Annotated in this window: 47 protein-coding genes (2 of these 47 cut by a window edge); 28 read left to right on the top strand and 19 right to left on the bottom strand. The window is 50.6% G+C overall.

The window, feature by feature from the left end; translation table 11 throughout:
• The 5 genes in view from IE117_RS15385 to IE117_RS15365 are tightly spaced (at most 16 nt apart) and all read left to right on the top strand, a layout consistent with a single transcriptional unit that may run on beyond the window.
• On the top strand, positions 1-351 hold the 3' portion of the coding sequence (locus IE117_RS15385) for an RraA family protein (RefSeq protein ID WP_229580919.1). It extends 294 nt beyond the left edge of the window; 351 of the gene's 645 nt are visible here — the last part of the coding sequence; the start codon falls outside the window, past its left edge; the stop codon is at positions 349-351.
• Entirely contained in the window at positions 348-737 is a 390-nt protein-coding gene (locus IE117_RS15380; RefSeq protein WP_189565315.1) for a RidA family protein, read from the top strand. The genes IE117_RS15385 and IE117_RS15380 overlap by 4 nt, the downstream gene beginning before the upstream one ends.
• Positions 738-741: 4 nt before the next feature.
• Positions 742-2,220, top strand: a complete 1,479-nt coding sequence (locus IE117_RS15375) for a M81 family metallopeptidase (protein WP_189565314.1) — start codon at positions 742-744, stop codon at positions 2,218-2,220.
• Positions 2,221-3,051, top strand: coding sequence for an SMP-30/gluconolactonase/LRE family protein (locus IE117_RS15370; RefSeq protein WP_229580917.1), 831 nt, complete (start codon positions 2,221-2,223; stop codon positions 3,049-3,051).
• 16 nt (positions 3,052-3,067) lie between these two features.
• Positions 3,068-4,141: a hypothetical protein gene (locus IE117_RS15365; protein ID WP_189565313.1), complete on the top strand. Its 1,074-nt coding sequence runs from the start codon at positions 3,068-3,070 to the stop codon at positions 4,139-4,141.
• Between the two features lie 289 nt (positions 4,142-4,430).
• Here the strand turns inward: IE117_RS15365 and IE117_RS15360 are convergent, their stop codons facing one another.
• On the bottom strand, positions 4,431-5,579 hold the full coding sequence (locus IE117_RS15360; RefSeq protein WP_189565312.1) for a TIGR03364 family FAD-dependent oxidoreductase: 1,149 nt from the start codon (positions 5,577-5,579) through the stop codon (positions 4,431-4,433).
• A gap of 105 nt (positions 5,580-5,684) precedes the next feature.
• Positions 5,685-6,512 (bottom strand): MBL fold metallo-hydrolase, encoded by an 828-nt coding sequence (locus IE117_RS15355; protein WP_229580915.1) that lies wholly within the window; start codon positions 6,510-6,512, stop codon positions 5,685-5,687.
• Positions 6,513-6,830: 318 nt separating this feature from the next.
• On the opposite strand from IE117_RS15355, the gene gcvH reads away from it, so the two are divergent.
• From gcvH to gldF, 5 genes are all read left to right on the top strand, one after another.
• Positions 6,831-7,211 (top strand): glycine cleavage system protein GcvH, encoded by a 381-nt coding sequence (gene gcvH / locus IE117_RS15350; RefSeq protein ID WP_189565310.1) that lies wholly within the window; start codon positions 6,831-6,833, stop codon positions 7,209-7,211.
• A gap of 67 nt (positions 7,212-7,278) precedes the next feature.
• Positions 7,279-8,592, top strand: a complete 1,314-nt coding sequence (locus IE117_RS15345) for a dihydroorotase (protein ID WP_189565309.1) — start codon at positions 7,279-7,281, stop codon at positions 8,590-8,592.
• Between the two features lie 96 nt (positions 8,593-8,688).
• On the top strand, positions 8,689-9,252 hold the full coding sequence (locus IE117_RS15340) for a DUF4199 domain-containing protein (RefSeq protein ID WP_189565308.1): 564 nt from the start codon (positions 8,689-8,691) through the stop codon (positions 9,250-9,252).
• Between the two features lie 83 nt (positions 9,253-9,335).
• Positions 9,336-9,851: a DUF4199 domain-containing protein gene (locus tag IE117_RS15335; RefSeq protein WP_189565307.1), complete on the top strand. Its 516-nt coding sequence runs from the start codon at positions 9,336-9,338 to the stop codon at positions 9,849-9,851.
• Between the two features lie 92 nt (positions 9,852-9,943).
• A complete protein-coding gene (gene gldF / locus IE117_RS15330) occupies positions 9,944-10,672 on the top strand; it encodes a gliding motility-associated ABC transporter permease subunit GldF (RefSeq protein WP_189565306.1) in 729 nt (242 codons plus the stop codon).
• Here the strand turns inward: gldF and IE117_RS15325 are convergent, their stop codons facing one another.
• Complete coding sequence (locus IE117_RS15325; RefSeq protein WP_189565305.1) at positions 10,673-11,779, bottom strand: Gfo/Idh/MocA family protein; 1,107 nt, start codon at positions 11,777-11,779, stop codon at positions 10,673-10,675. It abuts the gene before it with no gap.
• A gap of 244 nt (positions 11,780-12,023) precedes the next feature.
• On the opposite strand from IE117_RS15325, the gene porU2 reads away from it, so the two are divergent.
• Positions 12,024-15,278 carry a putative type IX secretion system sortase PorU2 gene (porU2, locus tag IE117_RS15320; protein ID WP_445482617.1) on the top strand — a complete coding sequence of 1,085 codons (3,255 nt, stop codon included), beginning with the start codon at positions 12,024-12,026 and terminating at the stop codon, positions 15,276-15,278.
• A 166-nt stretch (positions 15,279-15,444) separates the two neighbouring features.
• On the opposite strand, the gene IE117_RS15315 is transcribed toward porU2, so the two are convergent.
• From IE117_RS15315 to IE117_RS15270, 10 genes are all read right to left on the bottom strand, one after another.
• Positions 15,445-15,591, bottom strand: coding sequence for a hypothetical protein (locus IE117_RS15315; RefSeq protein ID WP_189565303.1), 147 nt, complete (start codon positions 15,589-15,591; stop codon positions 15,445-15,447).
• Positions 15,592-15,649: 58 nt separating this feature from the next.
• A complete protein-coding gene (locus tag IE117_RS15310) occupies positions 15,650-16,699 on the bottom strand; it encodes a T9SS type A sorting domain-containing protein (protein ID WP_189565302.1) in 1,050 nt (349 codons plus the stop codon).
• Between the two features lie 44 nt (positions 16,700-16,743).
• Positions 16,744-17,856 (bottom strand): ice-binding family protein, encoded by a 1,113-nt coding sequence (locus IE117_RS15305; RefSeq protein WP_189565301.1) that lies wholly within the window; start codon positions 17,854-17,856, stop codon positions 16,744-16,746.
• A 620-nt stretch (positions 17,857-18,476) separates the two neighbouring features.
• On the bottom strand, positions 18,477-19,037 hold the full coding sequence (locus IE117_RS15300; protein WP_189565300.1) for a helix-turn-helix domain-containing protein: 561 nt from the start codon (positions 19,035-19,037) through the stop codon (positions 18,477-18,479).
• 1,130 nt (positions 19,038-20,167) lie between these two features.
• Positions 20,168-20,779 (bottom strand): hypothetical protein, encoded by a 612-nt coding sequence (locus tag IE117_RS15295; protein WP_189565299.1) that lies wholly within the window; start codon positions 20,777-20,779, stop codon positions 20,168-20,170.
• Between the two features lie 64 nt (positions 20,780-20,843).
• Entirely contained in the window at positions 20,844-22,814 is a 1,971-nt protein-coding gene (locus tag IE117_RS15290) for an asparagine synthase-related protein (RefSeq protein WP_189565298.1), read from the bottom strand.
• Positions 22,815-22,902: 88 nt separating this feature from the next.
• Entirely contained in the window at positions 22,903-23,049 is a 147-nt protein-coding gene (locus IE117_RS15285) for a hypothetical protein (protein ID WP_189565297.1), read from the bottom strand.
• A gap of 58 nt (positions 23,050-23,107) precedes the next feature.
• Positions 23,108-24,148, bottom strand: coding sequence for a T9SS type A sorting domain-containing protein (locus IE117_RS15280; protein WP_189565296.1), 1,041 nt, complete (start codon positions 24,146-24,148; stop codon positions 23,108-23,110).
• 46 nt (positions 24,149-24,194) lie between these two features.
• A complete protein-coding gene (locus IE117_RS15275) occupies positions 24,195-28,232 on the bottom strand; it encodes a hypothetical protein (RefSeq protein ID WP_189565295.1) in 4,038 nt (1,345 codons plus the stop codon).
• 839 nt (positions 28,233-29,071) lie between these two features.
• Complete coding sequence (locus IE117_RS15270) at positions 29,072-30,349, bottom strand: metal-dependent hydrolase family protein (protein ID WP_189565294.1); 1,278 nt, start codon at positions 30,347-30,349, stop codon at positions 29,072-29,074.
• A 472-nt stretch (positions 30,350-30,821) separates the two neighbouring features.
• Here IE117_RS15270 and IE117_RS15265 point away from each other — a divergent pair, with 472 nt between their 5' ends.
• Both IE117_RS15265 and IE117_RS15260 read left to right on the top strand, forming a co-directional pair.
• The gene (locus IE117_RS15265; protein ID WP_189565293.1) at positions 30,822-31,367 is read left to right on the top strand and encodes an RNA polymerase sigma factor; all 546 of its coding nucleotides are present in this window, start codon (positions 30,822-30,824) and stop codon (positions 31,365-31,367) included.
• The gene (locus tag IE117_RS15260; protein WP_189565292.1) at positions 31,364-32,215 is read left to right on the top strand and encodes an anti-sigma factor; all 852 of its coding nucleotides are present in this window, start codon (positions 31,364-31,366) and stop codon (positions 32,213-32,215) included. Before IE117_RS15265 ends, IE117_RS15260 begins: the two co-directional genes overlap by 4 nt.
• A 7-nt stretch (positions 32,216-32,222) precedes the next feature.
• Here IE117_RS15260 and IE117_RS15255 read toward each other — a convergent pair whose 3' ends face one another.
• Positions 32,223-34,232 carry a T9SS type A sorting domain-containing protein gene (locus IE117_RS15255; protein WP_189565291.1) on the bottom strand — a complete coding sequence of 670 codons (2,010 nt, stop codon included), beginning with the start codon at positions 34,230-34,232 and terminating at the stop codon, positions 32,223-32,225.
• 545 nt (positions 34,233-34,777) lie between these two features.
• Between IE117_RS15255 and IE117_RS15250 the strand changes: the two genes are divergently transcribed.
• The 4 genes from IE117_RS15250 to IE117_RS15235 all read left to right on the top strand — a co-directional run bounded on the left by IE117_RS15250 (position 34,778) and on the right by IE117_RS15235 (position 42,171).
• The gene (locus IE117_RS15250; protein WP_189565290.1) at positions 34,778-36,040 is read left to right on the top strand and encodes a TolC family protein; all 1,263 of its coding nucleotides are present in this window, start codon (positions 34,778-34,780) and stop codon (positions 36,038-36,040) included.
• A gap of 88 nt (positions 36,041-36,128) precedes the next feature.
• Positions 36,129-37,229, top strand: a complete 1,101-nt coding sequence (locus IE117_RS15245; protein WP_189565289.1) for an efflux RND transporter periplasmic adaptor subunit — start codon at positions 36,129-36,131, stop codon at positions 37,227-37,229.
• Positions 37,230-37,369: 140 nt separating this feature from the next.
• Positions 37,370-40,525 carry an efflux RND transporter permease subunit gene (locus IE117_RS15240; RefSeq protein ID WP_189565288.1) on the top strand — a complete coding sequence of 1,052 codons (3,156 nt, stop codon included), beginning with the start codon at positions 37,370-37,372 and terminating at the stop codon, positions 40,523-40,525.
• A 917-nt stretch (positions 40,526-41,442) separates the two neighbouring features.
• Complete coding sequence (locus tag IE117_RS15235; protein ID WP_189565287.1) at positions 41,443-42,171, top strand: DUF72 domain-containing protein; 729 nt, start codon at positions 41,443-41,445, stop codon at positions 42,169-42,171.
• A gap of 10 nt (positions 42,172-42,181) precedes the next feature.
• Here IE117_RS15235 and IE117_RS15230 read toward each other — a convergent pair whose 3' ends face one another.
• Positions 42,182-42,376: a hypothetical protein gene (locus tag IE117_RS15230; RefSeq protein WP_189565286.1), complete on the bottom strand. Its 195-nt coding sequence runs from the start codon at positions 42,374-42,376 to the stop codon at positions 42,182-42,184.
• Positions 42,377-42,529: 153 nt separating this feature from the next.
• On the opposite strand from IE117_RS15230, the gene IE117_RS15225 reads away from it, so the two are divergent.
• The 9 genes from IE117_RS15225 to moaA all read left to right on the top strand — a co-directional run bounded on the left by IE117_RS15225 (position 42,530) and on the right by moaA (position 50,889).
• The gene (locus IE117_RS15225) at positions 42,530-42,964 is read left to right on the top strand and encodes a CBS domain-containing protein (RefSeq protein WP_189565285.1); all 435 of its coding nucleotides are present in this window, start codon (positions 42,530-42,532) and stop codon (positions 42,962-42,964) included.
• Between the two features lie 65 nt (positions 42,965-43,029).
• On the top strand, positions 43,030-44,343 hold the full coding sequence (gene nhaD, locus IE117_RS15220; RefSeq protein WP_189565284.1) for a sodium:proton antiporter NhaD: 1,314 nt from the start codon (positions 43,030-43,032) through the stop codon (positions 44,341-44,343).
• 333 nt (positions 44,344-44,676) lie between these two features.
• Positions 44,677-45,717 carry a DUF4097 family beta strand repeat-containing protein gene (locus IE117_RS15215; protein WP_189565283.1) on the top strand — a complete coding sequence of 347 codons (1,041 nt, stop codon included), beginning with the start codon at positions 44,677-44,679 and terminating at the stop codon, positions 45,715-45,717.
• A gap of 161 nt (positions 45,718-45,878) precedes the next feature.
• Positions 45,879-47,108: a molybdopterin molybdotransferase MoeA gene (locus IE117_RS15210; RefSeq protein WP_189565282.1), complete on the top strand. Its 1,230-nt coding sequence runs from the start codon at positions 45,879-45,881 to the stop codon at positions 47,106-47,108.
• A gap of 66 nt (positions 47,109-47,174) precedes the next feature.
• Positions 47,175-47,414, top strand: a complete 240-nt coding sequence (locus IE117_RS15205) for a MoaD/ThiS family protein (protein WP_189565281.1) — start codon at positions 47,175-47,177, stop codon at positions 47,412-47,414.
• A gap of 48 nt (positions 47,415-47,462) precedes the next feature.
• Positions 47,463-47,906, top strand: a complete 444-nt coding sequence (locus IE117_RS15200) for a molybdenum cofactor biosynthesis protein MoaE (protein WP_189565280.1) — start codon at positions 47,463-47,465, stop codon at positions 47,904-47,906.
• A 35-nt stretch (positions 47,907-47,941) separates the two neighbouring features.
• A complete protein-coding gene (locus tag IE117_RS15195) occupies positions 47,942-48,862 on the top strand; it encodes a DUF4886 domain-containing protein (RefSeq protein WP_189565279.1) in 921 nt (306 codons plus the stop codon).
• Positions 48,863-48,912: 50 nt separating this feature from the next.
• Entirely contained in the window at positions 48,913-49,818 is a 906-nt protein-coding gene (gene moaCB, locus IE117_RS15190) for a bifunctional molybdenum cofactor biosynthesis protein MoaC/MoaB (protein ID WP_189565278.1), read from the top strand.
• Between the two features lie 69 nt (positions 49,819-49,887).
• On the top strand, positions 49,888-50,889 hold the full coding sequence (gene moaA / locus IE117_RS15185; RefSeq protein WP_308439291.1) for a GTP 3',8-cyclase MoaA: 1,002 nt from the start codon (positions 49,888-49,890) through the stop codon (positions 50,887-50,889).
• A 27-nt stretch (positions 50,890-50,916) separates the two neighbouring features.
• Here the strand turns inward: moaA and IE117_RS15180 are convergent, their stop codons facing one another.
• The 4 genes from IE117_RS15180 to IE117_RS15165 form a co-directional block, all read right to left on the bottom strand.
• A complete protein-coding gene (locus IE117_RS15180) occupies positions 50,917-51,630 on the bottom strand; it encodes a LytR/AlgR family response regulator transcription factor (RefSeq protein ID WP_189565277.1) in 714 nt (237 codons plus the stop codon).
• 5 nt (positions 51,631-51,635) lie between these two features.
• The gene (locus IE117_RS15175) at positions 51,636-53,177 is read right to left on the bottom strand and encodes a sensor histidine kinase (protein WP_189565276.1); all 1,542 of its coding nucleotides are present in this window, start codon (positions 53,175-53,177) and stop codon (positions 51,636-51,638) included.
• A gap of 176 nt (positions 53,178-53,353) precedes the next feature.
• Positions 53,354-55,759 (bottom strand): 3-hydroxyacyl-CoA dehydrogenase/enoyl-CoA hydratase family protein, encoded by a 2,406-nt coding sequence (locus IE117_RS15170; RefSeq protein WP_189565275.1) that lies wholly within the window; start codon positions 55,757-55,759, stop codon positions 53,354-53,356.
• Between the two features lie 101 nt (positions 55,760-55,860).
• The gene (locus tag IE117_RS15165; RefSeq protein ID WP_189565274.1) at positions 55,861-56,307 is read right to left on the bottom strand and encodes a MarR family winged helix-turn-helix transcriptional regulator; all 447 of its coding nucleotides are present in this window, start codon (positions 56,305-56,307) and stop codon (positions 55,861-55,863) included.
• A 201-nt stretch (positions 56,308-56,508) separates the two neighbouring features.
• On the opposite strand from IE117_RS15165, the gene IE117_RS15160 reads away from it, so the two are divergent.
• Positions 56,509-56,760 (top strand): hypothetical protein, encoded by a 252-nt coding sequence (locus IE117_RS15160; protein ID WP_189565273.1) that lies wholly within the window; start codon positions 56,509-56,511, stop codon positions 56,758-56,760.
• Positions 56,761-56,992: 232 nt separating this feature from the next.
• Positions 56,993-57,671: the 5' portion of an NAD-dependent epimerase/dehydratase family protein gene (locus IE117_RS15155; RefSeq protein WP_189565272.1), read on the top strand. Its footprint extends 398 nt past the window's final position; the window shows 679 of its 1,077 coding nt (coding positions 1-679); the start codon lies at positions 56,993-56,995; its stop codon lies off the right edge, out of view.

The raw sequence follows: 57,671 nt of genomic DNA, 5'->3' as shown, positions 1-57,671 counted from the left end.
GCTCGGAACAGCGGCTGCGTGGGAGTTATCGTGCACGGAGCGGTGCGGGATGTCGCCAAAATGCGCGAAATGGGTTTTCCCGTTTTTGCCACTGCTAAAAACGTGTACGACAGCCAAAACCGGCAAAAAGTCATCGAAATGGATGTTTCTGTCGAAATAGATGGGGTAGTTTTTAATCCCGGCGACCTGGTTATGGCCGACGAAGACGGTATTGTGGTGATTCCCAGCCAGATTGAGGAGCAGGTGATTGAGGCTGCTTTGCAAAAAGTAGACGCGGAGAATATCACCCGCGATGCCATAAAAAACGGCATGAAAGCCACCGAAGCGTACCAAAAATACGGAGTATTATGAGCCAGATTCAAGTAGTGACCGGGAGTAATGTCCCAAAAAGTACCTTACCATTTTCGCCAGGTATTATTTCTGGTGAACATTTGTTCGTATCGGGTCAAGCCTCGGTCGACGACCAGGGAAATATTGTCGTCGATACCTTTGAAGGCGAGTGCCGGCGTTCCTTTGACAATCTGAAAAGGATCGTCGAGGCGGCCGGAACCAGTCTGGATAACGCTGTTCAGGTGAGAAATTACGTAGGCAAACAGGAGTACCTAACCGAATTCAACGCCATTTACATGGACTACTTCAATGCTCCCTACCCCGCCCGAACTACCCTGATCGGCTGCCTGGGTGATCTTCTGAAATTTGAGGTAGATGCCGTGGTTTATTTGGGTGAAAGAGAGTGAGATCATGAGAAAGCGCGTTGCCTTACTGGGGATATACCACGAAACCAATACGTTCATCGACGTCGCAACTACATTGGACGACTTCAAAAATGGGTATTGGTTGGAAAGGGATGCCATTCGGGCGGAATACCAGGGAGCGCATCACGAGATCAGCGGCGTAATCGAGGTGATCGACGCTTCTCCGGACGTTGACCTCGTTCCGGTATTCTATGCTATGGCTACACCCGGTGGGATTATTTCGGATGAAACCTACGAGGCTATTCGATTCCATATGATGGCCATGCTGGACGATGTTCTGCCCGTCGAGGGTTGCATCGTCGTGCCCCACGGGGCGGGAGTCACGCCGACTAATCCCGATATGGATGGTCATTGGCTGGGAGCGCTACGGGAAAAGCTGGGGTCCAATATCCCGATTATTGGCACGCTGGATCCGCACGCCAATGTAAGTCCGGAAATGGTTCTGGCTACCGATTTTCTGATCCCCTATCGTACGAACCCCCACATCGACCAGTTTGCCACCGGATGTAAAGCGGCTGAGGTAATGCTGAAAACTTTGTGCGGCGATATCAAACCTGCTCAAAAGCTTTTTCAGCTTCCGTTGGCAATCAGCATAGAGCAGCAAAATACGAACGCCCATCCTTGTAAAGGTTTTTACGAATACGCCCACCAGCTGCAAACCGAATACCAATTACTATCAGCTGGAATTTTGCTTGGTTTCCCTTACGCAGATGTAAAGGAAATGGGTTCTGCTTTAATCATTGCTTCACAAAATAACAGCTCTCAGGAAACCGAAAATATCGAAAACGCAGGTCATGCACTTAGGGAATATGCGCTGGTTCACCTTCAAGATTTCGACGGGAAAAAGGTGAAAATCGACTCTGTCTTGAGCGACTTACTAGATGCCCCGAAACCCGTGTTGGCGCTCGATATCGGTGATAACGTTGGCGGTGGAGCACCTGGTGATAGCACGTATCTTCTGGAGTACTTTGAGAAAAAAAATATAGATGGGGTTTTCATCTGCCTTTATCATCCCGAAAGCGTAAAACAATGCCTTAACTACCAAACAGGTGATACGGTTAAGATCGACCTGGGTGAAACTGATAAAACCTACCCGGTTGAAGTCACCCTCCAATTTGTTACGGCGGGAGTATTTCAGGAAGACACCCCTAAACATGGTGGGTTCGTTAATTACGATATGGGTACTATCGCGGTAGTAAAAACACTACTGGGCAATACGATCATGCTAACAACCAAGCGGACGCCTCCTTATAGTATTCGACAACTGACGGCCTTCGGTCTCGCACCCATTGACTTCAATTTTATTGTGGCCAAAGGCGTCAATGCCCCGATTGCGGCCTACTCATCGGTTTGCCCTACGATTGCGCAACTCGACACACCCGGAGTAACACAGGCAGATATGACGCTTTTTCCTTATAAACATCGTCGGAGGCCGCTGTTTCCCTTTGAAAAAGTGGTCGCGTGAATGAATTATTCTATTGAAAAGCTTCTTGATCTACCCTTTTACACCGAAGGCCCTGCCATTGATCGCGAGGGGAATTTGTTTTTTACCACGCTCACGGGCGGCAAAATCTACCAAAAGAATCAGGAGGGGATTAGTTCCGCATGGGCCGAAGCCGCCTGTCCCAACGGCCAGGTAGTTCTGCCTAACGGTGAACACTGGATTTGCGACAGTCAAAATGCTTCCGTCGTCCGGTTAAGCTGTACTGGGCAATTTGTTGGGAATGTAATCGAAGGTTCATGCGCCGGTGTGTCCGTCAGGGTTCCGAATGATTTGGTGGTCGATTCTGAGCAAAACCTATACTTCACCGATTCGGTGCGCCACCATGGCAAGGTATGTTACCTGGGAAATGATGGTAAAGAATACATCGTGGCTGAAGGATTGGACTATCCCAACGGATTGGTTTTGGGAAAAGATGAAAGATGCCTGTACGTGGCCGAAAGCTACCAAAACCGAATTGTAAAAATGGCATTGACCGAACCCGGAGTTATGGCAGGCAAACCGGAGGTTTTCGCCGATTTGCCAATTCATGCATCCAATACAGCGATCGGCAATCTACCAGATGGTTTGGCGCTGGACCACAAAGGCAACGTCTGGGTGGCCCACTACGGCATGCAAGCCGTCCAAGTACTTTCAGCAGGCGGAGAGCTACTGTTCACCGTAGACACCCAACTACCTCTGACCAGCAATGTCTGCTTCATGGAAGATGAGCCCGAGCGTCAGAAATTGATCATCACCGGCGGTTATGGCGAGCCGGGTCCAGGAGCGGTACTGCTGCTTACGGTTCTCCACTAAACCACCGAATCTAGAAATGAAGGTCAGAAAATCAGTAATAAGTAGTCTGCTTTGCTCATGGATTGTAGTGTTTTCTGTTTGCGCCCAGTCAAGTTTACAATGGACTGAACTCCCTGCCCTTCCTGACAAACATGGATTTGCTGGAATGTACGCGGGCGTGAGCAACAATGCCTTGCTGGCCATGGGTGGAGCGAATTTTCCTGGAAAACCACCCTGGGAGGGAGGACAGAAAGTATGGTATGACGATATCTACATTCTCGAAAAAGGGAGTAAAAATTGGGTGAAGGCGCCCACCAAACTACCCATTCGCAGCGGCTACGGCGTATCATTTTCTTACCAAAACGAGGTTATCATTATTGGCGGCAGCAATCAATCCGGACACCTCGACCAAGTCCAGGGGGTAGTTTGGAATGGGCAGCGAATTTTAAAATCCAGCTATCCCAGTCTTCCTTATCCCCTCGCCAACATGGGTGGTGCACTTCTGGGCAGTACTATTGTGCTGTTCGGTGGGAGCAATTCGGCGGATGGAGCGGCTCTAAAGAAATGCCTGATACTGGATTTGGAAGCCAAAGTCTCGGGCTGGCAGGAGGTACAAGCGTGGCCGGGCCGCGAACGTCGATTTCCCGTCAGTGCAGTATACAAGGATGCTTGCTACATGTTTAGTGGTGAAACGGTAGATACCAATACCAAAGGAGAAACGTACCGATTGATTTTACAGGACAGCTACCGGCTGAATCTACAAAAAAAGCAAGGCACCTGGCAGGCAACTTGGACAAAACTGACTGCCCTGCCAAGGGGAGCTTCGGCGGGCGGAACTACCCTACCCACGTTGCAAGACGATCGGTTCTTATTCTGGGGCGGTGTCGACGCCGTCACTGCCCAGTACAAAGTACCTGAAATGCACCCCGGGCTTACCCCTACCCTCCTATATTACTATCCTGATAAAGATAGTTGGGAATACCCCGGCGACCAACAAAATTACCCCTCTCGGGTGACATTGCCCGTAGTCCATTGGCAGGGGAAATGGCTGTACGTGAGCGGCGAGATAAAACCGGGCGTGCGAACACCGACCGTCGTAGGTGTTCGCTGATTCAAAGTTTAAGTCATCTTCAATCATTAGCAGTTGGTCCGTATCTGGAAAGGATAAGCGAATTTTGCCTATTGGCATGGATCTTAATTATGTATAAGCGGTTTTCGAACTGATGAGCTGGATATGACAATTCCAAACTACTTGCGCCAAGCGATGAATACGATTTTGTGGCTTTTGCACACGGGCTGCCACGGGACCGCCCGCGCGGTGGCGCAACCTGCCCCGCCACTATCCACACTGGCAAGCCGTTTATTATTATTTCATCCATGCGTAACGGCCTTCTGGAAAGTTAGCCGTTGAACCATTGTTTTACATTCTCCTCCGCAAAACCCAGGCTCGACGTCATGCCCTTACCACCGATTCCCGTCACGATGTGCAGCCGGTCTGCGACTTCGCGCTCAAATATTTCGTCGGGATGCTGAGCATAGTAGCCTGCCCAGGCGCGGGCGATGCCGCGTACCGGAAACGTGACAATGCGTTCGGCTTCCTTGAGCATGAGTTCATTAATAAATTCCTTAAGGTCAAAGCCCAGTTCACCGACTTTGGGGGCCGGGGCATATTCATGCGAATCGCCAATGATAATGGAGCCATCGGCAGCCTGCTTGAATAGAATATGAATACCCCATTTTTTTAGCTCCTCATAGTGAGGGGGGGCGGTTAGTTTGGCAAATGAGAGACACTCCTCAAAAGCTTCGTAACGGCGCAGGGTCAGTCCTGTCAATACATTGGCGGGCATTTTGACCCGAGGAAGTGGCTGAGTTTGCAGCATTTGTAGTTTACTAACTACCAAGCCGCTGTTGGCGTAAATCTCAGGAAAAAGCAGGCTAAACTCGCTTCCGCTGCACACCACTGCCCGCTCAGCCTGTAGCATTTCGCCGCGAGCGGTTCTGATTTGGATCAAATCACCCACTGGTTCGCAAGCAAGCACGGCGGAGTCCGGCCGGTAGTCTATATTATATTTCCGGCCGCCATACTCGATCAGTCGCTGCACCATGCGATCGGGCTCGACGTTCATGTCGTCGGGAAAGAAAATACTCCCCCGCACGTAGGCATCTTTCAGGTAGGGAAAGCGCGCCAGCGTATTTTCTGCTGAAAGCAATTCGTTGGGATAATCTTTCTGAGCAAAGATTACCGCCGATTCCTGCGCGATCTGCCATTCCTCGTCATCGGAGGCCACATAGACCGAACCCGCCGCCCGCACCGTAAGATCAAATTCCTGCTGGATTTCTTTATAAATTTCCAAGCTGCGCCGCCCGTAACCATGCCAGCGACCTGCCAAACCCGACGGTACTACCTGCCCAAAATTCCGGACGGTCGCACCCTGTAGGCGGTTGTCTTTCTCCAGCAAAGCCACACGTTTCCCCAGCCGGGCAGCCATCAGGGCGTGCGATGTTCCCAAAATACCGCCACCGACTACAATCAAATCAAAGGGCTTCATGTACTTACTATTGTCTGCTTGGTGAATTTTTTCAGGGAGTCAAAAGTATAAGCGGCAGCTTCGCGAACCTGACCTGCCACGTAAAGTTTTCGTTAAGCTTTTTTCTTACCCTGCCGTTACCTCATCATAAACGGGTCCCAGGCTCCGTTCCAGTCCGGTTCCCTGCATATAGGTGACGCCGGGAATACTGCCGGTTTTAAGAATCTCTTCCTTGGATTTTCCGGCTTTCACTTCTTTTTCCACATAGGCGACCGTTTTTTCCAGGTAGTCCTTGAATAGTTTTATCTCTTCCTGCCCTCCCGTCACTTTTTCGGGGTCAAAAGCGTGGCCAAAGACAAAGAGGGTATTTTTATCGAAAGTTTTCTGGGTGTTGTCAAGTACTTTAATCCAGCTCTTGACGCTGGCTCCGGCGGAGGCGTCCACAAACGGGTAGCGGCCATTAAAGAGCAAATCGCCCAGGTGAGCGACGTTCGCGTTTTCGAAGTGCACGATGCTGTCGCCGTTGGTGTGCCCCGCCCCAAAGTAGTGCATTTTGATGCTTTCCTTACCCACCTTCTGCTTCCAGGAATCGGTGAAAGTCAGGTCCGGAAACAGTTGCTTCTCGACGCTATTCTGCTTTTCGGCAACCTCACGCTGGTTCCGGGCCGAGTTGGCATGAGCCACGACGTTTTTCGCTATACCCTTGAAAGCAATGTTGCCACCCGAATGGTCGCCATGATGGTGGGTGTTGATCAGGTAGGAAATGGGCTGCTCGTTCGTTTTGCGCAGCGCACCGATCAAGTGTTCCGATTGCTCGGGAAACTGCGTATCCACCACTACAATACCCTCTTTATTGATAAAATAAGCGATCGTGCCGCCCTTTTCGGTAAAAATGCCCACGCCCCCTCGCAGGTCACGCATTTTGTAAGGATCTTCGGCCAGTAGTTGGGCCAAGAGATTTTTTGAGCTCAATAAAGAAACACCCGAAAGGACCGAAGCTCCGAGAAAATGACGACGTTGCATAATTGAAAAGTCTGGTTTGTTAATGATTTGGCAAGATAGCAAACGAAGGTTGAATACGCTGTTAAAATAATCCCAGCGTCCGCTATTTGCACAGGCCACAAAATCCATTTGGAATTTCCCCCCCGCGTTCAGTTCTTTGTAGAAATTTTGAGCCGGATAAGGCGCATGGATTATACTGGTTGCTGACCAACCAGATTATTGGAATCAAGCGTACAGCTCATTTCCCACTTTACATTATTAATAACAAATATGCTTTTCCCCGAAGAACTGAGATACACTGAAGACCACGAGTGGGTACGCCTTGAAGGCGGAGTGGCTACCGTAGGCATTACGGACCATGCCCAAAATGAACTTGGTGACATCGTTTATATCGATGTGACTTCGGTCGGCGATTCGCTGGCAAAAAGCGAAGTCTTCGGCTCCGTAGAGGCAGTGAAGACGGTCTCTGATCTATTCCTCCCAGTAGCTGGTGAAGTTCTGGAGGTAAATCCGGCATTGGACGGTACTCCGGAAGCGGTCAACAATGACCCTTACGGAGATGGTTGGATCATTAAAATGAAAGTTTCGGATGCCAGCGAACTCGACAGCCTCATGTCGGCAGAGGATTATAAGACATTTGTGGGGGCCTAGCGGCCCGAATCATTAATTTGGAAGCTCCGAGAGGAGCTTTTTTTATGAAAATTCGTAAACTAAACGGATGAATACACTCCTGCGCGCTGTAAAAATTGTGGACAAACACTCGCCTTGGAACGGGCAGGTCAGGGATGTACTTTTGCAAGGGGGCCGAATCGTCCGCATTGGTGAAGCTCTGGATGCCGACGGCGCAGAAATCCGCGAGGGCAAGGGCTGGTGCGTTTCGCCGGGCTGGATGGATATGCGTATAGCTTCACGCGATCCCGGGTACGAACACGAAGAAGATCTCGACTCGGTCCGTCGCGTCGCCGCGCGGGGCGGTTTTACAGAGATTATGCTGTTGCCTAATTCGAAACCCGTGGTAGATGCCAAAGACACGCTCAACTATGTGAGGCAACCGCGTCCGGGCCAACCCGTCCGTGTGCATGTGGCAGCAGCCGTCACGCGAAAGGCCGAAGGGGTCGATTTTACCGAAATGATCGACCTGCACCATGCCGGAGCCGTAGCCTTTACCGATGGTGAAGTACCCATCCAGAACGCCGACATTTTGCTCAAAGCGTTGCTGTACCTGCGCCCGCTGGACTCGCTGCTGATTAACCGCCCCGAAGACCGGCAACTGACGCTGTTTGGCCAAATGAACGAGGGAATCACCAGCACCCTATTGGGACTTAAAGGAATGCCCGCCCTGGGCGAAGAAATGATGCTGAGCCGCGACCTGAAATTGCTGGCCTACGCCACTGAGAAAGTGGGTCCGGTGAACCAGGGGAATGACGAAAATTCCGGGCGTAATGCATTGCCGCAGCTACATGTTTCGCTTGTCTCTACGGCCCGTGCCGTATCACTTATCCGCGAAGCCAAGGCGCAGGGCCTGCCCGTAAGCTGTGACGTGGCGGCACACCAGCTGGCTTACGACGATTCTGCTTTGATGAACTTCGACACAAACCTGAAGGTCAATCCCCCCTTTCGTTCTCCCGCTGATATCGCTGCCCTGCGCGAAGGATTGGCCGATGGCACGATCGACATTTTCGTATCGGATCACAGCCCGCATGCCGAGGAAAATAAAAACGTGGAGTTTGATCAGGCCGATTTTGGAATTACCGCGTTGGAAACCGCCTTCTCTCTTGCCCTGATGCACAGCGGATTGACTATTGAAGACATTGTTGAAAAAATCACCGCCAATCCGCGTCGTATTCTTCGGTTGCCTCATGTCATTATTTCTGAAAACCAACCTGCCAATCTCACCATATTTTCTCCGGATGAAGAATGGACTTTTGACAAGTCCCTTTCCAAATCCAGGAACTCGCCTTTCTTGGGAAGTAAACTTCCGGGGAGAGTAATTGGGGTTGTAAATGAGGACGCTCAGTTGTGGGGTACATAAAGCTTGGTCATCAGGCCGCTGGTGTTTGTCGTATAGCGCCATTATCAAAGCCCACACACTTCCAATCGATCAAATTTTTTACCATTCAAACGAAAAATGCCCAGCGCTACTCAGAATTATTTTAATAAACCCTTGCTAAAAATTCCGATGATTTTTGGAGCGGCGACGGGTGTGATGGCTTTCCTGTTCTTCCTGGGATTATACGCGATCGGCGTCATGCCACTGGGGAACAATAAGGTGCTGGATTTCGGAATTTTCCTGATAATGATGGTAGCGGCCTGCTGGTACTACCGCCGAAATATCGGTCACGGCTACATGCACTTCTGGGAAGGGCTGACCATCTGTTACGTCGTCAATACGGTGGGGGCATTCGTGGTGGGCTGGTTGATATTTCTTTTTGTCGAATTTGTCGACCCTGACTTGTTTGCCAAATACATAGCCGAGATGCAGCAACTGCTGGTGCAGGGAAAAGCCGACCTGGTGAAGGATATCGGTGAGGCGGAGTTTCAGTCGATGTTGAAAGCGGTGGTCAATACCAAACCTGGACAACTAATCACTGACGAAATGGCCAAGAAAACCGTAATGGCTGTACTACCCATACTGATTATCTCGCTTATTTTCCGCCGGCAGGAACCAGTCCCCCTTCGTCCCAAAAGCTAGTTAAGGCCTTTGATTCTTTTGGCAAATCGGTGTACTTTTATCCCAGATTGTTCCAAACCCTACACTTTTAAATACCCCTCCTCATGCAAGAGCAACCGTCTGTAGCCCGTGTGGCGCTAAAATTTGGCGTAATCATCGGCATCGCCGTGATCGTTTACTCCACCATCCTGACCATCGCTGAACTTAACCAGAACCAAGGTCTGTCGTCTATCTCGTTCCTGATTCTGGCGGCCGGAATGGTTTTTGCGATGCGCGAATTCCGCACCCAAAACGATGGCTTCATGTCCTACGGCCAGGGGTTGGGAATCGGTAGCCTCATGTCGACTATCGTTGGTTTGCTTTCGTCTACCTTCTCAATCTTTTACACGCAATTCATTGACCCCAACGTTATGGAACGGGCCATGGATAAAGCGCGCGAGGATATGGAAAGCCGGGGCATGAGTGATGCCCAGATTGACGCCGGCATCGAGATGGCGCAAAAATTCCAGACGCCCGGTATCATGTTTCTGATGGGAATCGTGATATTTTTAGTTGTTGGGTTCATCATTGCGCTCATCGTATCCGCCATCATGCGTCGCAACAAGCCGGTTTTCGAATAATTAACTCTGAATCAGAGAATACCGGAATAACAGCGGGGCCGTGTGTGCGTAGCAAACCGCCCCTTCTTTTCATTCACTCATTCAAAATCAAATTGCTTCCCATCTTTCAAAAAGAAGTCAGTAGTTTCTTCAACTCCCTGATTGCCTACATTGTCATGGCGGCGTTTCTGCTGGCAGTTGGCTTGATCGTCTGGGTATTTCCCGATTCCAGCGTTCTGAACTACGGGTATGCGGATCTCAGTACTTTTTTCAACCTCACCCCCTTTGTATTGGTGTTCCTGATACCCGCCATCACCATGCGGTCGCTGGCCGAGGAAAGCCGGACCGGAACCCTTGAATTGTTGCTCACCAAACCGTTGAGCGATGTGTCGCTGGTTGTGGGGAAGTTTCTGGCAAACTGGCTCTTAGTGGCCATTATGCTGCTGCCCACACTGCTGTACTACTTCAGTATATATCAACTGGGCAATCCGCCTGGCAATATCGACTCGGCGGCAGTCTTCGGTTCTTACATCGGGCTGCTGCTGTTGAGCGGCGTACTCACGGCAATGGGATTGTGGGCGTCCTCCCTGAATGACAACCAGATCGTCGCCTTCGTTATCGGCGTCTTTCTTGGGTTTGTCTGGTACAGCGGTTTCGGCGCCTTGTCGCAGTTGCTGGGTTCGGGTAGTTTGGCGCTGTTCTTCTCCGCCGCTGCTCTCGACCAGCAATACCAGGCGCTGGGTCGCGGACTAGTCGACCTTCGCAATGTCATTTATTTGCTCAGCCTCATTGCTTTTTTCCTGATGCTAACGTACTGGCGGGTGGGAAAACTACGCCGGTAGTCAAAGCTTCATCTTCGCACTTCCCTTCCTGATTGACTCGTAGATAGCATCGAGGACGATCATATCTTTCAGGCCCTCCTGCCCGTCTACTGGGGGATCAATTGTTTTATTATTCAAAATAATGTCAGCCATGCCGTCCATTTGTGCAGTTTGGTGAGTTACTACGGGCTCATCAAGCGGCCCCTTATGGGTGCGCCCTTTGATGGGTCCGTAGCCATAGGCAGGACTTAATTCGGCGAAACCTTTGTCGCCCTGAGCATACAACCGCTCAAACCTGATATTGTACGAGGTAGCGCAACTGGCGACCAGGCCACTGGGAAAGCCCAGCTGGAATTGAATGGTTTCGTCCACCTCGGCAAACTTGACCGGGTCGGTTTTGGTTTCCTGAGCAGTGACCCAAATCGGCTCTTCATTGGACAGGTAGCGGGCCGCATTGAGACAGTAAATGCCTACGTCCATCAGAGCACCCCCTCCGGCCAGGGATTTTTTGAGTCGCCACTGCGTAGGATCACCGATTTTGAAGCCCTGGTAGTTGTCGATGTAATTCAATTTGCCCATTTCGCCCGCCTGGATCATTTCGATAACCTTACGAGTATAGGGCTCAAAGTGTAATCGATAACCAATCAGCAGTTTCACGCCCGCTTTTTCACAAGCTGCAATCATTTTACGGGCGTTGGCAGCGGTATCGGCCATGGGTTTTTCACATATCACATGCTTGCCGGCCGCTGCCACCTGCATAACGTGCTTGGCATGAAGCGAGTTGGGCGTAATGACATACACCACGTCGATATCAGGGTTATTCTTCATCTGCCCGACGGTTTCGTAGTTGTATACGTTCTTGTCGGGGATATTGTACTCTTTTTTCCAAACAGGAATTTTTTCGGGGCTCCCCGTCACGATCCCCACTAGTTCCGCCGATTGGCAGTCTTTCATGGCCTTTGCTACGCGCGTACCATAGCTGCCCAGGCCCATAATAGCGACGCGCAGCTTACGCGCAGGCTGCTGGGCAGAATTTGTAGCAGGTGTGGCAGAAAGTAAAGTGGGAGCCAGGGAGGCTAGTCCGGTGCTCAGCGTTATTTTTTGGAGAAAGTCGCGTCGGGAAGTCATATTGGCAAGGATAATGATGAAAATACGGTAGGCAAAGTGTGAAAGTTGCTGTCTTTACTGATTCATACGTCTGCAAGTAACGGCAAGATCCCGGAACTATCGATAAAAAAATAACCTATTGAACAATATGAGTACCTTTATTGAATTTCTTACCGTTATGAAGTAAAGTTATAAACATCGCCAGGAATCAGCTGGTTGAGCCGGAAACCAGCCCTGTTGCTCATGGCTTAGGATACAAAACAATATGAGAAAAAAGATACTCTTATTTTTACTGATAGGATTATCCGCAGCTATGGCCCAAACGCCATACTCGAACTCCTGGATTGATTACAGCCAGACTTATTTTAAAATCGCCATCCCCAAAGCTGGAATCTACCAAATCGCAGCTTCTGAACTGGAGGCTGCCGGTTTTCCGACTGCGGCGGCAGTGTCTGACAATATTCAACTTTTTCATCGAGGGCGGGAAGTGGCCATCCGGGTGGTAGGCGGAAGTGACGGAAAGCTTGGTTCAACGGGATACCTGGAATTTTTCTCTCCCGGAAATACAGGCGAACAGGATAGCCTGGTTTATCGTCCCTATTCAGCCCGTCCGCCCACCGGCGTTAGCCTTTATAATGCCGATGCCTATTATTTCCTGACCGTTAGCGCAACCCAAAAAGGCAAACGCATCCAGCAGGTCCCCTACTCCGTCACCAATGCAAAGCCGGAAGCTTTTCACCTGGAACGGCAGGTGAAAGAGTACCAGGACGAGTGGTCGTTTAACAATAATAACGGACTGGTTCCAAATCTGCAGCACAGCTACTACGAGCGTGGGGAAAACTGGACAGGAAAGGTAATTCAGGGGGATTCTCTGGCCAGTTACAACATCTCGCTTTCCAATAGGGTGAGCAACGCCACGTATCCGATAAAGCTGAAGGCATTGATCAACGGCCGCTTTGGAACTTACCACCAGATCAAGTTTTTTATTGGCTCCCGCAATTTCGACACCCTTCAATTCATTGGTTTCGACCATCGCAATATCCAGGGCACGGTGGCCGAAAGCGAACTAAACGCTAAGGGTGAATTCGTGCTGGCCATGAAATCGGACTCCAAAAGTCCGCTGGAACTCTATTCATTGACCCGCTACGAGGTCACGTACCCGCAGCGTTTCACGATGGCCGGTCAGACTGGAAAATACTTCTATCTGATTCCCAATCCGGCTAATGTTTCCAGTATCGCAGTAGAGTCTTTGACTGATTCGGAAGGCCCGACCTCTCGCGTTTATGATGTTACCGATCCCGAAAATCCCCGGTATCTGGAAAGTAAGTATGAGAATGCGCAATTGCAGACGACCGTGCTCGGAACGGCAGCCAGTCGCTCACTATTCGTGTCGAGAAGTCTCCTGAAAAGCAAATCCATCCAGAAAGTACCTTTCAAACCTTACGCGACCGGATTCAATTATATAATTATCACCCATAGCTTACTTGAAAGCTCCGCCCAAGCTTATGCAGAGTATAGACGGTCGGCGGCAGGGGGTAGTTTCAACGTGCTGGTGGCCGATGCGAAGGAACTCGACAACCAATTTAATTTTGGAGAAAGAGGGCCGCTGGGTATCCGCAATTTCCTCGACCACCAGCTCAAAGACGGTAAGAAGGATAAGTACCTTTTGCTGATCGGCAATGGCGTAAGCTTTCCCGATGTGCTGAAAACCTGGCAAGACCGTGACCATGTCCCTACTTTTGGATATCCCGGGTCAGATGTACTGCTGTCGGCGGGGCTGGGCGGCACACAACCCGACAGCGAGGCTTTCCGAACGGGCAGGCTTAGCGCTAACAGTAATGGGGAGGTACTCTCTTATCTGAGCAAGATCAAAGAGGTGGAGGCCGCCGAAGCGGACATCTCGACCAAGAAACTACTGCACCTCAGCGGGGGGAAGTCAGCCGATGAAATCACCCGGCTCAAAACGATTCTGGGAGGAATTGAGCCGCTGGTCGAGGATGCTTTCCTAAGGGGTTCGGTAGAAACACTGGTTAAGCAAACCAACGAACCAGTAGAGAATGTGAATATTGCGGAACAGGTGAACGCTGGTCTCGGCATGATCACGTTCATGGGTCACGCTTCGCCCACGGTACCTGACCTGAACATCGGCTTTGCCTCCTCTCCTGCTTCTCAGTTGAGCAATAAAGGAAAGTATCCCTTCATGTACTTCAATGGGTGCGGGGTTGGCAACGTCTTTTACCGCTACGAAACGCTGGCCACGGATTGGCTGATGGCAGCCGACAAGGGAGCCATTGGCGTTCTGTCCAATTCATACTGGAGTTATGCTCCTACCTCGGGAAAGTACCTGGAGAAGCTCTATCGGGCTTTGTTTACTCAGGAGGCGACGCTGGGCCGTCCCATCGGTGAGGTACTGCAAAAAGTGAGTCACGAGATTGCGGTAGACTCCCCTGACCCGTACGATATTGCCAATATCCATCAACTCATATTACTTGGCGATCCGGCTTTGGTCGTATTCAGGATCAGTAAGCCAGACTATTCGGTGGGAGCAAAAAGTCTTTTTATCCAAAGTAAGAACCCCTCGTTGGCGCTTGGAAAAGCGGACTCTATTCAGGTGGGCATAGTGCTGACCAATGTAGGTAAGGCGGAGACCAACCGCACTCTGAGCATTCGCCTGAACAAAACGCCTGAAAACGGTCCGGCGACGGTGTCACAACATGTGATCCGTGCACCTGCGCTACGGGACACGCTTTACCTGACTTTCCAGAATTCCGGGCCGCTTGCGGAGCTGGAGGTACTTGTGGATGAAAAAAATGAAGTGGATGAGCTCCGCAAAGACAATAACCGGGCGTTGCTCGGGTTGGATTGGGATCGGATCGCGGCGTCAGTCGTCTATCCGGCGTCCGTCCGGCCCGACCGACTGAACCCAACCATGCAGGTGAGCGTGAATGGCAGAATACCCGCAAACGATGCCGTAGTCGGTGCAAACCCTACGGTTGTGGTACTGCTGAAAGACGAAAACCCGCTCGCCCTCGACCCTGCTCTGATCGAACTCTACCTGAAATCCTGCGATAGTTGTGAATTCAAAAAAATAGAAACTAGGCAAATCAACTACCTGCTAGAAGACGACAATAGCCTGAGCGCAACCTATCAGGCTTCGGGTGGAACGGGAAACTACACTTTGCTGGTGCAGGGAAAAGATAAAAGCGGCAACCGGGTGGGTGAGCCGTACCGCATCCGGTGGAGCGTCACGGAAGGTTTGGAAACACTTGGCGTCCGCGTCAGCCCTAACCCGACAAGTTACTACGCAAAGTTTCTGGTACCCGTCCCCCAGGACTTCAATGGACAGGCGCTCAAACTGTCAATTTATTCCCTTTCCGGGCAGTTACTGGAAGATATGGAATTCAAAGCCCATCCAGGTGATAATGAGTTGTATTGGCTCATCAAACAACCAGCGGGAATGTACCTGTACAAAATTCAGGTAGACGATCAGATGTACAATGGCCGGATATTGGTCAATTGAATCACGCTTTACCGTGCTTACTTAGCTTCCTGAGCAGGCTGGTGCCAGCATTTATTTTACCGTTGATCAGGCAATCTAATTCTGGCAAAATTCGGATGCAACCTAAAAAAGAAAGCCAGCCCACGCAATGGCAGGCCGGCTTTCGGAGAATTCACAGCCTGACTTCTCACGAAGAGAAATTGGAGAAGGCGTCGGTCTGCGAGCCGCCCTTCAGGGTCAGCTCACTCACCGAGCCGATCGTTTTCAGAACTGGCTTGACGTACTGCTTCTTGGCATTTCGGGCAGCTGCGCCCTTGGTGGTATCTGTGTTCATGGGAGTTTCTGTTTTTTTGATGAGATGAGAAGGCCTGGGCAAGGGAAGCATCCCGCGCCTACTGCTTCAGTACTTTGAATGTGTCGGTGCTGCCGTTGGTGCGCGTCACCTTCACCACGTACAGGCCCGTGGGCAGGCTCTTCACGTCCAGGCCCGTGTCCGAGACGCTCTCCGTGTGGATCACCGCAACCCCCATCGCATTGTAGAGCTCCACCCGGCTGATCTTGCTCAGATCGTCGGTCTTCAGCAACAGCCGCTCAGCCACTGGATTGGGGTACAGGGCAGTTTCGATATTGATGTCGAATTCCAGACTTTTGATCCGGCTGTAATCGAAAGTTCCGTCCCGGTCGACCATCCGCAGGCGATACAGGTTGGAGCCGTTGGCCGGATTCACGTCCGTGAACGAATACCATTGCGTGTTCTTGCTGTTGCCCTCGGCAGCTACTTTGCCGATCATCCGCCAGTTCTTACCGTTCAGGCTGTGCTCCACCTCGAAGCGATCGCTGTTGATTTCCTCGGCCGTGCTCCAGCTCAGCAGCGCCGTCTGGGCTTCCTTCTGGGCTGAGAAGCTCGACAGCAGCACCGGACTGGGCGCGGCAGTGACATTGGCCGAAGTGGCTATGGCATTGTTCCCGACTGCGTCACCGGCGACCGGGGCGGGATTCTGGAAGTTGGCGTTGGTTTGCGGGTTGGCGGCGGTCTCGGCAGCGCCGTAAAGCGTTATGCTGATGGTGGTGCCGTCGCCCGCTACTATGGGCACACTGCTGGTGGCCGTGACGGTCCGCAGCCCCACATCATAGGTGAACGTGAACAGCGGGTTGGTTTGCGCGATGGTGGGGCTGGTGCCAGCCGGCCCCGCCGGGTCGTAGGGGAGGTAGGCGGTAGGGAACGACACCTGGATGACGATTCCGCCGGCCGGAACGGTCCCGGCCTGCCCGGCCATGGCGAAAGTGAGCTGGGCCTGGGCGAAGTTGGTCGCCTGTATGGGGTTGGGCGCGATCTGGTAGGCCGTCAGCTGAGGATCGAGTTGTCCGAAGCTGTTCTGGTAAAAACCCAAAGCGGCAAGCAACAGCGTCAGGCGCACTAGTTTTAAAAATCGATTGCTCATATGTATCAGTAGTTAATGGTTAATGGGTAATGGTTGGTTTTAGATTATTCGATGCTGATCAGGTAGATACTCGTGTTGTTTGTATCCGGTGCTTCTCCACCTGTATCGGTAAATATTCGGGCTGTGACATTGGCCTGTGCCTTCGTGCTGCCATCGGCTGTCACCTGAATAACGATGGCCTTGTTTCCACCGTCCGGGATCGACAGGCCATCTTTCAGTGTGATCAGATACCGTGCCGACTGTTCGACAATGGTCCATTCGGTATTGTCAACCGTGGTTTGACCCGTGACGGCCGAGCTGGTTGCGTTCGGGCTAATAGCGATAGTGAATGCCGGCGTGATTTTGGAAATTTCGAATGTCACGGGTCCCGTCGTGGCCCCGTCACCGATGTTGAATATTCTGACCACCACATCACGCTGGTTGCCCTGAACATAGGTGGAAGCGTTTGAGAAAATCAGAGGCGTCAAGTCAGGGGTAGTATTGACATTATTTGCATCCAAATTAATCCTTCCGGCGGTTGATAGGGCTCTGCCTTGAAGCGAAGCTCCCGTTAAAAGGCTGATAGCTCCATTTGCGATAATGGTTCCCTTAAACACGGAACCGATTCCCAGGTTAACAGCGCCATCTACCTGAAAATACACATTTTCAAAAGAGGCGCCATTTATCAATACTATACTGGACCCAGTGGCCGTCGATAACGCCCCGTTCAATTTGATAATAAAGACAGCGTTCGGATCACCTTGTCCATCCAGGGTAAGTGTCCCCGTCAAATCAGATGCAGATGCAGGAACGCTTTGACAGTAAACGCCCGGTATCAGGGTTTGCCCCCCTATGCTTGCACTTATTGGAGTAGCTGATGCACAATCTAACGCACTCAATTCAGCGTAGGCAGCCATTACATCAGCGGCAGCCTGCAGAGAGGCAGCATTTTCGATATTCGTTTCTCCGATTACCATGCCTGGCGGAAATCCTGTCAACTCGCCTGAATTTGTCCCAATGTTACCTTTTACTACGGAAGATCCATTGTTTGCAATTGCCCCGGTTACGGTGAATAAAGCATACGTAGAAGCTACTCCTAAATTGGGGGCCTGTGCCCGACTTAAACTATTGAAAGCCAAAGGAATTAGCAGCACAATAACAATACGAAATAGTTTCATGTTTTTTTGTTTAGTTTGATGAAATTTCTGCTAAAGCAAGGTGAGAACCTTTTGCATTGCTATTGTTATACAAGAAATTATGAAAGTTGCATATTTCACACATATTGGTCACATCATGCACTCAAAATTCCCAACCGAATCATTTATGTTGTAAAGTAACTCCGGAAGGTTGGGAGGAATGGAAACAGGTTTATGATATGGCTAGGATTCTTGACGTGGTATTCCTGCTGAGGGCACCACTTACCCGAAGATTCATACTCTTCGTCGAGGTTGCTTACCCCATAAAATATGCACATCTCCTGATAGAGTAGTGGAACAGGCTACAGATATTAACCCTTAGACGCGAAGACGCAACTGCAAGGCAGTCAGTCGTTAGGTTCAGAGCCGTGCGAAAAGGTAATAACATTGCCACGGTGAAGGACGCAGTTAACATGTGTGTAGGATGCTTCTGGCCAAACGCTCAACTGGCTGGCCGGAGCTATACGAACACATCAAATGACACCAATACGATAGGGAATCGCAGAGCGAAGGAGCTTCTTATATTTACGCTTACTATAACGCAATGTATAGCTACCAATAGCGTATCTAAAAATTGGAGTAACCCAGTAAATTAAAGAGAATTATAGTTGGTCAAGCGTAACCTGCCTTATGTGTTTTAGCTTTTTGAATTCACGCGGCGTCACGCCAGTAATCTTTTTAAATTGATTGGACAGGTGAGATACACTGCTATAATGCATTTTGTAAGAAATTTGAGTCAGACTCAGTTCATCATATGAGAGCAGCTCTTTTACTCGTTCGATTTTGTGGATAATGATGTATTTTTCAATCGTCGTTCCGGTTTCTTCCGAAAACATATTTGCTAGGTAAGTGTAGTCACGGCTAAGCTTCTGACTTATATAATTTGAAAAATTGGTTTTCGGTGAATCATCGCAGTGATGCACCATCTCGACGATGGTATTCCTTATTTTCTCGATCAGGATTGCCTTCTTGTTAGCCATAAGTTCTAGACCGTGCCTCAGTAAAGCGGCTTTTAGTTCTATTCGCTGCTCATGATTCAAATCTTGGGTTATATCTACTTCGCCCAAATTTATTATGCCGTAATGTAGTCCAAGCTTGTCCAGCTCTGTTTGAACTATGACCTTACAGCGTGAGCTGACCATACATTTTATATTTATTCTCATTGAGGAGCCTAATTAATGATGGATATTCGCATAACTTGTATTAGCTCATTATGCTGCAAATGGATTCCCTCCCAAGCAAGTTGGATCGGATTAGTACCGGAGTTGTTTAGTACTTTTCTTTTGAGCTCAATTCAATGCATTTTATGCTGTCTTTTTCAATTACAGCACCCGAAATGCGACCCTAATCTGCCAATCATCTTCGCATACCACAGGTTAACAATTTGATTGTCCAACTCCCACCTAGTTGTCTACTCCTCACAACCCATTGTACTTTTTAGTACCGTCTATCTGATCATACTGGTCTGAAAAAGGAAAGCTTCATTACTCTCTATCTTAAAGGTTTCCTGAGCCAGATATCAAATACCAATCTTTTCATACCCTGACTCTCAACGTCTATACTGGTCTCGATAACAATTGTTTAGCTTCATCCTCTAATGCTTTCAATACGTTAGCAGTTGACATTTCGAGGTGTATGAGTTCATGGTATCTTTTTCTGAGATATTCCTTGAAATTCATCAACGTAGAGTAATGCGGGTCCTCAACTGGTATCCCTTCTACTTCATCTACCCCTTCTGCCAAGGTAATGATGTATCCCAATGAAAAGGAAACACTGTACTTACCATCGCTTATACGGCAGTACAAGTTCTCCTTCTTACCAGGCTCTAAGTAGTAACCTATATTTATCATGTATGTATTGGTACGTTACTAACTGATAAAGGTAACCTAAAATTTTTAATTTATATCTTTGATTATCAATACTTTTACATCAGTAGTGCGCTCGTCATGCCTTTTACAAACTACCCAAAAACATGTGTATGAGAGTGAGCATGAAAAACTCACGCAAATGCAGCCTAAGCAGGCATAACTGATATGTTGGGGAATTACACCTTATATGCGTTGATCGATTGAATTAGGGGCCGACTGGTACTATAATTCTCCAAAGTACCCAAGGAGAAATGTAAACCGATAACAGGAAACCTAAGCAACACATTAGGTCGTTTGAACTGAAAAAGCAATCCGGATACTAGAATTGCCTACATCCTTAAGGCCATCCAATTCAACCAAATTCCTTAGATTGTTGAGATAAACTTAGATACGTTGAAACGGCATAGTACCAGTCAACAACAAAATCACTCTTTACCGTACTTACTGATTGTCGTGATTCGGCTGATACCCGTGTCGATTTTTCCACTTCCGATGCAGTTGGTCTCCTGACAGTATTCCAGCGAAGTATCTTCCCGGTATACCAGTCCTACACCCGGTGCGTACACTTCAATGCGTTTATTGACCGAAACTAAGCTCGAGTCACGTCGCTGCACTACAGAAAGGCTTTTCGGAAAATCATTCCGGGCCGGGAACGGCGCATCAAATTGAACCTGGTAGCTCTCTGGAACTCTGGCATTAAGCATGTTACCATTCCAGGTACTTTGGTCGGTAAGTGGAAAGGCTAATTTCACGAAAGCGACGTTGTTTTCCACCCTCACTGCCCTGTCGGGTATCCGGTAGGCAGTCCAGACCGAATCCAGCGTCCAGGATGCTTCCGGACGTGGCTTCTTGTACCGCTGAACCGGAAACTGTTCGATTCCGGTACTGCCCGGGAAAGATTGTCCGTACACTTCTCTGAGGAAGTAGGTAGTTCTGGCGGGTACAGGAGATGTAACGTTGTACCGTACTTCGTTGATTTCATATTCGATGTACCTGCCGGTTTCCACCGGAAAATAGTCGTAACCTGCACCTTGCAAAAGGTTGCTTTCAGGAGATTCACAACCCAAAAGCACAAGTAGGCCAAACACTGGCCAAAAGCTCCTAATTTTTTTCATGACTTTTCATCTCTTCCAACCACACACCAAGAAATAACGCCTTTGAGGCCAGGGAGTAATACCTCGACTTCTGGCGAAGTGGAATCGCTGTGTTGAATACGATTTCAACGACTTTATCGAATTTCTTCTTGTCCACAAAATCCCAAAGCAAATGTCCGTTGTTAAAAATGGATTTTGTCTGAAGATGCAGAATTTGAAAACTCAATAATCCGTATTCGCTAAAACTGGTTTTGTTTCCTCTGTTCAGAATTTCCTGTGGCAGAATATCTTTCAAAGCCCGACGGATGGTATCTCTCCCCTTCCCGTCTCCGAATTTTATCCTTTCAGGGATAGCAAGGGAGAGCTCGACCAGTTTTTCATCAAAAAATGGATGGGCGTAATGGTGACCGTAGTGAAGCCCAATGTGGCGCAGTTGCTCGGTAGCATCTACATACGATTTATTCGTAATCTCCCTGAACTGATCTGTGTAATCAGCCGAGAGTTCATCAAATAAACTGTCCGCATTCATACAAGCTTCCCCGTGTTCGAATGTAGCCGCAAATTCAGGAGTAAGGATATTTCCGGGAGTAGGAAATTTCAGCCGACTTGTCATCTTTTCAAACCCGGAATTTAGAAAATTCTGATACGAATATCCGTACTCAAAAGAGAGGGCTCGGGCAGTTTTGAGAAATTTCCCCAGGTCTTTCTTTTTCAGCAAGCTCCATAGCTCGCCGTTGAGATAGTGTTGAGCATATCTTTTCTGTTTTTCACTGGCGGGCATCTGCAGCCAACCGGGGTCAAGATGGCTCAAATCGCGCTGTTCGGCGTACTGGTTGATCGTCTGTTTCAGGGCAGGCCAGTTTTCGGCATCCCGGTAGGCCTGAATGAGTTCGCTGCCATGCCCCACCACTGAATCGCCATCGTGACCCGTAAGCACCACATCACAACCCGCCAGCTGAATCTGGTCGGCCGCAGCGAAGTGGAATCCTGAGGGTAATGGAAAATGTTCCGGTCGGTCGAACAAGCGGCTGAGCAGGGCCACTGACCCGTACACATCAGACGCCGGGTGCCCCTCAAAATGGCGGGATTGAATTTTTTCCCGCACTACCCGCACAAACTGGCTTTCGTCCGTTGAGGGCAGCTCTGGATTTATATAAAAGGTAGCGATGGGGCCAGCCAGCTGATGGGCAACACAGGCCACCGAGGAGGAATCGATCCCGCCGCTCAGGTGCGCACCCACCGAATCGAACCCTGCCGTACTTTTCCTGACCGAATCGGTGAAGTAGTCACGAAATAATTCGATGTATTCTTCTTCCCGGCTGATGCTGCGGTAACGGGCAGGGTCTACCTTCCAATAGCAGTGTTGCGCCTTCTCTCCTGCCTGAATTGTAAGGTTATGGGCGGGTAGTGCAGCTTTGACGTTTCTATAAAAAGTACGGTCTTCAAAACTCCGATACGAGGTTTCCGGAAGGAGAAAATTTTTGACTTTCACATGGTCGATAGAATCACTCGACGCCTTGAAGGTCGGCAGGTAACTGATCCGATTGGCAAAAGCAAAATGAGAATCTGGTTGATAATCGTAATAAAGCGTCTTGAAACCGAACCGATCGCGTGACACAACCAATTGGTCTGCTTTCCGATCCCAAATCACGTAAACAAACTCGCCCGACAGATATTTCGATAGTCCTTCTCCCCATTGCCGATAGGCATGGGCGAGTAGTTCGGCGGGAGACACACGGCGGTCTAATGCCAGCAGGGTTTGCACCTCCCGCTCATTGTGCAAACGGGTGTCGGCGACGATAATTAGGTCGGAGTCTATCAGGAAAGATTCCGGCGTGGATACTTCTACATGACCACCAGCAAAATTGACTCGCTGTCCTGATGAACTTTCCAAAGTACCTGGATTAGTATCAGAATCTGTTGCGCCGAAATGGATAAGGCCCGAAAAGTGGGGCGCGATCAGACAGGGGGTATGCATACAAATTCCTATTTTATGCTCAACCTAAAAAAGAAAGCCAGCCCACGCAATGGCAGGCCGGCTTTCGGAGAATTCACAGCCTGACTTCTTACGAAGAGAAGTTGGAGAAGGCGTCGGTCTGCGAGCCGCCCTTCAGGGTCAGCTCACTCACCGAGCCGATCGTTTTCAGAACTGGCTTGACGTACTGCTTCTTGGTGTTTCGGGCAGCTGCGCCCTTGGTGGTATCTTTGTTCATGGGAGTTTCTGTTTTTGATATGAGATGAGAAGGCCTGGGCAAGGGAAGCATCCCGCGCCTACTGCTTCAGTACTTTGAATGTGTCGGTGCTGCCGTTGGTGCGCGTCACCTTCACCACGTACAGGCCCGTGGGCAGGCTCTTCACGTCCAGGCCCGTGTCCGAGACGCTCTCCGTGTGGATCACCGCAACCCCCATCGCATTGTAGAGCTCCACCCGGCTGATCTTGCTCAGATCGTCGGTCTTCAGCAACAGCCGCTCGGCCACCGGGTTGGGGTACAGGGCAGTTTCGATATTGATGTCGAATTCCAGACTTTTGATCCGGCTGTAATAGAAAGTTCCGTCCCGGTCGACCATTCGCAGGCGGTAGAGGTTGGAGCCGTTGGCCGGATTCACATCCGTGAATGAATACCATTGCGTGTTCTTGCTGTTGCCCTCGGCAGCCACCTGGCCGATCATCCGCCAGCTCTTGCCGTTCAAACTGTGCTCCACCTCGAAGCGCTCGCTGTTGACCTCCTCGGCCGTGCTCCAGCTCAGCAGAGCCGTCTGGGCCTCTTTCTGGGCTGAGAAGCTCGAGAGCAGCACCGGCGCAGGGCCGGCAATCACACTTGCCGTGGTCGAACGGTTGTCATTTTCAGTGCTGTTGCCCGATGGTTGAGGGGCGTACGTGAGGTTGGCAATGGTAGCCGCACTGGCGGTCTCCTCAAAACCGGCCACAGCGATGTCTATCTGCGTACCGTTGCCCGGAGCCAGCGCCACATTGCTCACACCCCTGACGGTGCGCTCTGCCTGGTTGTAGGTGAAGGTGAACAGGCCGTTGCTGCTGGTGACGGTGGGGTTGCTCTCCGGTACGGGCCGGTAGGCGGTCGGGAAGGAAATCTGAATTATGACCGAACCCGCCGGGGCCGTTGTGGCGCCCTGCCCCCCCACGGAGAAATTGACTGTCGCGGTGGCCGCGCTCCCGAAGGGAATGGCGTTGGGGGCCACCTGGATTGCGGCTATCTGCGGGTCGATCGCATCCTGCCCGAAACCGAGTCCGGCAGACATCAGCGCGCCCGTGAATAGGGCCAGGCGCATGGAATTCAAAAAAAGCTTTCTCATGTTGATTTTCATTGGGAGTGAATTGACTATTGCTTGCGTGAGTGAATTAATTGTTGCTTGAACTGTTGATGCCTATCCGGTAGACTGTAAGGTTGTTGTTGACCGGCGTCTCGCCGCCGCCCGTCCCGTTGAAGACCCTTGCCGTAATGGTGGCCGCCGCGTTCGGGGTGGTGCTCGCACTCACCTGGATCACGATTTCCTTGCTGCCGCCCGCGGGGATGGAAAGCCCGGCGTTCAATGTCACCAGATAGCGCGCAAACTCTTCGTTGAATGTCCATTCGCCATTGGCCACGGCGGTGTGGTCAGTCACGTTGGAGGAGGTGGCGTTTGGATCGACCGCTATGGTGAAGGACGGGGTGATCTTGTTTATCTCGAAGGTGACCGGACCCGAGGTGGGGGCAGTGCCCACGTTGTAGATGGTGACCACCACGTCTTTCTGATCGCCGCCGTTGTAGGTCGCCCCGTTTGAGAATATAGACGGCGTCAGGTCAGGGGTACCAGCCGTCTGGCTCAATCCGCCAAATTCATTAAGCTTCTCATCCACTACATCGGCAATACCATCATTGTCGGCATCGGTAGTGTCATCGATCTCGCCATCGCCACCGTTTGCCTGGTCGAGGTTGCCGTTGCCATTTTCCACAATATCATTCGTACCATCTCCATCACTGTCCGTGTCGATATAGTCGGGACCATCGTTGTTGACAGGGTCCGAGTCCTGCGGAGCGGGGCTGTTGGCATCACCGAACGTGTTGGGTGCACCATCCACGCTATCCTGAATACCATCCCCGTCGCTGTCGGGGCCATCCACCACTCCATCTTCTGGCGAATCGGTAGCGTTAGGGTCACCACCTTCCACAAGGTCGCTGACTGAATCGTTGTCGCTATCCAAATCCTGGAAGTTCGGTAGTGGATCATTGTCGGAGTTTACAGGCGTCGGGACGTTATTGACCGAGCCGAATACTCCATCGTTGGTATCGGCAGTGCCAAGAATACCATCGCCATCGGCATCCGTGCCTTCTACCATTCCGTTGTTGTTCCCGTCTATAATAGCGGGATCGCCATTTTCAATGATGTCGTTGATGCTGTCATTGTCGCTGTCGAGGTCGTTAGCATCGGGCGCACCGTCGCCATCGGTATCGATCGGCGCTGCCAGATCATCTGAGCCGAAGGCGTTGTCCTGTTCGTCGACACTGTCCTGAATACCGTCATTGTCGGTGTCAGCTACCACGTCGATTACGCCGTTCTTGTCCGAATCAAAGCTGCCTGGGTTGGGTATACCGCTCTCGTACAGATCTTTAATACCATCGTTGTCGCTGTCGAGATCGAGGTAGTTGGGCACAGTGTCACTGTCACTGTCTTTGAGGGCAGCACCCGGTGACCCGAAGGCACCAGTCGCAGTATCGACACTGTCCTGAATACCGTCGTTGTCAGAGTCCGTTCCATTGTCGACCACACCGTTATTGTCAGCATCGGTAAAGCCAGTCAGGCCGCTCTCGTACAGATCCTTGATGCCATCATTGTCGCTATCCAGGTCGAGGTAGTTTGGTACCGAATCACTATCGGTATCAGCAAAGGTGATGACCTCAGGTGAACCGAAGGTGTCGTCAGCAGTATCCACATTGTCGCGGATACCGTCTCCGTCAGCATCCGCACCATCCAGCACACCGTCATTGTTGGCATCGAGTGTACCCAGATCAGGGCGACCGCTTTCGGTCAAATCTTTGATGCCGTCGTTGTCGCTATCAAGGTCACGGTAGTCAGGTGCATTGTCGCCATCCGTATTTTTCGGTGCCGTCAAATTATCTGTACCAAACGTTCCATCGTTGCCATCAGCGCTATCCTGAATACCATCGTTGTCGGCATCAGGACCGTCCACCACGCCATCGTTATTGACATCGGTCAGACCAGTGTAGCCACTTTCGATGAGGTCTTTGATACCATCGTTGTCACTGTCCAGATCGAGGTAGTCAGGTACACCATCGCCGTCGGTATCTCTTGGTGTTGCCACCGCAACCGGATTCTGACCATTCAGAACACCATTTCCATCAGGATCATTGGCGCTGATTTGGGCTGGCGTCAGACCCGATTCGTATAGGTCTAGGATACCGTCATTATCACTGTCAAGGTCGAGGTAGTTGGGTATTCCATCGCCGTCCTGGTCGTCGTTGTTGGGATCGCCATCATTATTGGTATCCTCGATCGTGTCGGGAATTCCGTCGTTGTCACTATCAATGTCGCAGTTATTGAACAGGCCGTCGCCATCTGTATCGATAGTAGCCGATTTGTTATTCACTGCATTACACGTTTCACAGTCGTCAGGAATGCCGTCGCCGTCAGAATCCACGGAGTCATCTCCAGTATTAAGAGGATCCTTACATACTTCGTTACAATCTAGTACTCCATCATTGTCATCGTCACGTTGTACAAAGGCGTAATACACTCGAACTGCATCTGAGGTAGCGAAGGTACCCAGCACGCCAAAATCAACAGTGATACGTATTTCGTCAAACGACTGGGTAGTTTTGATGCCTACCTTGGTAAGCCCCGTTCCGTTAGAGAGAACCGATAGACCCACTAGAGAAATCCCACTGGCATTGGAATCATCCCGCAAGTTTCCATCTAGGTAGGTTCGAATGCGAAGTCCACCCAGTACACCCAAATCCAGCAGGTTTCCGTTTTTGCTCACTACGAAACCGGCAAAAGCATTGGCTGGTATAATGGTGTAAGGAGCATCGCCTGTTGTGCGTACAGAAATGCTACCTTCACATCCAACACCTAAGAAAGGTGGACGAATTCTACCATAATCTGTATAATCTCCATTCACCACTAGGTTCTCATCATCTACCCTCGCAGAACCAAGGCCAAGACAAGAGCTCCCCCCCGTTCGGTTGCCGTCATTCACGATAGCAGCACCCGGATACGCTCCGCCAGACGCCAGAAGATCCTGACAATCAGAACAAGTGCTCCCACTTTCAAAGGCATAGTATATTCGTAAAACACCCACATTAATAGATGCCGTTTGTGCCACAACCAGTCTTACTTCATTGTAAGAGAGGGTTGTAGGAATCGATACCTTCTGTACCGGATCGGTGCCGCCAAGCGCGGCAACTCCTACTAGCGTCCCACTACTATTCAGAGCAACATCCTCTCTCAGTTCTCCGTGTAGGTAAGTTTGAATCCTCAAATTGCTCAACACATCGGTGCTTAGCAAACTGGCTTCCTGTTGAATGACAAATCCGACCCGCCCATTTGCCGGATAGATGGTTTGAAGACTTTTGACACCAACATAGGGGGGAGATGAAAGCAGACCAGTGCCTACTGGTAAAGCCAAACTGGCAAAAGTTTTCTTATCGCCATCTGTAATGTTACCAGGATTAGCGAGTGTAGCCAGAGCATTCAGAAGACCCGGATTGAAGTTAACAACGGTTTGGTTCCCCGCGATCTGATCTTCACAGATATTGTTGTTATCCAATGTCCCGCATGCAGGATCAAAGGCAGTTGCATAATATATCTTTAAGGAATTGGCAGCTGTCAAATTGGCCAAAGTACCTCTAACTAAGCGAACTTCGTCAAAAGGCTGAGCTGTCTTGAAACTAAGGTAAACCTTGCCAGGTGAGCCACCGGAAAGTAGTGTGACACCAAGTCCGGTTGAAAAAGTACGTGATTCAGCCGGTGCGCCGTTATTATATGTCTGTACTTGAAGGCCTTCCAAAGCACGGGCACTCAATAAGCCATTGCTTCCAAGCTCCACAACATAGCCCGCGTAAAAACCCGACGGGTAAGTCGTGTTGGCATCCGCAACGCTCACACCCTGATCAGAAGCCGCTGTTAGCAGGTTAGCAATTTCAGCGTAGTTTCCCGTATTACCGTCTGTCAGGTTTTCAATTCCATTACCAGTGGTAAAGCCTATCTGAACAACACTTCCACCGACCGGAGCAGCAGTAGTACCCGGCCCAATCAGCGGCATATAACAGGGTGCGCCGTTCTGGGCGAAAGATTTTTGGGGAAGGAAGGAGATTATCCCGAGTAGAAGGAATACTAAATAGACATAGCACTCCTGGCGGATGCGTCGCGTGGAACCCATAATGAAAGAGACGTAAAAGGTTGATACAGAATTAATGAAATTAGGTTTTCTAAAATCAGCTTTTCTTCAACATTGTGTGTGTCTACTTCAAAGATGTGTGTGTGTTCTTACGAGCGTGTGTGTCTTATGTAACAGGTCTTCTTATGGGGGCGTTTCCTACTATATGGTCACAAATATTGGGAATCCTATCTACATATCAAAGCCTGGATAGCAGTTATTTAAGCTGGATATGTAATTAATATTTTTTAAATTATTTTGGCACGGTTAGTGCTTATGTAGCTCTTTTTAATATATCAATTAGTATGCCAAAAGCTAATTAATCGTCTAAATCATCGCATAATTCGATATTTTTATCAATATTTAGCCCGTTTGTATACCAAGAGCAGCCAAGCAGACACTTTGTAAATTTTGGTTAATTCAGGAGAAGAAAACAATAAAAAAAGTTTAAGATTTTTTTATTGTTAGAGTTAGATGCTTAAAAAAGCAGCCAGGATATCCAACTATTGTTGACATAATTATCATACATATGGCTATGTAGATTTGTGTTATATTTCAGTGACTTAAATCATAGATTATACTTTAATAAAAACATCAAAATAATACTGTTGATGGCATACAAATACGACAGGGTACTTCGAGCGGTCAAATGTAATTTCACTGCTCAAAGTACCCTGTCATATTAAATAGATATAGGTTGTAAATCAGGATGTTCAGAAACATGAACAATTATCGACGTGATTCGATATAAAAAACGCGATAACGCTGTAAGTTCCTTCTGATGAGTACGTTTGAGAAGCCCTCATTCCGGCGTACGCAAAAGTACTTGTGGCTGGTGCACCTTATTGTTTGTATATCGTACCGTTTTTCATCACGAAAATCACGTTCTGTAATGACTTGACATCCTGCAAAGGATTCTCTTTTACAGCGATAATATCCGCGTATTTGCCGGGTTCAATTGTACCGATTTCGTCACTCATGCCGAGAACTTTGGCATTGGTAACAGTAGCGGATTGAATGGCTTCGGCGGCGGGCATCCCTCCTTCTACCATATACGCAAACTCCTTGGCATTGTAGCCATGCGGATAAACACCCGCGTCGGTACCGAAGGCAATGTTGACTCCTGCTTTGTACGCTTTGGTGAAGGTCGCCTGAATTTTGGGGCCGATGGCCAAGGCCTTAGGTGTAACGAGTGGCGGATAGTACCCCATGATTTTAGCCGAGTCGGCAGCGGTACGTCCGGCGATGATGGTAGGCACGTAGTAAGTGCCGTACTCTTTAAATAGGGCGATGGCCTCGTCGTCCATGAGCGTACCGTGCTCGATGGTTTGTACGCCCGCCCGGATGGCGCGCTTCATGCCCTCGGCCCCGTGGGCGTGGGCCGCCACGTTGAAACCATAATCTTTGGCGGTCTGTACGATGGCCTTCATCTCCTCGTCGGTGAACTGCGGCCCCTGCCCGTCCTTGGCGTTGGACAGCACCCCGCCCGTGGCGGTGATCTTGATTACATCCGACCCATCCTTGTAGCGCTGGCGAATCGCCTTTCGGGCGTCGTCCACGCCATTGATAACGCCTTCCATTGGCCCGGGGTCGCCCATCAGGTCGCGACGGTAGCCATTGGTCGGGTCGGCGTGCCCTCCCGTGGTGGCGATGGACTTTCCTGCCGTGATTATCCGCGGGCCGTCGGCAACGCCCCGGTTGATCGCGTTCCGCAGGGCGATGTTGACACCGCTTCCGCCCAGGTCACGGACGGTAGTGAAGCCAGCCATAAGCGTAGTCTTGGCATACTTGGCGGCCTGAAAAGCAACATCGGGTGGATTCTGGGTGAAACGGTCGTAGGAACCGCCCCGGCGGGTTTCGCTTTCGAGGTGAACGTGCATATCGATCAGGCCCGGGAGTACGTAGCTAGTCTTCAGGTCGACAACATTATCGCTCCCCGAGGTTCGTGAGTAGCCTTTCTCCACAGAAGTGATCCTGTTTTTCTCGACCACAATTGTCATCTGCGACTGCAAAGTACCTTTACTGGCATCAAAGAGGTTGCCGCAATGAATCACAGTGCGCTGACCAAAACTCACCTTCACAGCCAGTAGAATGAGTGCTAAGAGGAAACTTTTCTTCATAAAGATTAAAATTTTAGATTTGGTATAAAGTACCATGGCAAGATACTGCAAATAATCACTTCTAAAGAAGGGAAATAGCCCTATTGAATGCCTAATAAAACAAAATATGGCATAGGGTATTCCTATCAAATTTTCGTATTAGTCAGCTTGTACTTGGCACATCTTATTGATTTACAGATCAAAGAATATGATAAACCGAAAATAATTCATAAACATTAAACTCCTGATTAATCCAAACCCCTATGCTGCTGCGTATATGAACCCGGAACAGAAGCTTGAGCGGTACCCTCGCCCTCTGCTCCTCGTCCGTAACTCGTCTTATGCGAAAGGCGACTCACGGTACATCTAATCGGGAAATGGAAGAAAGCAGGCCTGCGTTTCTGTTTTCTATCGGCGAAATGCCTTCGGAAGAACTATTTTTTTCGTAAAAATGATTAGATTGCCCCTCTCCATAAAAAAACGTTTATAACCCTTGGCGACCCAAAAACCCAACTATTCGGAAGAAGACTTGGTGGATTCGCTGAAACAGAATGATCGGGTAGCGTTCGAATATCTTTACGAACACTATTCCGGTGCCCTGTTCAGTGTGATAACCAAAGTCTTACGAGATAATGAGAAAGCGGAAGACGTCATGCAAGACGCCTTTCTGAAGATATGGAAGAATATCTCGTCGTATGATCCTGCAAAGGGCCGGCTCTTTACCTGGATGCTGAACATCGCACGCAACAGCGCGATCGATGCCGTCCGATCGGAAAAGCGCAAGCCCGGCATGGATGATATATCGGAAAATCTCGACCGTACCGATCAGAACGCCACGTACCAACCCTCCCCCTCTACGCTGGATTTGAAAGCATTGGTGGACACATTACGGCCCGAAAGGAAAATCCTATTGGACTTGGTTTATTTCCAGGGTTATACCCAGGAAGAAGCCTCGAAAGAACTCGACGTACCTTTGGGCACGGTCAAATCACGTATCAGAACTGCGTTGAAGGACCTTAAACACTATTTTAAAATATGAACATCTCAGCCTACATAGATTCAGGAATCCTGGAAGAGTACGCGCTGGGTATAGTCTCTCCGCAGGAAAAACAGGAAGTCGAATGCCTCACTCAGGTATATCCCGAGTTGAAGGCCGAACTCGAGTTGATTGAAAAAGCACTCGAACAATACGCTCTGCAACACGGAGTACCAGTACCCAGCCGGGTGAAAGATACTATTTTCGCCCAAATGAAATTTGGTCCGGTAGCCATGGCTACGGAAGATGACGGCGGTACAACCGAAACTTCGCCCGATGTGGCTGCTGATGACGAAGTACGCTCCGTTGAGCCCCAAACAGCAACCGTCCATCCCCTGTGGGGAAGGCTGGCGGTGGCCGCCTCCGTACTGCTGGCGATTTTCGGAGCCTGGGCAGCCTACCAATACGGGGCAGCACGCGACGAAAACGAACAACTTGCTTCACAAGTGGAAAACTTGAACGAGCAGACGAACACTTTGCAGCAAAGAGCTGAATACAACGAAGCACTGGCCGCCAACTACCGTAATCCGGACGTCAAGATCGTGCAGATGCCGGGTTTGGAAAAAGCACCCAACAGCGAGGTGGTAGCCCTATGGAATCAGAAAACCAACGAGGTGCTGCTGGACGTACGGAATCTACCCGCCCCACCGACCGGAAAGCAGTATCAACTGTGGACGATTGTAGACGGCAAGCCCGTGGATATGGGCATGCTCGACGACGACTTCCAGGGCAAGTTGTTAAGAATGAAAAACAGCTCGCCCAATGCAGTGGCCTTTGCCATCACGCTGGAAGACGATGGAGGCAAGCCCAGCCCCACCATGGAAGAAATGGTAGTTATGGGTCAAGTGTAAGGCATGCTCAGCGAATCATGATGCGTTGCACTTGCGTAGCCTGATCCGTCTTGATTTGTAAAAAGTACATACCCGGTAAGATTGCGGGAGAAACTCGCAGCACCGGCAACCCAATTATCCCGCTGTCCGAAAGGTCAGCGGGAATTTTTTTGCCCTGCGCGTCGGTGAAACTGAATTCAAAATTCTGCGGGAGATCGGCACGTAAATAAACAGGCTCGCCAGCTGAGGCAGGATTGGGGAAGGCAGTGAACGGCGGAGGGTTGTCGCCCTGAAACACCGCAATCGAAGGGGAGTATTGTACCCGGCCAGATTGCTCGCGCAGCCGAAGGCGGTAGTAGGCAGTTTGGGACAGGGGCTCGAGATCAGCAAACGTGTACAGCCGCGAGGAGTTCTTGTCGAATACCAGCGGAATGTCCCCCACTGCCTGGAAAACTTCCCGATCCTCGCTGCGCTCGACGGTAATCTGCACCAAATCGGGATGGGCGGCAAAAAGCGCGTGGATTTCCAGCCGGTTGCCGTTGACTTGCGTTTCCACCGACCTGACCAGTTGGGGCGCGGGCAATCCATTTGCCACCTGAAACAATTCTGAAACATTGCCGGGCAGCATCGGACTTTGCGCCACCACACGCAAGCGATAACTACCCTCAGGCAGCGCGGCGGGTAGCGTCGCCCGCAGGGGGCTTTGGAAACCTGTGCCGATTACGGCCAGAAAATCCCCCTGCGGACTTAGCAGTTGAACCTCGGTCTGAAAAGTATTCACGCCCTGCGCGGAAAAGGAAACCAGAAATGACTGACCGGGTGAAGCTGCTCCCGGAACTACCCCCGTAAGCAGAAAACCGCTGGATGTGTAGGGAGGTGTCTGGTTGAAGTAGGCATCCGTGAGGCTCCGGTTCCAGGCCTGGGCCATTTGGGTGAGGCCCTGCGTACCGCCCCGGACGTTTTCGAAATGGCCGTGCGCCGGACGAGGTACCTGGATAGTGTCGGCGTAAGGGCCCCGCCACACCCGCAGGCCGGGCGTCTCGGCCAATTGAGTTTGGGCTTCAATCACTGGCAGGTAAGGTTCAGATGCATTATAGCTGACGCTGCAAAGCGAGACAGCCCAGCCAATCGCCCGTCCAAAATCCTGATTCGTTTTCTCGATCAGCCTTCGCATATTCTGATAATAATTCTCCTTCGAAATTTTCAGATGCACAGCGTCATTTTCCCCGTGAAACCACAAAACCGACCTCAGGCCCAGCCAGGAATGGTAGTAGCGCAGCGTGTTGATGAAATTACTGTAGGGCTGACGGTTGGGCCAGTCTCTGCCCACGTAGATATTCTGCGTATTCTGCCCATTGGCAGTTTCCCGCCAGTTGATTGAATTGGCGGCCGCCCAGCCTGCATTCATAAACAATACCGGAACGCCAAGTCGGGCTACCAGCATAGATCCTAGCTCACCCCAATACCAGGCCGACTCACCCGAAGGAAAAATGCGATTCGATGCCTTCAATTGCTCAAATGTCGGTGCGGGCATAGGCGCATCGGGCGCAATCGTAATGTTTTCGATGCTAAGGGATTTGTTGAGCGCATCGAAGGACACAACCTTGTCAACTGCGTCTTTGGCACCCAGGTTGGGTAGTCCCATCGCATTGGAGTGCCCGGCAATCAGGAAAACCTCCCCGATCCCCAAAGGCTGTACCGAGACGGAGTCAGTGGCCACCCCTCCCAAAAACCCTCTGATTTCCAGTTTATACCAGCCGCCTTTGGCATCGATCGAACCAAAGAATACACCCTGCCGATCGGGAACGCTCATGGAAATCCAGGTTCCGGTATTCTGTCCGTTGTCAGCCAGGGCGACAAGCCTTGCTTCCAGCTTATCGTAAGGTAATGTGAGTGTGCCGCCGATCTTCAGCGTGCCACGGTCATTCTGGCTACGCTGGATAACTGTGTTTTTTGTGGGAAAGGAAATATTGATTCCGGCATAAATGCTTCTCGTATTAACTACCAGTAAGAATAGTATCGCAAAAATTTTATGCATAGAAACTGATTAAGTGAGCAGGTGTGGGCATCCGTACTAAAATACCATTCCCAATAATTCGACTGTAATTGTTATCAATAAACTTACCTGCAGATATGACTCTGACAGGTACCTGTAAACGTTTTTATAACGACTTTCCTTGCAGGCCGCCTTCTTCAGCCAGAAATACCTGCCGATATGTACGACCAACAGTAGATAAACGATCGCAAAGTTTGTAAAGTCCATAAGCTCTTTTTGTTGATTGCATTTTAACAATATTAAATAAAAGTAAAGTAGAGCCGCCAACGATGGCTATTATTTTTTTGGAGTTGCCGGGAAACTATTGTCTAATTTAGGTGTTTCAACAGCTATCAATACATCGATAGCTATAATCATTTGAGATTATAATCGACTACTTATTAGTATATTATAATCCATAAATAAGATACAAAACAGCGCTCTCTGCTCCATTTCCCTCTATGTGTGTACGCGTATTCATCGCTGGTCTTTTTCTGTTTGGAATACTATTCCGCCCTGCTCAAGCCCAAAGAAATTTTGTTGACTCATTGGATTCTTCCGCGACGCTGGAAGAGTGTATTCAATACGCGCTGGCGCACCAGGTCGATATCCGGCAAGCACAGCTCGATGAGCAGATTGTGGATCGCACCATTAAGAGCCGACTGGCCGACTGGTACCCCCAGATTGGTCTGACTTACAACATCCAGCATTATCTGCAGCTTCCCGTGGTACTATTTCCCGACCTTAACGACCCGACCGGGCCGAGGCGCGAAATTCGCACGGGAGTAGCGAATTCGTCCACTGCTGCGCTGGCGCTGAACCAAACGATATTTAACCGGGACGTGCTGTTGGCCAATCGCACGTCCCGCGATGTACTTTACCAGGCAGCACAGAACACCACCAACCAAAAAATAAACGTGACGGTGGAGGTCAGCAAGGCATTTTATGATTTACTGCTCACGCGGCAACAGCAGTCGATCCTTCAATTGCAAATCGAGCGCCTGACGCGTAACCTGAAAGATGCCACCAACCAGTTCAGGAGCGGGATCGTGGATAAGACAGACTATAAGCGTGCTACGATTGCCCTCAACAACGCTACCGCTCAGCTCCAGCAAGCCCGTCAGCAGGCAGTGGTGCGGGAGGCTGTTTTGAAAAATCAGATGGGGTATCCGGTGGAGAAACCACTGGTAATCACTTACGACAGCACACGTCTCGAAGTGGACGCTGAACTGGATACCAACCAGGTCGTCAGTTACCAGAACCGTATCGAATTTCAGCGGCTTCAAACCCGCCGCAACCTGCTGCGTTCGGAAATTGACTACGCCCGGTGGAGTCTGTTTCCGACGGTTTCCTTTTTCCTGAATTACAATCTCAACTACCAGAACCAGCAGTTCGCCCAGCTATACAGCCGGTCGTTCCCAAACTCGCTTTTCGGGCTGACAGTTGGCTACCCCATCTACCAGGGCGGCAAGCGGCGGCAGAACATCCGCATCGCCGAACTTCAATTCGAACGATCCGACTGGGACGTGACGGGCTTGCAAAATGACATCGATACTGAATTTCAGAGAACACTTGCTCAGTACAAGAGCGACTGGATCAACTATCAAACCCTGAAAGAAAATGTAGAACTCGCCCGTGAGGTTTATGACGTCATACAGCTCCAGTACAAGTCTGGCGTGAAAACGTACCTTGACGTATTGATTTCGCAGACGGATCTCAGGACAGCAGAGTTTAACTTCATCAATGCCCAGTACCAGGCCATCAGCAGCAAGATCGACGTAGAGCGGGCTTTGGGACAAATTGACAACTGACAAGCGTATCTACCTAAGTCCGGTTTATCTAAAAGACCATTGCCACTTGCCTGACCCTTTGAATAAAGACGTACACAATCCTTCTTTCATGAATAAAAAATCAATTCTCTTTCGACTAGGGCTCCTGGCCGGTTTCGCCGCGCTGGGAGCGTGCGGAGGCAAGGAAGAAAAACCAACGCCGCCCGCCGAAGTACCTGTAGCCACGACCAGGGTTGAACGAGGCGAGGCGGTGGCTTATGACGAGTACCCGGCCACGGCGCAGGCTTTGAAAGTGGTAGAAGTGCGGGCCATGGCCAGCGGCTATGTGACGGGCATGTACTTTGAAGACGGCCAGCACGTGCGCAAGGGACAGAAGCTTTACCAGATCGACCAGCAACAGGTGCAGGCCTCGGTGGACCAGGCCACGGCTAATCTGCGCGTGGCAGAATCCAACGAAAGACTGGCCCAGAAAGACGCCGAGCGGTACATGGAGCTGGACAAAAACGAAGCCATTGCCAAGCAGGTGCTGGACAATTCCCTTGCCCGCCTCGAAACCGCCAAGCTGCAGGTGCAGGCCGCCCGGGCCACGGTGCAGCAGTCTCGCTCGGGCTTGAAGTACACCACCGTCTCCGCCCCGATTTCGGGCACGATCGGGATTTCTCAGGTGCAGTTGGGCGCTTTGGTCACCTCGAACCAAACCCTGCTGAACACCTTATCAACCGACGATCCAATGGCGGTTGATTTTGGGGTGGACCAGAAGGAAATTGTGCGTTTTACCAAGCTTTTAGCCCAAACCAAAAATCCCCTTGACTCGACCTTTCAACTCACCATGCCCGATGGAAGCAGGTATCCGCATACCGGTAAAATCGAGCTTCTCGACCGCGCCGTAGACGCCCAGACCGGGACCATCAAAACCCGCCTGATTTTTCCCAACCCCAATGGTATGCTCAAAGCGGGCATGACGGTCAACATCCGCGTAAAAGCCAGCGAAAGTGGCAGCTCGCTGCTTATTCCGAAAAAAGCACTGGTAGAGCAAATGGGCGAGTACTTTGTGTACGTCGTTCAGGGCGACAGCGCTATTCAGCAAAAAGTCCAGACCGGCACTACTATCCGCGACCAGATTGTGATCCGTGAAGGCCTGGATGAAGGCGCCGAAATCGTGACAGAAGGAATACAGAAACTTAAAAATGGTGCGAAAGTGAAGCGTTGAGGGATGGGTTAAATGGATAATGGTTAAAAGGTTAAAGTTATACTAAGCTTTCTTTTCAACTATGAGCCATACTATTCAGAGAGCCGTTGACCGCCGCGGGGCGCCCCGCTTAACCGTTTGACTTTTTAACCTTAAAATAAATGTTTGCAAACCGATTTATAAATCGTCCTATTCTCGCCATCGTTATTTCGCTGGTGATTCTGTTGGTGGGCACACTGGCGATTATGAGCCTGCCAGTCAGCCAATATCCTGACATTACGCCGCCGACGGTGCAGATTACGGGCACGTACACGGGAGCCGACGCCTCCACTGTGGAACAAACGGTGACGACCCCCATCGAGACCCAGGTAAACGGAACACCTGGCATGAGTTATCTCTCGAGCAATAGCACCAACGACGGGCGTACGACCATCAGCGCGGTATTTGAGGTAGGGACAGATGTAAATATTGCCGCCCTCGACCTTCAGAACCGCGTCAGCGTGGCAGCCCCGCAGTTGCCCAGCGAGGTGACACGCCTGGGCCTGATCGTCCGCAAGCGCAATCCGAGTATTCTGATGCTGGTGGCGATGTATTCACCTGAAGAAACCCACGGTGTCAACTTCATCAACAACTACGCGAATATTTATGTCAAGGAAGCCTTGCTGCGGGTTAAGGGTGTAGGCGACATTTTCAGCCGGGCCGACGATTTCAGTATGCGGGTATGGCTCCAACCCGATAAAATGGCGCAGCTGGGTATTGCTTCCTCCGAAGTCATTTCGGCATTGCAGGAACAAAATCTGCAGGTTGCCGTAGGTTCGGTTGGGGCTCCGCCGCAAAATGACGACCAGACTTTTGAGTACACAGTTTTCACCAACAGCCGTTTGTCATCGGCAGAAGAATTCGGCAACGTAATCATCAGGACACGTCCCAGCGACGGCTCGCTGGTGTACCTCAAAGACGTGGCCCGTGTGGAGTTGGGAAAATTCAGCTATAACAGTAATTCCTTCGTCGATGGCAAACGAGCCAGCTACCTGCTGGTGTACGAAGCTCCGGGCAGCAACAGTCTGGAAACCGCCCAGGGTGTCTATGATAAGATGGCGGAATTGAAAAAGTCATTCCCCAACGACCTCGATTACATGGTACCTTTCGAAGCGGTATCGGTGGTGAAAGTATCCATCGAAGAAGTGGTCGAGACACTCATCGAAGCGCTCTTGCTGGTAATTCTGGTGGTATTTTTATTCCTGCAAAGCTGGCGGGCGACGCTCATTCCACTACTGGCGATTCCCGTGTCGATCGTGGGAACGTTTATTTTCTTCGTGCCGCTGGGCTTTACCATCAATACGCTGACCATGTTCGGCTTTGTGCTGGCTATTGGCATCGTGGTGGACGACGCCATCGTGGTGGTGGAAGCCGTGCAACACTATATGGACGAGGAGGGCATTTCTGCAAAGGAAGCAACCATGAAAGCCATGAAGGACATTTCGGGTCCTGTCATTGCCATTGCCCTGATTCTGGGGGCGGTCTTTGTTCCGGTAGGTTTTATTCCGGGCATCGTGGGAAGGCTTTATCAGCAATTTGCCATCACCATTGCCATCTCGGTAGCAATTTCGGCATTTGTGGCCCTGACGCTCACCCCTGCCCTGTGCGCTTTACTTCTCAAGCCCATGCACCTCAGCGAGGACTCACGGGGCCTGAATAAATTCTTTTACAAATTCAATACCTGGTTTGGGCGTGTAACGGACCGCTACTCCGAAGGGGTCCGGAAATCCATCCGCAAGGCACCGCTCGTGATCGTCGGACTGATTTGTCTGTACCTAGCAACAGGCTTTTTGTTCAAAACCAAACCCAGCGGCTTTATCCCGCTGGAAGACGGCGGCCGGATCTTCCTGACCTACGAACTACCCGAAGCTGCTTCCACAAGCCGAAGTATTGCCACCCTGGATACCCTGATGACAATTCTGGACAACACACCCGGCATCAAGCATTACGCTGCTTTGGGCGGGCTCAATGTGGTGACTTTTGCCTCCAAGTCCAACAGCGGCACCATCTTCTGCCAGTTGGAAGACTGGGGCGACCGAAAAGCGGATTCTCTGAAAATAGAAGGTTTGGCCGCGACTATCCGCAAGAAGATCGGAGGCCTGAAAGAAGCGAATACCGTCGTCATTACGCCGCCCGCCATTCCTGGTTTGGGCCGGACGGGTGGTTTCAGCTTCGTGATCGAGCAGCGCGAAAGTAACGACGACATCAAACAGTTTGAGCAGGTCGTCAAGAACATGACCGCCGCGGCCAATGAACGACCGGAAATCAGCGGTGCCTTCTCGTTTTTCACAGCCCGCACGCCTGGCTATCAACTGGAAGTGGACCGCGCGAAGGTAAAGCAATTGGGCGTCTCGTTATCCGAAGTGTATAGTACCCTTCAGACCTACCTGGGTAGTCGGTACGTCAACGACTTCACCATCTACGGCCGAAACTTCCGTGTGGTAGCCCAGGCTGATACAAGTTTCCGGAAGAATATCGAAGCCCTCGGAAAGTATTATGTTCGCAATCAGAGCGGACAGATGGTGCCCATCAGCGCACTGGTATCGCACAAAATGGTGGAAAGTGCGCCGCTTATTTCTCACTACAACCTTTTCCGGTCAACCGAACTCAATGGCAACCCGGCTCCCGGATACAGCAGCGGCGAGTCACTGGAAGCGTTGCGCGAGGTGGCCGCCAAGGTACTGCCCGTTGGCTACGGCTACGAATTTACGGGATTGAGTCTTGAAGAGATAAACGCCGGCTCGAGTACGCTCTACATTTTCGGGCTCTCGATCCTCTTTGTTTTTCTATTCCTGGCCGCACTTTACGAAAGCTGGTCAGTCCCCTTTGCGGTACTGTTGGCCGTTCCGATTGGAGCATTCGGAGCTATTGTCACACTCTCGTTATTTAAGGGCCTTTCTAATAATATTTATGCCCAAATCGGCCTGTTGACTCTCATCGGTCTGGCTGCCAAAAATGCCATTTTGATCGTGGAATTTGCCAAGGAGCGCGTCGATCAGGGCGAGTCGATCAGGCAGGCCACAATGGAAGCGGTACGATTGCGCCTTCGTCCCATCATCATGACCTCGCTGGCCTTTATCCTGGGCGTGTTGCCACTGGCTTTTTCCAGCGGGGCCGGGGCGGCAGCCCGCCAAACCATAGGCTGGACGGTACTTGGCGGCATGGTTGCCGCCACACTGCTGGCAATATTTATAGTTCCGGTATTGTTTTCGAGTATCGGAAAATTGGCGTACGGACGGAAGGACCTGGATGAGGCAGGTGCCGAGAAGAAGGCATAAGTGCTATTCCGGTAGTGCACCTGAAAAATCGGGGTGTTCGCGCTTTTTCAGCACCACTATTTCTTTGAAGAACTGAATAGTCTATACGCAGCAGTACTCCAAGCTATCTGAAGTGGCATATGGGTTCACAAAAAACAGCCTGCCGGCATATGCTGGCAGGCTGTTCGCACTATACACACACTTTATTTTCTGATAAACATCAATACACAACAGATATGGCTTCCATTCCTAGGCAGTATGGCTCGGGAACGAAAAATAACATTATTGCTAAGGGGACTTTTAGCTAAAATACTCTAAATAGAGCTGGTTGGATACAATAATAACAATAAACAAAGACAAATGACACTACCATGTTAAATAAATATTTTTATTAAATATAGCAGTATTCGTATTAAGAATATTTAGGTTCCCGGAGATGATACAATTCTCCATCTCGCTGGGGACCGATTATATTGAGTTCGCCATGAAACTTCGGAAATGCCACATGGCAAACATCTTAATGTCAAAGGCGGTCCTTGATCTGTTACTCAAAGGCTGGGTCATCTATGACATGCAATCACACCAGCGACAGTCAGGCCGCAATATAGTAAAGTGGATTACAAAGTATCATATCTTGGGGCAATTTACTTGTATGGCTACAATCCGCCTCCCATCCAGACAACTAGTCCCGCTATTCCAGAAACCCGAAAGACCAGCTGAAATAATCACTCCGCCGTCTCAGAGCAGAGGCTATTCAGAGAGTGGAAAGAAAGGGACGATGACGAAATCCGGATACTATACTGCTATGAGAGCCCCCGAATGCATTCTGTGACAACGGCTAGCCCAGGCGACGCCAACGGTACAGCATTTGAAGCGGGAAAGTTAAATTTTAAAGGCTTGATTTTCACACGGACAGACAAAAACCAAATTCACTAGGTATGGCCATCCACATCGGCACATCGGGCTGGAGTTATGATCACTGGCAGGGGGTACTTTATCCCGACTCCACTCCCGTCCGCGAACGTTTGTCTTATTACGTCGAGCGTTTCGGGACGGTCGAGTTGAACAGTAGTTTTTACCACTGGCCCCGGGAGCAAACATTTGCCAGCTGGCGCCAGCGACTCCCTGATGGTTTCCAGCTCACCGTGAAAGCGCCCCGTGGGTTGACTCATTCCAAAAGGCTGTACGCGCCCGAGGTTTGGGCAGATCGCATTGCGCGCTGCTGGCACATCCTGCGCGAAAAAAGGGCCGTTCTGCTGGTGCAGCTTTCACCCAATTTTGCCTTCGACTACGCACGACTTGATTATTTCTTAGGTACTTTACCCGAATGGATAAGGGTGGCGGTAGAATTCCGACACCCAAGCTGGCATCAGGAACCAATCTTTGAACTACTGGAAAAACATCAGGCGGCTTACTGCGTCATGAGCGGAGCCGGACTACCCTGCATCCTGCGGGCCACGGCGTCCTTTGTCTATGTGCGCCTTCACGGTCCCGATCCGGGCTGGCTCTACGGCGGCTCCTACTCCGACGACGACCTGCGCTGGTGGGCCTACCGCCTGCGGGAATGGGAGTACTCGGGCAAGGAAGTGTACGTATATTTCAACAATGACGGCGGCGGAAATGCCGTCCGAAATGCACTAACCCTGAAACATTTCCTGAACAGGTAGTTTGAAACGCTTACTTCCCCTCCGCACAATCCTCCCCTGGCTTCCGGCCGCAAACCCCACAGGTAGCCCCTTCCTGCTGCATGAAAGGATTGTTCGTGGCGCAGGTACCTTTGAATTCACCATTCTTGATAAACAACAAACGGACGCTGAATAACAGGAATCCGGCCAGAACCAGAACAATGGAAAGAAGGATAACAGGGAGCATAAAAGGATATTTTTGGATGGGCAAGATACGAAATTGTGACACAACGGCTCGAACCCAATAATAATTTTCGATGAATTATTTGTAAATAAAAGTGCAGGCACCTATATTCGACCCACTATTCCTAAACCTTACTTACTTCTTAATGATTCCGTTATGATTAGCGTAAAGAAAATCCTCGAGGACAAAGCGATCTCCGAAGTGTGGAGTGTGCCGCCTACCACCAGTGTCATCGATACGCTGCATCTTTTATCCGAAAAAAACATCGGGGCGGTCGTGGTGCTGGATGGCGATGAACTCGTCGGCATTTTCTCCGAGCGCGACTACGCCCGCAAAGGAATCATCCAGGGCCGAAAGGCCAAAAGTACCCCGATCTCTGAGGTGATGACGCCAAAAGTCTTTACCGTAGAGCCTGACACCACTATTCAGGAATGCATGGGAATGCTCGGCCAAAAGCGCATCCGTCATTTACCGGTAATGGAGAATGGTCGGGTCATCGGTGTAGTCAGCATCGGCGATGTGGTCAAGTCCATCATGTCGGAGCAGAAGCAACACATCCAGTTCCTCGAACAATACATCACGCAATCGTAGGGAGCCTGCCAGCGGCCGGAAATTTAAAGTTGTCCACCAACCACTATCATTTGTCTATTGCCTGAATGGCTCTACTCCTCGTCGGCGTGTTTGTTCTGGGCTATGCCCTGATCGCGCTGGAACATCCCCTGAAAATTGACAAAGCCGCCTCAGCCTTGCTGACGGGGGTTTTTTGTTGGATTATACTTTTGGTTGGCTTCGAGTACATGCCTGCCTTCCAGAACGCCCCCCTTCCCGGCGAGCCGCACGAGTACCTCAACGAGTCACTATTTGAGCATCTGGGAGAAATCTCCGGTATTCTTTTCTTTTTGCTGGGGGCCATGACCATTGTCGAGCTGGTCGACGCCCATGACGGATTCAGGGCCATCACCGACCGTATATCGACCACCGACCGCGTCAAGCTCCTGTGGATTATTTCCTGGGTGTCTTTCTTTCTCTCGGCTGGCCTCGACAACATGACGACCACAATCATCATGTGCGCCCTGATCCGCCGTATTGTCCGGAAGCAAGAGGATGTCTGGCTCCTGGGAGGCTTTGTCATCCTGGCTGCCAACGCGGGTGGGGCCTTCTCGCCTATCGGCGATGTGACCACCATCATGCTCTGGATCGGTGGTCAGGTCACGACGTTCAATGTGATGAGAGAATTAATCCTGCCCTCCATCGTAAGCCTGCTTGTGCCGCTGCTCGCGGCTTCATTTGCTCTTAAAGGAAATGTACAGGCACCAGAAAAATCACTGGGATCAGAGCATGGGCAGGTAAGTACCACACCTTTCGAACAGAATGTCATGTTCGCCCTGGGCGGTTTCGGGCTGCTTTCAGTCCCAATTTTCAAATCGATCACGCATTATCCTCCCTACATGGGCGTCCTGTTGTCAGTGGGTGTGTTATGGGCGTTTACCGAGATGCTCCACCGTTCCAAGGAACTGGAAATCAAACGTGGCCTGTCGGTTGCCAATATCCTCCGGCGCGTCGACACCCCCAGTATTCTATTCTTTTTGGGCATTCTGCTGGCGGTGGGCGCGTTGGATACGTCCGGCCACCTGCGCCTGCTGGCTACAACCCTCGATGAAACCTTTGGTAATATCTACATTATCAACACGCTTATCGGACTTCTATCCTCGCTGGTAGACAACGTACCTTTGGTAGCCGCTACCATGGGCATGTACCCCCTCACGGAGTTCCAGCCCGACAGCGACTTCTGGAATCTGCTGGCCTACTGCGCCGGAACGGGCGGCAGTATCCTCATCATCGGCTCAGCGGCGGGCGTCGCTGCCATGGGAATCCTCAAAATCGACTTCGTCTGGTACTTTAAAAGAATCTCAGTCTATGCATTACTGGGTTACTTCTCGGGGGTTGCGGTGTATTATTTGCTGAACTAGCTTTTGGCAATTCGCTTTCCTTGTTGACAACCAAGCCACTAGTCCGGCGCCTCTTGCCTCCGATTGAACTACCCCTTTCCTGAACGCCAGCCGGCCACTGCTGGACGTGGGCCGGAGGTGAAGTGACTTGGTGTCCGATTCCGAACACCAAGTGTCCGGTAACGACCAATTAAAAAACGCATAACTCTTCAAACGCCTGAAAATCAGCAAACAGTTGTGCTGGCATACCCCTTTTATACCTTCATGACATCTGTTTATTCCAAAATAAAAAAACCGGGATGCAACCTTCCTGCCGCACGACGCATCACTACTAAAACAAACAACAAGCGAACCATGAAAACAAAGAGACTTTACATTGCCATTCTTGCCCTATTCGTAGCCACGGGTACTTATGCCCAGCGCAACAAAGACCAGCCTTATTTCACGAAAGATTTTTCCGAGAACTACCTGCAAGCCGTCAAGGTCCAAACTTCCGGCGGCTCCATTGCGGTGGAAGGAGACAGCAAAAACGGCGTAAAAGTGGAAATGTACGTTCGTGCCAACAACTGGAACGGTAGCGAGGTGAGCGACGAAGAGATTGAAGAGCGCCTCAAACAGTATGACGTGACCATCCGCCGGGAGGGGAATATCGTCGTGGCAATTGCCAAGCCGAAAGATAGTAACGGTATGAACTGGAAAAAAGGCCTTTCCATTGGCTTTAAGGTCTATACACCACGGAACTTCGCCACCGACCTGCGCACCAGCGGTGGCAGCATCCGGCTTGCTTCCCTGAACGGCGAGCAGAATTTCAGTACCAGTGGTGGCAGCATCGACATCAATGACCTGAAAGGCAACATCAAGGGCCGCACCTCCGGCGGAAGTATCGAAGCCATCAACTGTTCTGATAACGTAGATCTCATAACCAGCGGCGGTAGTATCAAAGCCGAAAGTATGGTCGGCAACATTCGCCTGATCACTAGTGGCGGCAGCATTTCGCTCGCCGACCTTAATGGCAAAATAACGGCCACGACCAGCGGCGGCGGTGTGCGGGCCGACGGAATTCAGGGCGACCTGGAAACCAGAACTTCGGGCGGCTCCATCCGGATGAAAAACCTGGCCGCCAGCGTAAAGGCCAGCACCAGCGCGGGTAGTATCGAAGCCGACTTTGACCGCCTGGGTGACTTCGTGTCGCTGTCTACTTCGGCGGGTAGTGTGCGGGTGAACATGCCGCTTAACAAAGGCCTGGACCTGGATTTGCGCGGAAACCGCGTGTCCATCGATCTAAAGAACTTCGACGGACGGATGGATAAGGACCGGGTACAAGGCAGCCTGAACGGTGGCGGAATTCCGATCAAACTGAGTGCCAGCAGTGGCAGCATCTATGTCAACCAGTAAGCGGCTTGTCAGGCTGAGCGAAGCCGAAGCCCGACAAGCAAAAAATATCTATTAGCGATGAAAGGGGCTATCTGTCCCAGAAAAAGTGTCCGTAACTGGGCACTTTTTTCGTTATTAGGCATAATTTTTATTTTTGAGCAGACTACCTAGTTTATAAACCCATGATCAGCGTTCAGGAAGCCCAATCACTTATCAAATCCACTGTCCGGGTACTCTACCCGGAGCAAAAGAATCTTTCCGAGGCAGTGGGCCAGGTACTTTCAGAAGATGTGGTATCACCCCTGGCGTTACCGCCTTTTCGGCAGTCTTCGATGGATGGGTACGCTTTACACCACGCCGATGTGGCTCAATCCGGCATTACGCTGCCTGTGGTAGCCGAGTCACGAGCGGGCAACGACACTCCGCAGGTGCTGGAAAGGGGCACAGCCCTGCATATTCTGACGGGTGCGCCAGTTCCTGATGGAGCCACGGCGGTAGTGATGAAAGAAAAAGTGGAACGAAATGACAACGAAGCAGCCATTCAGCAATTTCCGGTCAGTGAGGGCCAAAATGTCCGCTCCATCGGTCAGCAAATCAGGAAAGGCGATCTGGCGATGCCCAAAAACACTTATCTCACGCCCGGTTCGGTAGGTTTTTTAGCCGGAATGAATATCCAGAACGTGAAAGTCTACCGACGACCGAGCGTCGGAATACTCGTCACGGGTGATGAACTGGTGTTGCCGGGCAACGTTTTGCCGGGCAACGACTTGCCCGGCAACGGCGGTTTGCGTTTCGGGCAAATTTTTGAATCCAGTTCATCCATGCTGGCCGCGGTACTCCGCGCCGAAGGAATCCTGGAGGTCGAAATTCGTTACGTACCTGACGATGAAGCGGCAACCATCGCCGCTCTGCGTGACCTGACCGAAAACAACGACGTAGTGCTCAGTACGGGCGGCGTGTCGGTGGGAGACTACGATTTCGTAGGTACTGCTTTGGAGGAGATTGGCGTGGAGACTGTCTTTTACAAAGTGCGGCAGCGACCCGGTAAGCCACTGTTTTTCGGGCGGAATGATGATACCATCATTTTCGCGCTTCCCGGCAACCCGGCCTCCACACTGGTTTGCTATTACGAGTATGTACTGCCCGCTCTGAGGCTATTGTCGGGGCGTAGTGACTGTTTCCTGCCTAAATTAAAACTACCAATCACCCACGCTTTTTCATTTCATGGAGAGCGTGATGAATTCCTGAAGGCTACCGCTACTACCGAAGCTGTGACGCCGCTTGATGGCCAGGAGTCGTTTGCTTTGCGCTCTTTCGCCATCGCCAATGCGCTCATTTACTTGCCCGCCGGCCAGAACACCGTGCAGCCCGGTGATCTGGTTGAGGCACATTTATTGCCTTTCTTCTGTTGAGCAGATAAGATAAAGAGTGGTATACTCATAAAATATTCGCTCATCAACTCATTCAAAGATAAATTAATGACCCTATCCATTCTATATTTCGGTATGATTGCCGAAGCCACCGGCCAACCGCTCGAAACCTGGACGTCGCTGGATGCGCTGACGGTGGGCGACCTGAAAAATGATATCCTGAAAAAGTACCCCGTCTTGCGCGACCGTAAGTTTCAGGTTGCTGTGAATCAACAAATTTTGGACGATGCCTTTCCCATTCCACCTTCGGCCGAAGTAGCATTACTCCCTCCGTTTGCCGGCGGATGATCTATTCCGAAGGTGACGTATCCATACGCTGAATATTGAATTATACCCATGAGTCATACACCTAAAAAAGTCTTTGTAGAAGGGCCGATAAGCCCGCAATTTGTGGCCGATTCCATCGCCAAGCATCAGTCCAAAACCAGCATTGGTGCCCACAATATATTTCTGGGGCAAATCCGGGCCGATGAAAAAGAAGGTGGACAGGTTACGGGCATCGAGTACACCGCCTACCCCGAAATGGCCGAAAGCGTTTTTCACCAGATCCGCGAAGCAGCTTTCGGGAAGTTTGAGTTGACCTGCATGCACATTTACCACAGCCTGGGCGTAGTTCCCACCGGCGAAATCAGCCTGTTTGTTTTTGTTTCTTCTCCCCATCGCCGCGCTACGTTTGAGGCGCTGGAATTTATAGTGGAAGAAATAAAGGCAAAGGTGCCGATCTTTGGAAAGGAATTGATTGGTGAAAAAGGAGAATTCGCCTGGAAAGAGAATCGCTGAGGAACGGCTTTGATTTTACCCCTAAAAACGATTGAATGTTACTTTATCTAAAAAAAACTGCGTGGGCATGTGTATTATCCTTGGTGGTGTGCGCAAGCTACGCCCAGTCCGCTGCTACGGACACTTTGCATCTCTTTCTGATCGGAAATAGTTTCTCCCAAAATGCCACCAGGTACCTCCCCCAAATAGTGGCAGATGGAGGCCATGCTCTGGTCATTGGAAGGGCGGAATTGGGGGGTAGTCCGCTAAAAAGGCACTGGGAACACGCCGAAGCGGCAGAAGCAGACTCGCTCGACCCGAAGGGCCGGCCTTATAACGGAAAATCCCTGCGAATGCTTTTGTCCAATGGCAAGTGGGATATCGTCACCATTCAGCAGTATTCCATGCACTCCGCTGCCCCTTCCACGTATGATCCTTACGCCAGGAAACTCTTCGACTACATCAAAGCATTACAACCACAGGCTGAGGTAGTTTTTCATCAAACCTGGGCTTACCGCACGGATGCGGACGGATTTGGCCAGATTGACGACGACAAAACCGCTCAAAACGAGAAGGAAATGTGGGAAAAATCGCGGGCTGCTTATCGCGCAAAAGCGAAAGAGCTGGGCATTCGTGTAATTCCTGTTGGTGATGCTTTCTGGAAAGTTGACTCCGATTCGAAATGGGGGTACCGCAAAGACTCAAATTTCAATTTTGCCAATCCGCAGCAGCCGGCCCTGCCCGACCAAACCCATTCGCTTCATGCCGGGTACCGTTGGACCAACGACAACAAACTGGGCTTTGATTCACATCACGCCAGTGAGGCTGGCTGCTACCTCGGCGGGTTGGTATGGTACGCTTTCCTGTTCAATGAATCACCCACCCGGGTCAGTTTTGTTCCCGAAAAAGTGAGTCCAGATTTTGCCGAGCACCTGAAAGAAGTAGCCGAGGAAACAGTGGCCAGAAGTGGCAAATAAAACAGCTGCTTGCCGATTGAAATCCAATTAACAAATAACCGATTAAGTACGTGGTTGATATTACCCATAAGGCCAATACGCTCCGAATCGCTACCGCCCAGGCCATGGTGCAGGTGAGCAAGCCCGAAACCATCACGGCCATTCAGGAGCGCACAGTTCCCAAAGGCGACGTGTTCGAGATGGCGAAAGCGGCCGGACTGCTGGCCGTCAAAAAGACCCCCGACCTCCTACCCGACTGCCATCCGCTTCCAATCGAGTATACTGGCATTGCCTACCGCATCGAGGATCTGACGATCGTAATCGAAATGACCGTCAAGACGATCTATAAAACGGGAGTGGAAGTAGAAGCCATGCACGGCGCGTCGGTGGTGGCGCTGACGATGTATGACATGCTTAAGCCCATCGACAAGGGCGTGGAGATTCATCACATCAAATTGTTAGAGAAAAAGGGCGGCAAGAGCGATCATAAGGCTTCGATGCCTGACCTCAAAACGGCCGTAATCGTCTGCTCCGATAGTATTTCCCAAGGTTTGGGGGAAGATAAATCGGGTCGGAAAATTATTGACAAACTACAACCTTTCGCCATTGAAGTCAATGATTACAGTATCATCCCCGATGATAAATCCGGCATTCAGGATAAAATAAAGAGTCTGGTTTCGCTGGGTTACCAGCTGATCCTGCTCACCGGCGGCACCGGACTTTCTCCCCGCGACGTTACACCCGAGGCCGTGTCTGAACTGATCGATCGGCCGATTCCCGGTATCGCCGAAATTGCCCGAAAGTACGGGCAGGAGCGCGTTCCTACCTCAATGCTATCGCGCGCCGTGGCGGGTTTGGTCGGGGAAACCCTAGTGATCACTATGCCGGGCAGTACTGGCGGAGTAAGCGAGTACATTGATGTTCTTTTCCCGCACGTTCTGCACGTGTTTGGCGTTATGGAGGGGCAAAAGCACTAGGTTGATCGCTGACAGCATCTAAAAATAAATATCAAAGTACCTGGATAAAGTACCCACATAATCCATTGAATCATCGACACAACGACACCCATAATTGATCAATTCGGTCGCACTCATAACTACCTCCGCATTTCGCTGACGGATAAGTGCAACCTGCGCTGCAACTATTGCATGCCGCACGAGGATATGCAGTTCATGCCGAATGCCTGGCTAATGTCAGCCCAGGAAATTCAGACGATTGCCGGGATTTTTGTGGAGATGGGCGTGCAGAAAATCCGCCTGACAGGCGGAGAACCTCTGGTAAGGAAAGATGTGGGCGAAATTATCAGCTCGCTGGGAAAACTACCCGTTTCACTGACGTTAACAACCAACGCAGTTCTTGTCGATAAGTACCTGCAGACCATGAAAGAGGCAGGTGTCCGCTCGCTGAATATTAGTCTGGACACCTTACAGGAGGAGCGATTTCAGACCATCACCAAGCGCGATCATTTCAAGAAAACGCTCGATAACATTCAACTGCTGCTGGCGGAAGGGTTCAGCGTGAAGCTCAATATGGTCGTGATGCGTGACCTGAACGTCGAGGAGGTCAATGATTTTGTCGAGTTGACCCGAGACCAGCCCAACCTCCACGTTCGCTTCATCGAGTTCATGCCCTTTAATGGCAATCAGTGGGATTTTTCGCGGATGGTATCCTACCAGACCCTGCTCGATACCATCGGCGAGCAATATACGTTTGAAGCGCTGACAGGCGAAGCCAACGATACGGCGCGCTGTTTCCGCATTGCCGGCGGCGCGGGTACTTTCGGGATAATAAGTACCATTACCAATCACTTCTGCGCGGGCTGCAACCGCATTCGCCTCACGGCCGACGGCAAGTTGAAAAACTGCCTGTTCGATACCGGTGAGGTAGATTTGCTCGAAGCCCTGCGGCAGGGGAAAGACATTCGGCCTTTGATCCTCGGCCATTTCCAGGCCAAACACTTCGCCCACGGTGGCCACAGCGATTTCGCCGATAAAGGTGCGAAAGCAGAATACGAAACCAACCGCTCGATGATTGCGATTGGGGGTTAAGCTTCAAGCGGTGATTACCTATGAAAATTATATTTTCAAAATTGTCCTGAGCTTTTCCAGTCTTTCCTCGAAGGAGGCTCCGACAGGTATCTCACGATCACCTACCCACACGCCGTGTCGGCTGATTTTCTGAACGTGCGCCACGGCGACCACGAAGGAACGATGCACTCTGAGAAATTGCTGCTCGGGTAACGAGAGCAGTGATTCGGCGAGGCTTTGTCGGCTGAGGAGTTGCCGATCACGCAAAACGTAATTCACGTAGTTTCCCTCCGCTTCCAGGTAGCAAATATCTTTCAGCCAGACTTTTTCCTGTTCGTAGCCTGTTTTAACAAAAATAAATGGGGCAACTGATGTAGTGTCGCTGAATATGACCGTTTGTCGTAGCTGCTTAACTTCCAACGCCTTGTTACAAGCCTGCGCGAACCGGGCCAGCGAATAAGGCTTGAGCAAATAATCGACCGCATTCAGCTCAAATCCCTTCACTGCGAATTCCGAATAGGCAGTTGAGAAAATCACCATGGGTACTTTTTGCAGACAATCCAGAAGCTCGATACCCGAGATGTCCGGCATTTTAATATCTAGAAAAAGCAGATCGATTCTGTGTTCCTGCAAGTAGGGAATGGCCTCGAAAGCATCGGTAAAAGTGGCGCTCAGCGCGACGAAAGGTACTTTTGCTGCGTGCATCTGAATGACTTCCAGAGCGCGGGGTTCGTCGTCGATGGCTAGGGCGGTGAGCGTCATGCGTACTAGTCTATTTCCAAAACCAATGATACAAAATAATCGCTTTCCGTGGCTTGGATATCGAGGGTGTGGCGGTCGGGATAAAGCAAGTCGAGTCGCTTGCGGACGTTGTCCAGTCCAATACCCGGCTTGTTTTTCTCCGGGTCGTCGCCCGTTTTCCGGTGCAGACTGTTGTGGACTTTGAAGTAAAGCTTGGTGGCATCCAGCGCCAGCGTGATGTACACCCAGGAAGGCTGTCGCAGGCTGATGCCGTGCTTGAAGGCATTTTCCACAAAAGGGTTCAGCAGCATTGGTGCCAGGTACTTGTCCCGTTCCGGCTCCTGAATATTGACCCGAATCTCGATTTCGTGGCCCTCATCCAACCTCATCCGCTGCAAGTCCAGAAAATTGTGCAGGTACTCGATCTCCTTCCGCAGCGGAATGCGCTCCTGATTATTTTCATGCAACATGAAGCGCATCATGTCGCCGAGTTTCTGGATGCCGTCCGCCGTTTTTTCGCTACTTTCTTTCAAAGCCACTGCGTACAGAGTATTGAGCGCATTGAACAAAAAATGCGGGTTGACCTGGGTACGCAGCGTGTCGAGCTCGGTGCTTTTGCGAAGTACCTGAGTTTGAAGCTTTTGGGTTTCTGCAAAAAAATATCGTCTTATGAAAGCTGTCGTTAGGCCAATAGCACTAGGTAGTAAGACGAAAAACAGAAAGGGGTAAGGGGCTCCGCGCGTTACAATCTGTCTCCACAAGAAGAAAAAAAACAGACTACCCAGAGAGTAGCTCAATATTCCCAAAAGATAATACCACTCTGTGTGAGGATTAGACCAATAGCTATCGTAACGGGGAATCAGCAAGTCATAGAAAACATAGTGAAAAAAGACCATGAGCGAAACTAAGACTAAGGTCATGAGTACTCCGCCGCCCATGGCAAAATTGGCAATACTACCTACGAATACCCATAGAAGCAGACATGATCCAGCCAGAGCCAACATCAGGTACTTTAGAATTTGGTGCCGTAGTTGTCCCTGCCCCTCGTACAACTCGATGGTACGGTAATAGAGTTGGGCAAAGGCTTCATAAATTAAAATACTCAGAAGAGCGGTTACTATACTTATCAGCGGGTTATGAACGCCCGACGAGGGCCAAAAGCCGACTATATTTCCCTGGTCATCAGATCTGATCATGATTTCTTTCTTGAAAAAATCGTAGAGCAGGATGCTTCCAATGGTCAACCCTACCGACAACGCTATAAACATCTTCGTTTGGGTATCGTACCGCTTTTCCTTAATCCGGGGAAAGACGTGATAGTGAAAGACATACCACGCAGCCATAAAAAGTACCCCTCCCGCTATGGTTGGAAAAATGACGTTTTGATTGTAGTCAAAAGAAGCTAAATCTCGCAGGATAGTCGAGTTACTTACCCCGGCTTTCTGCACCCTTCCAATATCTATATAGAAGCTCCTGGCCGATTCCAGCAGGCGGCGAATGACGTAAGCCGCAGCAGCGGCCAGGACAATGAAAAGTTCGTAACGGCGGATGGTAGTTATTGAGCGCATAAGGTGTTTTGATTTTTTATTTCAAAACTACGCTTCGCTAACCACCGCAGGGAGAAAATGACGTGAAAGCGAGGGTATTTGGGATGAAACTAAACTTCCCGAAAGTTCAAAAACTTTCGGGAAGTTTTACAGCAATGGATGAGTCGCTAGTGCGAGCCGCCCGGCCGAACCAAAAATCAATTCCTCGGTGGCTTTCCACCCGTCAGCAGTCCCTGCATCCGTTCGAGGGTTTTCTTCTCGCCGCAAAGCGAAAGAAAAGCTTCCCTTTCCAAATCCAGCAAGTACTGCTCCGAAACGGTTTGGGGCTGGCTGAGGTCACCACCACATATGACGTGGGCTAATTTTTTAGCGAGCAGGGCGTCGTGGTCGCTGATGTAGTTGGCTAGGCGCATCTGGGCCACACCCGCCAGGAACAGCGCAATGCCCGTTTTGCCCTGTACTTTGATATCCATTCTGGGCTTGGGCTGGGTGTAGCCATTGTCGGCCAGCTCCATGGCCGCTTGCTTGGCTTCAGCGATGAGGCGGCTGCGGTTCAGAACGATCTGGTCTTTTTCCTGCAGATAGTTCATCTCCATGGCTTCCTGTGCCGAGGTGGAGACTTTTGCCTGAGCGATGTTCATATAGGCGGTTTGCAGGATATTCAGTTCGGTATCACCCGGCTGGTAAAGGTCGGAGCAGCGCGCGGCCATCTCCTTGGTGCCACCACCCGCCGGAATCAGGCCGACGCCCAATTCAACCAGCCCAATGTACGATTCGGCGTGCGCCACTACCTTGTCGGCATGAAGTACCAGCTCGCAGCCACCACCCAGCGTGAGCGTATGCGGAGCCACAACTACTGGAATGGACGAGTACCGCGCTCGCAGGATCGTCTGCTGGAACTGCGCGATCATCAGGTTGATTTCGTCGAATTCCTGTTCGACGGCAAACATGAAGAGCATGGCCAGATTGGCTCCCGCCGAAAAGGCTTCGGTCGATTCATTGGCAATCACCAGGCCCCGGAAATCCTTCTCGGCCAAGCCTATGCCTTTGTGCATGCCTTCGATCACCTCGGCGCCGAATGTGTTCATCTTGGAGCGGAATTCCAGGTTCACAATGCCGTCGCCCAGGTCGTATAGCGCGGCCCCGGCGTTTTTCCAGACAATCTTATTGTCAAGATTTTTAAGAATGATAAAGTTGTCCTGCCCCGGAATTTCTTTGTACGACTTGGTCGGAATGTCGTAGTATTGCTTTCGGCCGTTTTCGACTTTATAGAAACTTTCGTTCCCGGCTTCCAGCATTTCGTAAACCCAGGCCGCAGGTTTTTTACCCTGCTTTTCCATGATCTCCAGCATTTTCCGGACACCTATTGCGTCCCAGGTTTCGAACATTCCCATTTGCCAGCCGAAGCCCGCTGTGATGGCCTGGTCGATGCGGTAGAGTTCGTCCGAAATTTCGGGGATGCGATGCGTGGCGTAGCGAAAGCCGTCGGCGAAAGTCTTTCGGTAAAACTCTCCAGCCTCATCCTTTCCTTCCAGCAACACCCCAAAACGCTTCGCCAGATTGTCGATGGACTTGGTACCTTCAAGCGTGGCAAACTTCACCTTTTCGGAGGGGCGGTATTCAAGGGTCTTGAAATCCAAAGCCAGGATGACCGATTTGCCGCTTTCGTCCTTTATTTTTTTATAAAAACCCTGGCCCGACTTATCGCCTAGCCATTTTTTATTGAAAAGCTCCTGCATCACGCCTGGCACCACGAACGCTTCCCGCGACTCGTCAGTTTCGGCTCCCGATTCGTATAAATTATTGGAGACGTGTACCGTCGTGTCCAGCCCGACTACATCCGAAAGCCGGAAAGTACCTGACTTGGGACGTCCTACCACGGGGCCGGTCAGCTTATCTACCTGCTCGACGGTCAGGCCCATTTCTTCTGCCACCCGGATAGTCTGCACCATGGCGTAGATGCCCAGGCGGTTAGCGATGAAGCCGGGCGTATCCTTACACAGCACCGTCGCTTTGCCCAAAAACAAATCGCCGTAGTGCATCAGGAAGTCAACAATTCCCGGATCGGTCTGCGGACCGGGAATAATTTCTAACAAACGCAGGTAGCGCGGCGGGTTGAAGAAGTGGGTACCACAAAAATGCTTCTGAAAATCCTCGCTCCTGCCTTCCGACATGAGGTGGATGGGAATACCCGAGGTGTTGGAACTGACCAGAGTACCCGGCTTGCGCAGTTTGTCGACTTTCTCGAACAAGCCCTGCTTGATATCCAGCCGCTCCACGATGACCTCGATGACCCAATCGTAGTCTTTTATCTCCGCCAGATTGTCGTCGAAATTGCCCAGCCTGACACGGCTGGCAAATTCGGGACTATACAGTGCGGCGGGAGAACCTTTCAGGGTACTTTGAAAAGATTCGGTAACCAGGCGGTTTCGCACGGCTGGGCTCTCCATCGTTAACCCTTTGGCCTGTTCGGCAGGAGTAAGTTCCCGGGGGACAATATCTAACAAAAGCACCTGCACGCCGATGTTGGCGAAGTGGCTGGCAATGCGGGAGCCCATGATGCCCGAGCCAAGAACGGCTACTTTTTTGATCGTACGATTCATTTTTGTTCAGTGGTTTGTTGGTTTAGCCGTTTAATTGGATAGTCCCTGGATTGACGATTTGGCATGAGTTCTCAAGACAAAACATCCCAACGCCTAAACAACTAAACGATTTTTGTTTTCTGGTTTTCACTATCCACCAGGTTGTTGATTTCCTTGATAACCTCTAAAAAAACCGTCAGCTTTTCAGCCGGGATTTTGTCGCGGATGATTTCATTGAAACGGATAACTCCCGTGCGCGCCTGTTCGCGTTTGGCTTTCCCTTCATCGGTTAGCGTGATGCGGACAAACCGTTTATCGACACCGTCTACCTCCCGTCGTATCAGTCCCTTTTCTTCCAGACTTTTCAGCATCCTGACCAGGCTCCTGGGCTCCATACCCAGCAATGGGGCGATTTTGGTAGCCGGAGTGCCCTTTTCGATATCGATGTTCAATAGCACATAACCAACCGCCATCGTCATATCGTATTGCGCGGCGTAGTTGTTGTACATCCGCGAAATCGAATGCCAGGCCCATTTAATATGGAAGTCAACTGTTTTTTCCTTACGCATCGGGGTTTTCGTTAATAAAGCAGCAACCCATCGATTACTACACGGGTATTCACAAATGTAATGAATTTTGCAGGTAGTATGCAAGCATACTGTTATTTGTAAAGTGTGTGTTTCATCGAAATCGCCAAATGATTGTCCGCGCGTTTGGTGGTTAGGGAAACGACCTTTACTTTTGTGACGGATACTTTACCAATGATTCCTATGAACTTTAAAAAAACAGCCGCATTCGTCGCCGCCATGGCATTTCTGACCTCATGCGAATACCAAAAATATAATCACGCCGAGCAAATCGATGTGCGGGCCAACAGCGAGTACGTATACGGAGTACACCCGGATTCAGCGGCGCGGCAATTGAGCAACAAATACGCAGAGCAACCCGAAATGGAACTTCGCGCCAACGCCATCCGCGAGAAGATGTTCAGCGGAAAAACCAGCGCTGTAGCGACGAAATAATTCGTTCAAATTTATACTATTACCTGAAAGCAGGATCTCAAAAAGAGGTGCTGCTTTTTTCATTATTTCAATAGGGAAAAGTTTTAAGCTGGCTCTCCTGTCAGCAAATCATCAAATTGATTGCCTCCATCTTTTGGGACAATTGAATTCTATTGATTTACTTTACATTTCTTTTTTAAGTCTGAAATAGCACTTTTCCCATACAATTACCACAAGAAAAGCATTCTAACCCATGAACATTGCCCTGGTAACCGGCTCGGCCGGACTGATAGGAAGCGAGTCGGTCGCTTTCCTGGCCGATAAGTTCGACCTGGTCGTCGGCATAGATAACAACCTCCGCCAGTACTTTTTTGGCGAAGACGGCAACACCGCCTGGAATCGTAACCGTATTGAAGAAGCCCACAGCAACTACAAACACGAAAGTGCTGACATTCGCGAAGTAAGCCAGCTGGAGCCTATTTTCAAGAAGTACGGTACTGACATTAAAATGATTGTCCACACCGCTGCGCAGCCTAGTCACGACTGGGCCGCCAAAGAGCCATTCACCGATTTTGGCGTGAATGCGGTAGGGACCATCAATATGCTGGAAATGACGCGACTGAATTGCCCAGAGGCGGTGTTCATTTTCACGTCGACCAATAAAGTATATGGCGACAATCCCAACTACCTTCCGCTGGTAGAGCTGGAAACCCGCTGGGAAATCGCCGAAGACCATCCCTATTTTGAAAATGGAATCGACGAACAGCACAGCATCGATCACACCAAGCACTCGATTTTCGGCGCATCCAAGGTCGCGGCAGACGTGATGGTGCAGGAATACGGACGGTACTTTGGCATGAAGACGGGCGTGTTCCGGGGCGGGTGCCTTACTGGACCCAACCATTCGGGGGCGCAGCTGCACGGCTTCTTGG

This window comes from Persicitalea jodogahamensis (genome assembly GCF_014651615.1).
GTDB lineage: Bacteria > Bacteroidota > Bacteroidia > Cytophagales > Spirosomataceae > Persicitalea > Persicitalea jodogahamensis.
The sequence above is the reverse complement of the archived record's forward strand: the minus strand, read 5'-3'. Positions and strand labels throughout refer to the sequence as shown.

Excerpts from the sequence above, each read along its gene's own strand:
- gcvH (WP_189565310.1), top strand. The coding sequence starts at position 6,831 with ATGCTTTTCCCCGAAGAACTGAGATACACTGAAGACCACGAGTGGGTA.
- IE117_RS15340 (WP_189565308.1), top strand. The coding sequence starts at position 8,689 with ATGCCCAGCGCTACTCAGAATTATTTTAATAAACCCTTGCTAAAAATT.
- IE117_RS15310 (WP_189565302.1), bottom strand. The coding sequence starts at position 16,699 with ATGAGCAATCGATTTTTAAAACTAGTGCGCCTGACGCTGTTGCTTGCC.
- IE117_RS15205 (WP_189565281.1), top strand. The coding sequence starts at position 47,175 with ATGACCCTATCCATTCTATATTTCGGTATGATTGCCGAAGCCACCGGC.
- IE117_RS15360 (WP_189565312.1), bottom strand. The coding sequence starts at position 5,579 with ATGAAGCCCTTTGATTTGATTGTAGTCGGTGGCGGTATTTTGGGAACA.
- IE117_RS15370 (WP_229580917.1), top strand. The coding sequence starts at position 2,221 with ATGAATTATTCTATTGAAAAGCTTCTTGATCTACCCTTTTACACCGAA.
- IE117_RS15345 (WP_189565309.1), top strand. The coding sequence starts at position 7,279 with ATGAATACACTCCTGCGCGCTGTAAAAATTGTGGACAAACACTCGCCT.
- nhaD (WP_189565284.1), top strand. The coding sequence starts at position 43,030 with ATGGCTCTACTCCTCGTCGGCGTGTTTGTTCTGGGCTATGCCCTGATC.
- IE117_RS15210 (WP_189565282.1), top strand. The coding sequence starts at position 45,879 with ATGATCAGCGTTCAGGAAGCCCAATCACTTATCAAATCCACTGTCCGG.
- IE117_RS15215 (WP_189565283.1), top strand. The coding sequence starts at position 44,677 with ATGAAAACAAAGAGACTTTACATTGCCATTCTTGCCCTATTCGTAGCC.
- IE117_RS15335 (WP_189565307.1), top strand. The coding sequence starts at position 9,336 with ATGCAAGAGCAACCGTCTGTAGCCCGTGTGGCGCTAAAATTTGGCGTA.
- IE117_RS15275 (WP_189565295.1), bottom strand. The coding sequence starts at position 28,232 with ATGGGTTCCACGCGACGCATCCGCCAGGAGTGCTATGTCTATTTAGTA.
- porU2 (WP_445482617.1), top strand. The coding sequence starts at position 12,024 with ATGAGAAAAAAGATACTCTTATTTTTACTGATAGGATTATCCGCAGCT.
- IE117_RS15280 (WP_189565296.1), bottom strand. The coding sequence starts at position 24,148 with ATGAGAAAGCTTTTTTTGAATTCCATGCGCCTGGCCCTATTCACGGGC.
- IE117_RS15170 (WP_189565275.1), bottom strand. The coding sequence starts at position 55,759 with ATGAATCGTACGATCAAAAAAGTAGCCGTTCTTGGCTCGGGCATCATG.
- IE117_RS15160 (WP_189565273.1), top strand. The coding sequence starts at position 56,509 with ATGAACTTTAAAAAAACAGCCGCATTCGTCGCCGCCATGGCATTTCTG.
- IE117_RS15225 (WP_189565285.1), top strand. The coding sequence starts at position 42,530 with ATGATTAGCGTAAAGAAAATCCTCGAGGACAAAGCGATCTCCGAAGTG.
- IE117_RS15255 (WP_189565291.1), bottom strand. The coding sequence starts at position 34,232 with ATGCATAAAATTTTTGCGATACTATTCTTACTGGTAGTTAATACGAGA.
- IE117_RS15245 (WP_189565289.1), top strand. The coding sequence starts at position 36,129 with ATGAATAAAAAATCAATTCTCTTTCGACTAGGGCTCCTGGCCGGTTTC.
- IE117_RS15290 (WP_189565298.1), bottom strand. The coding sequence starts at position 22,814 with ATGCATACCCCCTGTCTGATCGCGCCCCACTTTTCGGGCCTTATCCAT.
- IE117_RS15230 (WP_189565286.1), bottom strand. The coding sequence starts at position 42,376 with ATGCTCCCTGTTATCCTTCTTTCCATTGTTCTGGTTCTGGCCGGATTC.
- IE117_RS15315 (WP_189565303.1), bottom strand. The coding sequence starts at position 15,591 with ATGAACACAGATACCACCAAGGGCGCAGCTGCCCGAAATGCCAAGAAG.
- IE117_RS15270 (WP_189565294.1), bottom strand. The coding sequence starts at position 30,349 with ATGAAGAAAAGTTTCCTCTTAGCACTCATTCTACTGGCTGTGAAGGTG.
- IE117_RS15375 (WP_189565314.1), top strand. The coding sequence starts at position 742 with ATGAGAAAGCGCGTTGCCTTACTGGGGATATACCACGAAACCAATACG.
- IE117_RS15325 (WP_189565305.1), bottom strand. The coding sequence starts at position 11,779 with ATGACTTCCCGACGCGACTTTCTCCAAAAAATAACGCTGAGCACCGGA.
- IE117_RS15300 (WP_189565300.1), bottom strand. The coding sequence starts at position 19,037 with ATGAGAATAAATATAAAATGTATGGTCAGCTCACGCTGTAAGGTCATA.
- IE117_RS15260 (WP_189565292.1), top strand. The coding sequence starts at position 31,364 with ATGAACATCTCAGCCTACATAGATTCAGGAATCCTGGAAGAGTACGCG.
- IE117_RS15175 (WP_189565276.1), bottom strand. The coding sequence starts at position 53,177 with ATGCGCTCAATAACTACCATCCGCCGTTACGAACTTTTCATTGTCCTG.
- IE117_RS15240 (WP_189565288.1), top strand. The coding sequence starts at position 37,370 with ATGTTTGCAAACCGATTTATAAATCGTCCTATTCTCGCCATCGTTATT.
- IE117_RS15180 (WP_189565277.1), bottom strand. The coding sequence starts at position 51,630 with ATGACGCTCACCGCCCTAGCCATCGACGACGAACCCCGCGCTCTGGAA.
- IE117_RS15165 (WP_189565274.1), bottom strand. The coding sequence starts at position 56,307 with ATGCGTAAGGAAAAAACAGTTGACTTCCATATTAAATGGGCCTGGCAT.
- IE117_RS15380 (WP_189565315.1), top strand. The coding sequence starts at position 348 with ATGAGCCAGATTCAAGTAGTGACCGGGAGTAATGTCCCAAAAAGTACC.
- IE117_RS15305 (WP_189565301.1), bottom strand. The coding sequence starts at position 17,856 with ATGAAACTATTTCGTATTGTTATTGTGCTGCTAATTCCTTTGGCTTTC.
- IE117_RS15200 (WP_189565280.1), top strand. The coding sequence starts at position 47,463 with ATGAGTCATACACCTAAAAAAGTCTTTGTAGAAGGGCCGATAAGCCCG.
- IE117_RS15235 (WP_189565287.1), top strand. The coding sequence starts at position 41,443 with ATGGCCATCCACATCGGCACATCGGGCTGGAGTTATGATCACTGGCAG.
- IE117_RS15195 (WP_189565279.1), top strand. The coding sequence starts at position 47,942 with ATGTTACTTTATCTAAAAAAAACTGCGTGGGCATGTGTATTATCCTTG.
- IE117_RS15285 (WP_189565297.1), bottom strand. The coding sequence starts at position 23,049 with ATGAACAAAGATACCACCAAGGGCGCAGCTGCCCGAAACACCAAGAAG.
- IE117_RS15365 (WP_189565313.1), top strand. The coding sequence starts at position 3,068 with ATGAAGGTCAGAAAATCAGTAATAAGTAGTCTGCTTTGCTCATGGATT.